Origin of the sequence: Sphingomonas sp., from assembly GCF_036269755.1 — a bacterium.
Taxonomy (GTDB): Bacteria; Pseudomonadota; Alphaproteobacteria; order Sphingomonadales; family Sphingomonadaceae; genus Sphingomonas.
In genome coordinates, this window is the sequence record NZ_DATBDV010000018.1 from 54,918 (window position 1) to 109,684 (window position 54,767).

Below are 54,767 nucleotides of genomic sequence, written 5' to 3' on the forward strand. Positions count from 1 at the left end.
CGCTGCTTGCCTTTGGTGGTGCGCATCGCTTGGGCGTGCGCGCCGGCGAGGATCGGACCGCACGCCGCGCTCTTGGCGTCACCGACGTCGACGAAAGCGAGGATGGCGGCGACCGGGCTGGCGACGATGCCGAGCCCAAGCCCCACGCCTGCACGCCCGATCAATTGCGGGCTGATCACGTCGATCCCAGGCTTGGCGAACGTGCCGTTGATCCCCACCGGCGACTGCGCCGAGAATAGCGAGAATTTCTTGCCATCGGCGCGAAACGCCATGTCGAGGCTTTCATTCTTGAAGCTGAACCCGCCGCGCCCGAGCATGACGTTCTTCTTCGTGTCGATCAGGATCGGATCGGCGGCGGCGATGCCGTCGCGCACCGTGAACGCGATCAGTCCGCAATTGATCTGCACCGGCTCCTTCAATTTATGTTCGAACATCTTCTGGACGAAGGTACCGATGTCGAGTTCACTCAGCTGGACGTTGCGCGTCCAGAAGGTGCCCGCCGGGATAATGAACGCGATCCGACCGCCGGCATTGGCGAGCGAATCGTGGATCGTATCGCCGCGACCGGCGAGCTGGATGCGTCCCTTGACCGTCCCCGTCGTACCCGATTGGTCGACACCGTAGCCCGCGAGCAAGGTCCCCATCGGCGTCGGCGACAAGCGGATGTCATAACTGTCCGCCGCCGGGCGAACGCGGGTGTTGAAGATCAGGTCGGCCGCGACGTTGCCGCGCGCCATCGCGAACATCAGTGGCGACAGCGCGAGCCGGCCGCGATCGAGCGACAGCGTCAAGTCGACGTTCGAGATCGGCACGTTGCGCGACTTGACGTCGCGGATCGTCCATTTGAGCCCCGCGTCGAAGCCTTGCATCTCGGCGACCGGCAGCGTCGCGTCGGGCAGCACGCGCTGCGGCCCCGCGCCGGTTGCGGCGGCGGCGGCAACCGCGCCGTTTGCCGCGACGATGTCGGGATTGTAGCCGATGAACGGCGCGGCATCGACGATGTCGAGGCTGCGCGTCGCCAGCACCGAATCGAGCCGCAGGCGTTCGCCATCCTTGATCGTCAGCCGCCCGGCGAGATCGCTGTCGCCGAACCGTCCCGCCAGATGCGTGAAGCGATAGTCCACGCCATCCTTCACCAATTGCGCGTGCAAGCTGTAGCCACGCGTATTGGGCAGCGCGACGTCGATGATACCGAGCAGGTCGGCGAGGTTGCGGCCCCGCGCGCGCGTTTGCAACGGGACGTTCTCGACGTCGGTCAGCGACGGCAAAGTGCCGGCGACGTCGATCACGTTGTTCGCCGCCCAGGCGCGCAAGGTCAGCTTGTTCTCGCCGTTATTGACCGTCGCGTCGGGCGACAGCAATTGCGCGACGACGCGAAACGGCGTCTCGCGGATCTGCCCGGTGCCGTGCAGGCCGACCGCCTTGCCGATCTTTTTATCGACCGCGTTGATCGTATCGATCTGCAAGTCCGCGAGCAGCCGCATCCGCGCGTCGAGATAGCGCAAGGTCGTGCCAGCCACGGTCGCGCGGTCGATCCGCGGCATCTCGAACGGCTTGCCGCCCGTATCGGCGAAGGTCCAGGTGTTGGTGGTGTGCGCGGCGTTCCATTCGAGGTCGGCGGCGCCGCCCGCCAAATCGAGCCAGTAGAATCGCCGCTTGCCGAAGATCAGGCTTAACGGCGCGATCCGCGTGTCAATCTTTTTTGCTTCGAACAGATTGGGCCGGGTCGCCCAGGCCGGATTGGCGACGGTGAGCCCCTCGGCATAGAATTTGATCTGGAATGGGTCGAAATAGAGCTGGAAGTCGCCGCGCACCGTGACCGTGCGGCCCGCCGCCTTGCCGGCGATGCTTTCGAAGGGATGCTTGAGGAATCGGCCCTTGGTGACGTAGAGCACCAGCCAAATCAGGAAGAGCGTCGCGAAGACGCCGACCACGACGTTGCGCGCGATCCGCCACGGCCGGCGCAGCGGGAAGAAGCGCTTGCCAGCTTGGTCCGATGGTTGGGCATCGCGGGTGGTCATATCCATGGCGGAATGAATCGCGCAAAGCATGCCAAAGGTTGCAATCGCGCGAGGCTGCGGCTATGCGCGCCACCTTCCGAGCGATGCGGATTTCAGACGGCCCGGCCATCAAGGGCTGCCGCGGCCGTTTGTGCATCGCCAACCGAAAGGACCAAAATGCCCAAGCTCAAGACCAAGAGCGGCGTCAAGAAACGCTTCAAGCTCACCGCCACCGGAATGCTCAAGCACGGCGTTGCCGGCAAGCGTCACCGGCTCATCAGCCACAACTCGAAGTACATCCGCCAGAACCGCGGCACCAAATTGGTGTCGAAGGCCGACACCGCGACGGTGAAGGCGTGGATGCCCTACGGGCTGAGCTGAGGAGCTAGAGAACAATGGCACGCGTCAAACGGGGTGTAACCACCCGCGCCAAGCACAAGAACATCCTCGAACAGGCCAAGGGCTACCGGGGTCGTCGCAAGAACACGATCCGTATCGCACGGCAGGCGGTCGAGAAGGCCGGGCAATACGCCTATCGCGACCGCAAGGTGAAGAAGCGGACCTTCCGGGGTCTGTGGATCCAGCGCATCAACGCCGGCGTCCGCGCCGAGGGGCTGACCTATTCGCAGTTCATGCACGGGCTCAAGCTCGCGGGCGTCGAGCTTGACCGCAAGGTTCTGGCCGACATCGCGATGCACGAAGAGGCCGCGTTTAGCGCCATCATCGCACAGGCGAAGGCGGCTCTGCCCCAGGCCGCCTGAGCGACCTGTAGCGAGCACGAGACACGGGGCGTCGGTGGCAACACCGGCGCCCTTTTCTTTTTTTCTGACGGTGGACCAATCAACCCCGCCATTGCGAGCGCAGCGAAGCAATCCAAGACCGACATGGATTGCTTCGCTACGCTCGCAAAAACGAACAGATAGAAGTCGCATTTCGAGGGAATTCTCCATGCACCTCCTCCCCATGACTGACGCGCATTTCGCCTGGCTGCTCGGCGCGCCCGCGCCCGCCGACGCACCGCGCATCGCCGAAGGCGGGCTTGCGTCGCCCGAGATCGTCGAGTTGCTGTGTGGGGTGGCGGCCGAGGTTGGCGGCGAAGCTGCGTGGATGATGGTGGTCGACGGCGAGGGGGTCGGGATGATCAGCATCAAGGAGCGTGACGCGAAAGGGCGCTGGGACATCGGTTATGGCGTCGCGCCGAGCCGCGAGGGGCGCGGCCATGCCACCGCTGCGGTCGCGGCGCTCAAGGCGATCGCGCAAGCGCAAGGCGCGAACGGCTTGACCGCCGAGACCTTGCCCGACAGTGGAGCGTCACCCCGCGTGCTCCGGCGCAACGGCTTTGCGTGCATCGGGCAGCACGATCATCCGGAGGACGGATTGGTGGACCAATGGGTGTCGGAGTGGGCGCAGTGAGCGATCTTGCAGCAATGAAGGCCGATCTGCTCGCCGCGATCGGCGGCGCCGACCTTGCGCGGCTGGAGGACATCCGCGTGTTCGCGCTCGGCAAGTCGGGGAGGGTTACTGCGCTGCTCAAGACGCTCGGCGGGATGAGCCCCGAGGAACGCCAGGCGAAGGGCCCGGTGATCCACGGACTGCGCGAAGCCGTTACCGAAGCGTTGGCCAGCCGCAAAGCGAGCCTCGAACGCGAAGCACTCGACGCGCGGCTGGCGGGCGAGACGCTCGACATGACGCTCCCTGCCGATGTGCCGGCGTCAGGCACGGTCCATCCGGTCAGCCAGGTGATGGACGAGCTCGCCGAAATTTTCGCCGATCTCGGCTTCGCGGTCGCGACCGGGCCCGAGATCGAGACCGACTGGTACAATTTCACCGCGCTCAACATCCCGGAGACGCATCCCGCGCGGGCGATGCACGACACGTTTTATGTCGATCCGACCAGCACGGAGCGAGAGATCGTTGATCAATGGGCTAAAGCTCCGCCAATGGTGCTGCGCACCCACACCAGCCCGGTTCAGATCCGCGCGATGCAGGCGGCGGGCGGCGACACGCCGATCCGGATCATCGCGCCGGGCCGCACCTATCGCTCCGACAGCGACGCGACGCACACCCCGATGTTCCACCAGGTCGAGGGTCTGGTGATCGACAAGGGCATCACGCTCGGCCACCTGAAGTGGACGCTCGAGACCTTCCTCAAGGCCTTCTTCGAACGCGACGACATCGTGTTGCGGCTGCGCCCAAGCTACTTCCCCTTCACCGAGCCGTCGGCGGAGGTCGATGTCGGCTATTCGATCGTCAACGACAAGCGCGTGATCGGCGGGTCGGGCGGCGGCAATGGCGGCGGGTGGATGGAAGTGCTCGGTAGCGGAATGGTCCACCGCAAGGTGATCGCGGCGGGCGGCTACGACCCCGACCAATGGCAGGGCTTCGCGTTCGGCTGCGGGATCGATCGGCTGGCGATGCTTAAATACGGGATGGACGATCTCCGCGCATTCTTCGACGGCGATGTGCGCTGGCTCAAGCATTACGGCTTTTCCGGCCTCGACGTTCCGACGCTGAGCGGCGGAGTGGGCGCATGACCAGCTCCGTCGCCCCGGCGCAGGCCGGGGCCGCTGCCTGGCAGCTTGCCCGCCGTCCCAACGCAAAGGTCCCGGCCTCCGCCGGGACGACGGGTATTTGATATGAAGTTCACGCTGGGCTGGCTCAAGGAGCATCTCGAGACCGAGGCCGATCTCGACACCGTGACCGAAACGCTGACGCGGATCGGGCTCGAGGTCGAAGGCGTCGACAATCCGGGCGCGAAGCTGGCCGCGTTCAAGGTCGCCAAGGTACTCACCGCCGAGCCGCACCCCAATGCCGACAAGCTGCAATTGCTCACCGTCGATGCCGGCGACGGGCCGCTGCAAGTGGTGTGCGGCGCGCCCAATGCGCGCGCGGGGCTGGTCGGGATCTTCGGCCCGCCGGGCGCCTATATTCCGGGATCTGGGTTCACGCTCGACGTGCGCGAGGTGCGCGGGGTCAAGTCGAACGGCATGATGTGCTCGACGCGCGAACTCGAACTCGGCGACGATCATGACGGGATCGTCGAACTTCCCGCCGACGCGCCGGTCGGCACGGCCTATCCCGATTACGCCGGCCTCAACGACCCGGTGATCGACGTTGCGATCACCCCCAACCGCCAGGATTGCATGGGCGTGCGCGGCATCGCGCGCGATCTCGCCGCGGCGGGAATCGGTACGCTCAAGCCGCTCCACGAAGTCTATCGCATGGCCTCGCTCGATCCGATCGCCGGCGACGGCCCCGGCCCCGACGTGCGCACCGCCGACCCCGAAGGCTGCCCCACCTTCTACGCGCAGGAAGTGCGCGGCGTGACCAACGGCAGCGCGCCCGGCTGGATGACCGCCAAGCTCAACGCCATCGGTCAGAAACCGATCTCGGTGCTGGTAGACATCACCAATTTCGTCTCGGTCGATCTCGGACGGCCGCTCCATGTCTACGACAAGGCGAAGCTTTCGGGCGGGCTCGTCGCGCGCAAGGCCAAGGACGGCGAGCAAGTGCTGGCGCTCAACGGCAAGACCTATGCGCTCGATGCCACGATGACGGTGATCGCCGACGACCGCGAAGTGCACGATATCGGCGGCATCATGGGTAGCGAGCATTCGGGCGTGTCCGACTCGACCACCGACGTGATCATCGAATGCGCCTATTTCGACCCCGATCACATCGCGCGCACCGGCCAGAAATTACAACTCACCAGCGACGCGCGCCAGCGTTTCGAGCGTGGCGTCGACCCGGCCTTCCTCGACGATGGGCTGGCGATCGCGACCTGGCTGGTGCTCGAACATTGCGGCGGCACCGCGAGTGGCGTCACGCGCGCCGGCAGCCCGCCGGTCGAGCCGCGCACGGTGCGCTATGATCCGAAGCTCGCCGAAACGCTCGGAGGACTCGCGGTCCCTAAGGACCGCCAGCGCGACATCCTCGACCGGCTCGGCTTTGCGGTCGATGGCGACTGGACCGTTACCGTCCCGACCTGGCGCCGCGATGTCGACGGCCCCGCCGATCTGGTCGAGGAAGTCATCCGGATCGAGGGGATCGACAACGTCCCGTCGGTGCCGCTGCCGCGCGTCCCCGGCGTTGCCAGGCCGACCGCGACGCCCGAACAGAAGCTCGAGCGCAAGCTTCGCCGTGCCGCCGCCGCGCATGGGCTCGACGAAGCGGTGACGTGGTCGTTCATCAGCCAAGTTGAAGCCGAGGCCTTTGGCGGCGGCGCGTGGACCCTCGCCAACCCGATCAGCGAGGACCTCAAGGTCATGCGCCCGTCATTGCTTCCCGGCCTGCTGTCGGCGGCGGTGCGCAACGCCAATCGCGGCGCGAGCGGGATCCGGCTGTTCGAGCTCGGGCGCCGGTATCTCGCCGATGGCGCCAGGTCCGACGAACGCCCTACGCTCGGCGTGGTGCTAGCGGGCGACAAGCGCGCGCGCGGCTGGCAGGCGGGCAAGGCCGCGCCGTACGACGCGTTCGACGCCAAGGCCGAGGCGCTCGCGCTACTCGCCGCCGCCGGCGCGCCGGTCGACAATTTGCAGGTGATGGGTGAGGCGGGCGACACCTGGCATCCTGGCCAGTCGGGGACGCTGCGGCTCGGGCCCAAGACCGTGCTTGCCGCGTTCGGCATGCTCCACCCGCTGACGGCGCGCGCGTTCGACCTCGACGGCCCCATCGCCGCGGTCGAGCTCTACCTCGATGCGATCCCCGGCAAACGCAGCACCGGCTTCATGCGCGCCGCCTACAGCCCGCCCGCGCTCCAGCCGGTCAAGCGCGACTTCGCCTTCACCGTCCCCGCCGGGCTGACCGCCGACGCGCTGACTCGCGCGGTGCGCGGCGCCGACAAGGCGACGATCGTCGCGGCGCGGGTGTTCGATCTGTTCGAACGCGATGGCGTGCGATCGATGGCGATCGAAGTGACGCTGCAACCCGCGGACAAGAGCTTCACCGACGCCGAGTTGAAGGCGCTGGCTGACAAGGTCGTCGTGGCGGCGGCTAAGCTTGGCGCCAGCTTGCGGGGCTGAAGCAATGATCGACCGTTTCCTCGCGGGCTTCACCGCGCTGCACGAGGACCGGAAAGACCAGGCCGATCTTGAGCTGGCTCCAATCATCCCGGAGCTGGCCGAGCGTGACTCGACGATAGGCTTCGTTGCACATCCACTCACGATAGAGCGGAGGTTCGGCAGTGACGAGAACGAACCCGAGTGACACGTCGAGTAACCGCGGCGCCTTCCATCATATCGACCTGAGCGTGAGCGACGTCGCGGCGGCCAGGTGCGTTTATGCCCCGGTTCTCGAATTCCTCGGCTATTCGCTGGTCAAGGATGAGCTCGACGGCTGCGAATGGGATATGCGCGGGCACGAGCCGTTCGGCGCTTCGCTCGGCATCCGAGCGGCCGCGAGCGGCGGCGCGCACGATCGCTACGCACCCGGCCTCCACCACCTCGCCTGGCGCGCGGCGAGCCGTGAGGAGGTCGACCGGCTGCACGACCTGCTCGTCGCCAACGACATTACCGTGCTCGACGCGCCCGCGCATTATCCGCAATATTCGGGCGACTATTACGCCGTGTTCTTCGCCGATCCCGACGGGATGAAGCTCGAGCTCGTCCACGCGCCCGGTTGGGTGCGACGGCCGGCGGGAGCATCTCGCCGGACAATGCGTTGTGCCCCGCGGCGTTGATGCGATGAACCAAACTCCGTCCGATCTCGACCGGTTCGTCGCCGCGCAGGACGGCGTGTTCGACCGCGCGCTCGCCGAGCTTTGCGCTGGCGCCAAGACCAGCCACTGGATGTGGTTCGTGTTCCCGCAGATCGCCGGGCTCGGCCACAGCGCGATGGCGCGAATGTATGCGATTCGCGACCTCGCCGAAGCGCGCGCCTATCTCGACCATCCGATGCTCGGCGCGCGGCTGGCCGCGGCGAGCGAGGCGATGCTCGGCTGGGCCGGACGGCGATCGGCCGAAGCGATCCTGGGCGGGATCGACGCGGTCAAGTTCCGCTCGAGCATGACATTGTTCGAAGCCGCGGCGGGCGCCGGCGCCGCGCCCTATGCCGCTTGCCTCGACGCGTTCCATGGCGGCCGGCGCGACCCCGCGACCATCGAGCGATTGTAACGCCGTGCCGATATCCTGCTGTATCGGTGGGATTATTGCTGGACGCAACAAAAGCGCTGCTCTAGCAAGCCAATACGGTCCGCCGTCCTGGCGGTACCGGTTCACACCAAATAATGAGTGGGGGAATGATGAAGAAATATGTTGCGCTCGCCGCACTGGCAGCGTGCGTCCCTGGCGTTGCTTACGCGCAGGACAAGACCGATTCGAAGGTTAGCGGCGTTCGCCTCGAAGCCCGTGTCGGCTACGAAACCCCGACCATCAGCGGCGGCGGCTCGATCTACAAGATCGGCAGCGCGGTGTCGTACGGCGGCGAGATCGGCTTCGACCTCCGGGCGAAGAACGTCGTCGTCGGGCCGTATGCGGTCTACGAATTCTCGAGCGTTTCGCTGTGCGATTCGGGCGGCTGCCTGAAGGAGAACGGCAATCTCGGTGCCGGTGGCCGGATCGGCTTCGTCGTCGGCGACAAGGTCGTCATCTATGCGAAGGCCGGCTATGCCCGGATCAGCTTCAATGCCAGCAGCGGCGGCGCTTCCGCCGACGACAGCAAGGACGGCGTCCAGGGCGCGCTCGGCATCGACGTCAACCTCAACCGGAACGTCTATGTGATGGTCGAGGGCAACTATGCCGATTACGGCAAGTATTACGGGGTCAACCTGCAGCGCCGTCACCTCGCTGCCGGCGTCGGCGTCCGCTTCTAGGCGCGACGCTGACCGAACGAAGGGGCGTCCGGCAGCGGGCGCCCTTTTTCGTGGGCGGGGGCCCTCTGCGCGGGCTACGTCAGACTCGCCCCATCGCGCGCGCGACCGCGAGCGTATCGATATATTGCTGGAACGCCACCGCCTTGCCGTCGCCGAGCGTCCAGACGTGCACCGCTTGCGGGTGCATCGCGCCGCCGCCTTCCTTCGACGTGCCGGCATAGCGGCCGAGCGCCACGACGCGGTCGCCGCCGTCGATCAGGTCGACCATCTCGACCGCGAACCCGTCCCATTCGCCGATGCAACGCGCGAACACGCCCTCCGCGACGGCTTGCGGCCCGACATAGGGATTGCGGTCGGCATAGGGGAAGTTCTCCGCCTCGTGCCAGACGATCCCCGGGTCCATCGCGCCCAGCACGGCGGCGACGTCGCCGCGGCCGAACGCGTCGTAGATTCCTCGAACGACGGCGACGTTTTCTGCGGACATGGCCTTCCCCTTCTCAAGCAGCAGCGAAGAACATCAAATCGATGACCGGCCGGTCCCGAAATCATCAGAAACCGGCCGGCCCGCGGTCAGGCGGTCGCGGTGCGGCGGTCGCCGCCATAGAGCAACACGCCGAGCACCAAAGCGACCAGCACCAGCGCGGGCACGTCGCCGGTCATATGCCCCATCCGCATCGGATCGCTGTACGACTGCACCGCCATGATCACGGCGTGGACGACGCTCGACCAAATCGTGAACTCGATCAGCGAGCGGTTCGCCGCCGGATCGCGCGACGCGCGGATCAGGAACAGCCCGAGCGTCGCATAAACCCCGACGATCATCATGAAATAATGCGACGAAGCCGGCGGCCCGTCGTGCCACGCCCAGCCCGACGGCCACACGATCGCGAGCGGATAGATGAGGCAAAACACCACGCCGAATATGACGAGCGCGGCCTGCAGCATTTGGTGACGAGACATTGGCAAACTCCCCCTTGATCGATTGAACGCGACCTTGTTTTCGGGTGAGGCTAATCGCCTTTGCCGCCGCGGGCAAATCGACGAAACGATGGCGAGCTCGCCCGCGACGCGCTAGGCTGGCGACGGGCCTGCCGCCCCACAAGGAGTCCGCCATGGCCAAGGGTCAGAAGAAATCGAACAAGGAAGTCCGCAAGCCCAAGGCCGACAAGGGCCCCAAGCAGAACGCGTCGAACCCGTCGACCAAGCCGGGGCCGGTGGGGATCGTCACGATCAAGGGCTGAGTCCCGCCGCCGATCGTGCGGTTTTTCCGGCGCTGCGGAAGATTACGAAGATTACACCGTCCCCGGGGTCCGCCCGCGAGCGCGCTATTCGTCACGGGGATCGCCCGACAAATATTCGGGAGCCGGTGTCGGCGCGGACTCGCCGCGCCACGCCGCGTCGAACGACCGCCACGCCGCGCGCAGCATCCGCGCGACGCGTACGGCGAATATCCCGGCCGGGCCGTCCTGGCGTTGGCGCGCGTCCAGCCGGTCGAGCCATTTGCCGTAGCGGAGGGGATCGCGATAGCGCAGCAGGAACATCGTCAGCCGCTCGTCATAATCGCGCCGCTCGCCGACTTGCTCGCCGCCGTGAAAGATCGGCACCGCGACACCGTTGATCGCGCGCGACAGAGCGGCGTCGGCCAGCCGCCCGACCGCCATGTCCGTCGCCGCGTCCCAGGCGAGGCGAAACGCCTGAGCGTCATCTCGCCGGCGCAGCGCATAGGCAGCGTTTCGGCTCATCCCGACCGCGCGCGCGGCCTCGTCCACGCAACCGCATTCGGCCAGCGCCTCGACAAACGCGAGCTGGCGGTCGGGCACCCATCCGTCATGGCGGTATCGCACCGGCACCGGGCCGAACGCGGTGAGCTCGCGGATATGCTCGTTCTGTTCGAGCGACGCGATGTCGCCCGGATCGGTGGGATCGGGATCGGCCGGCGCATCGCCCGGCGCGGTTCGGGGATCGGACGGGTTTTCCATCCGACAGCATGGAGCAGGCGAAATCCTACATTGGAAGCATGTTGGATTTTATCGGCAGCGAGTGTTGCATGCCGGCATCCATCAACCGGCGGCGGGATGGCCCGGCGCGAACTGCACCAGATCCCACAGATTGCCGTAGAGATCGGCGAACACCGCGACTTTGCCGTAGTCGTACGTCGCGGGCGGGCGGACCCATGCGACCCCGGCGGCGGTGAAGGCGGCATGGTCGCGGGCGAAATCGTCGGTGGCGAGGAACAGGAACACGCGCCCGCCGGCCTGGTCGCCGATGTAGCGCGCTTGGGTGGAGGTCGAGGCGCGGGCGAGGAGGATGGTGGTCGCGTCCGCCGCCGCGCCGGGCGGGCGGATCGTCACCCAGCGCTTGTCCTGGCTTGGCTGGTAGCTGTCCTCGACCAGGGTGAAGCCGAGCTTGCCGACGTAGAACGCCAGCGCTTCGTCATAGTCGCGGACGATCAGGGCGATGTGGGCGAGGTGGGGCATCAAGAGTCTCCGTCACGGCCAGCGTTGGGCCGCGAATGTTCCCAATGTTCGCACTGCCCATGGGTCATCCAACCGACAAGAGGGGCGAGAGCGTAAGCGTTTCGATAAAGCGGCGCTGCTTCTCCTCGGTCCAGCCATCGAGTCCGTAGCGGGCGGCGGACGGGCACCGAGCGATAGTCGGCGGGGTCGTAACCGGGCGGGGCGAGGTCGGTGTCGTCGGCGTCGGTGGCGGCCAGCGCATTGCCCGGCGCTGGCTGGCGGGGATCGGATGAGCCGGTCATCTGAGAGTGTAAGTCAGATGAAATCCTACATTGCAACACGAGGCCGGGAATAGCGAAGCTAGTCCCGAAAGCGCCGAGTGTCGGCCGGCGTCGCTAAGGCGACGACCGACGAGCTTCAGGCCATGCCGGGGGGCATGACCGACCCGAAGCTGCTTTGCCGCGGCGGGCTCACGCTGATGCCGCGGGATTGACGTTGTACAGGTTCTTGTCCATATCTATGCCATGCAAGCCGTCAGCTATTCCGAAGCGCGCGAAAACTTGAAGGCGATGATCGACAAGGTCGTCGCCGACCGCGCGCCGCTGGCGATCACGCGCCAGCGCGGCGAGGGTGCGGTGCTGATCTCCGAAAGCGAATGGGCGTCGATCGAGGAGACGCTGTACCTGCTGCGCTCGCCGAAGAACGCCGAACGGCTGCTGGAAGCGGTGCGCGGGTTCGAGGCGGGCGACGCGCCGGGCATCGACTATCCGTGAACGTGACGTTCTGGCCGACGGCGTGGGAGGATTACCGCCATTGGCAGGAGCATGACGCGAAGATCGTCGAAAAGCTCCACGCGCTGATCGAGGAATGCCGCCGTCACCCGTTCAAGGGTACAGGCAAGCCCGAGCCGCTCGGCGGGAACCTGTCAGGCTGGTGGTCGCGGCGGATCAATCAGGAGCACCGGTTGGTGTATCGCGTGACGGGCAGCGGTGATGCGCAGACCTTGCAGGTGGCGCAGTGCCGGTATCATTACTGAGGCCTAGCATGTGGCAACGCGCAATGGTTTACATCGAAGCCATGTTATCCGCCGTTTGAGAGCTTGCATAGAAGGAACTCTTCTCTCGTGCCCAAGATATCAATATTTCTAGGCCCAAGGATGCTAAATAACTAGCCCATCTCTCCGTCCCAATTCGATGCCCTCGGTGAACGAGACTATTTCTCAAAGCGTATAAGTGGCGCAAATCGAGTTCCATCCTGCGGTCAATCCAATGAGCTCCCTTCGGGCCGCCGTCATACCGAAATAAACCAGACAATAATCCCACCTCACCGAACAGCACAGGTGAAGCGGGTGGAGATTTCCAACGCTCGAAATAATCCGCCCCACCGCGAGAAAAAAGACGTTTCAGCCACTCGATGTCTGACCGCCGACTATTTGCTGCAGGCCAGTCACAAGCCAGCCCGGATCGAACTCGAGCCCAGTGGTGCTGGGCTAGACGTAACCGACACCATCTAAGTAGTTCTAGCCTGACCGCAGCGTTATAGCGGGGAATTACTGTAGGGTATACCGCGTTTGGAGTGCCGGAAAGGCACTCCAGCGCCTGCCACACGCTAGATGCCGCATGGTGGCAATTTTCGGACCAAGTGGCGATCGCGACGCTCACATGCTCCCGGGCCGCATGCCACCGTGTGCGGTCTTGGGCGTCGTCGAAGAGCTTCTGGTTGAAAAAGTTGTGCGGGAAGCGCGGTATTGGCCGAATTTGTCCTTCTCTATGACTCCAAAAAGGCTGCCTTAGCGAGAAAAGCGTCTTCTTATCACCTCCTTCGACGACAGAATTTCCAATGATGTAGGTACGGACATAGAAGTTAAGTCTCAAGTATGACAAAGATGCTTGGCAAATGGAAACTGACTTATCATGTGCGCGATTTACATCGGTCGCTTTGACTGGAATTCTAATTCCGATCAGAATCTTGCCGCCCTTGGCTCCAGCGAGATATTCATTATCTGAGTTCTTTTCAAATATCAGCTTAGCAAGCCCGTACTCAACATATAGCCTCGCCGAAGTTTCAACTCGGGCAAATTCAAACGAGACAACATAGTCTGACTTTTCTTGAGAGCTTACTTCTTCGATAAGACTATCTAAAATTTCTAGATTGCCTGACTCAAGAACGGCCTTGCGGGATTTTATATATATCCATTTAGGACTAGTATGGAGATCGCTAAGCTCACCTGCAAATCGGCGACTAAGATATGCTATTTGTGGGCGATCGTTGGCCGCCGTGGCATCGCGGATTAAGCCAGCGATCGCTTTTAGGAAATCCAGATGGGCCGCGTGCTTTTGATAAGTCATTATAAATTCAGCCCAAACCGAGCTTATCTTTAGCGTGCCGTTCAAACGGAAGGCTATCTCTTCTTGAGGTCTCACAATCTGCAGAGCGTCAAAGAGTTTGCGATACTGTTCGATTTCCTCAACGACCACTCGTACCAATGCCCGTCCGCCTTCGGCAGTGATTATGTCGGACACCATTCCTGCTAGTGTATGAAGTCCTAGAGGTCTGGCCTTGGCGAAGCCGAAGGCCTCATCACTGTGAATGAAAAGCCAGTGCTCTAGCCAGAACGCGGTCCCTGGATCCAACTCCTCGTACCGCTGCATTTCATCGAGATCGACTGGTAACCACATCCGCTCTTGAACGCGCCTTCAAAAGGAACCCTATGACGTTTAACCTACATATTACTTCGGAAACGGGGTAGATGAATCTTTCTACGTCGCGTTATGGTTCCAAGTATAGCAGATGACCTGGTGTCCGTTGGGTTCCTTGGCTCGCTTACTTTGCGGTCTGCGTGTACGCTTACAAACGGCTACAGCCTTCGGCAAACGGCGCGGTCAGGCGGACGCGAGGACACGCACTATCGGCGTCGCTCCCTGCGGAGCGGTAAATCGACACCATTTTTGGTAAGCGTGTCGCTCTTTGCTAGTCGTAGCTATATCCGTGAATGCCGCGTCAATCGTGCTCCCGCCCGCCCGCGCCCATGTACAGCTCGCGCCCACCTTCGTTGTAGAGCTTGCTCATCTCCTCCATCCCCTTGATCGCCGCCGCCTTGCTCGCGGCCGCCGTTTCCGCGCCGGTCGGACCGCTCGCGATGAAGCCTTCGACGCCCTGGTTCTGCTTGCTGGCGAAGTCGCGGACTTCCTGCGTGATCTTCATGCTGCAAAACTTAGGCCCGCACATCGAACAGAAATGCGCGGTCTTGGCGCCTTCGGCGGGGAGAGTCTGGTCGTGATAGTCCTCCGCGGTATCGGGATCGAGGCTGAGGTTGAACTGGTCGCGCCAGCGGAACTCGAACCTTGCGCGGCTTAGCGCGTCGTCGCGCATCTGGGCGGCGGGGTGGCCCTTTGCCAAATCGGCGGCGTGGGCGGCGAGCTTGTAGGTCACCACGCCGACCTTGACGTCGTCGCGGTCGGGGAGGCCGAGGTGCTCCTTTGGCGTGACGTAGCAGAGCATCGCGGTGCCGTACCAGCCGATCATCGCGGCGCCGATGCCGCTGGTGATGTGGTCGTAGCCGGGCGCGATGTCGGTGGTGAGCGGCCCGAGCGTGTAGAACGGCGCCTCGCCGCAGACCTCGAGCTGCTTGTCCATATTCTCCTTGATCTTGTGCATCGGCACGTGGCCGGGGCCTTCGATCATGACCTGGACGTCCTGCGCCCAGGCGCGGTGGGTGAGCTCGCCCAGCGTGTAGAGCTCGGCGAACTGCGCTTCGTCGTTGGCGTCGGCGATGCTGCCGGGGCGGAGACCATCGCCGAGCGAATAGGCGATGTCGTACGCCTTCATGATCTCTGTGATTTCGTCGAAGCGCTCGTACAGGAAGCTCTCCTTGTGGTGGCTCAGGCACCATTTCGCCATGATGGAGCCGCCGCGGCTGACGATGCCGGTGACGCGCTTGGCGGTGAGCGGCACATACGGAAGCCGGACGCCGGCGTGGATCGTGAAGTAATCGACGCCTTGCTCTGCCTGTTCGATCAGCGTGTCGCGGAAGATTTCCCAGGTCAAATCCTCGGCGACGCCGCCCACCTTCTCCAGCGCCTGATAGATCGGGACGGTGCCGATCGGCACGGGCGAGTTGCGGATGATCCATTCGCGCGTGTCGTGGATGTTGCGCCCGGTCGACAGGTCCATGACGGTGTCGGCGCCCCAGCGGATCGACCAGACCATCTTGTCGACTTCGGCGGCGACGTCGCTGGCGACTGCGGAGTTGCCGATATTGGCGTTGATCTTGACCAGGAAGTTGCGGCCGATCGCCATCGGTTCGGATTCGGGGTGGTTGATGTTGGAGGGGATGATCGCGCGGCCGCGCGCGACCTCGTCGCGGACGAATTCGGGGGTGACGTAATCGGGGATCGCGGCGCCGAAGCTTTCGCCGTCGCGGGTGTATTCGCGCAACATCTCGCGGCCGAGATTCTCGCGCGTGGCGACGTATTCCATCTCGGGGGTGATGATGCCGCGGCGGGCATAGTGCATCTGGCTGACGTTCATCCCGGGCTTGGCACGCAGCGGGCGCTTGACGACGTTGGGGAAGCGCGGGACGCCGCCCGAACGGTCGGGGCCGAGCTGGCCGTTATCCTCGGGGCGGAGTTCTCGCGCGTCGTAGGACTCGACGTCGCCGCGCGCCTCTATCCACTGGCGGCGGACGTTCGGAAGGCCGGCCTGGATGTCGATCTTCGCGGCGGGGTCGGTGTAGGGGCCGGAGGTGTCGTAGACGTTGAGCGGCGGCTCGCCCGACGACGGCTCGAGATCGATCGCGCGCATCTTCACGCCCAATCGCCCGACGCTGATCTTGCGGCTGCCGCGGATCGGCCCGGTGGTGACGCCGATTTCGGTGCGGGCGGGCCGCTGGCTGCCATCGGCAGACAGTTCAATCCTTGAATCAACGTCGGCCATGTCTACTCACTCCATCGTATCGAAGCGAGGTCACGGATTTCGGGAAGAAAACCGCCCACTCCCTCCGCCCGTATTACCGGGATCAGGTTCGACGGGTCGCGGGATATTCCGCTCTCAACCGGCGATTGCGCGCACGGCTCCCCGGGGATGGCTTGGTGTAGGCCGGATAGCACCGGCGTCCAAGTCAAACTTGTGGGATACCGAACAGTCTATCGACCAAGGCGATCGTGTCTTGCACGGGAAGGAAGCTGCTTATCGGTATTGATCGGAGCGCGGGGCGCTCGGCTTTTACGCCTAGCGCATTGCCCTTGGTATGCCAAACGGCCTTGTCGCCAAGCGACGGCAGCGGATTGCCCGCCGTGCCAGCGAAAAGTCGATATTCAGCGATCGACAGCGTCGTCGGATCGTGCAGCATCAAAACCGCGCAGCCGGACGGCTTGTCCGCCAAGCGAAGTTGCAATCCAAAGTCGCGGCGCGCGCCAGACACTTGCATCGCCTTGAGCTGAATATGGCGCACCGTGCTGCCAGCTTCGATGATGAGGTCATATCCGCTATTGTCGACTTCGCTGTGAGATACGGCAAAATCGAAAATGCCGCGTCGCCACAATTCGCTCGTCACATCGCTGACGAAGCGATGCTCCAATATCTTTTCGCGCGTCGACGAAAAGGTGGAGAGGGCGGTAATCCAGATCGATCGTTCGGCGGGCATCGCGCCTTGTCGGTGAACGGTGGCGGAATGCAAGAGCGCCGCTAGAGCTACCTTAGCGCCACGTCGTCAGACGGAGCGGGCCTTGCCCGCCCCGCTGCCCGACGTGGCGTCTCCTGGATTGCTGGCGCAATCCAGGTGCGCCCGCTTATGGTTCGGCGGTGCTCGTCTTGATGTTGCCGTTAACCCCGGTCGGGAAGAAGCCGCCCGCCGCGACCGCCGACTTCGACAGATAGGCGATGTTGAGCACTTGGCCGGTCGTGCGGCTGTAGGCGAGGCCGTTGCCGTCGGCGGGCACGATGTTCGAGGTGACGCCGCTATCGGGGCTGGCGATGCCCTTGTCGTCGTCGCTCGGGCCGTCGAGGCTGTCGCGCGCGTCGCTGATCTTGCCGGCATTCTCGATCAGCTGGAGCGCGGGCGTGGCCAGCCCCTTGCGGTAGAGCACGGTGCGGATCAGCCCGGCATGATAGGCCTCGGCGGCGAGAATCCCGGCCGCGGCCTCGACATAGACCTGGCTGAGCAATGGCGCCGCGCCCTTGTACGCGGTGACGCCGACATCCTCGAAGACGAACGCGCCGAGCAGGAAGTTTTCATCCGAGGCGTAAGGGTCGAACGTGCCGCCTGCGCCGACCACGCCAGCCGCGCGCGCCGCCGCGGTGAACGCGCCGCTCGCGCCGCCGTCGATGTTGATGTTGGGCATCGCCACCGCCGCCGCGCCCAGCGTGGTGCGCAGGAACGCGACATGCTCGGCTTCGTCGGCCGCGATCTCGCGCGCATATTGCGCGACCAGCGGGTCGCTGAACGCGACTTGGGCGCCGCCGGTCACCGTGCCCATCGTACCCGTGCCGCCGGTCTGCGCCGCCGGCAGCCCGGTGCCGTAGACCGCATACGAATAGAATTGCGCCTCGAGATATTCGAGGTTGAGCGCGAAGTTGAGGATGTCGAGGTCGGCCGCGGTCGACGTCGGGGTCGGCGTCGGCGACACGCTCGACGAAGGCGTCGGGGTCGGGGTGGGCGTGCTCTTGCTTTTGCACGCGCTCAGCAGCGCGAGCCCGCCGAGCGTCGCGACGCCGCTCGATGCGAGTGTCAGGAAGCGCCGGCGTTCGGCGCGGCGGCGGTCGCAAGCGTCGAGGACGGCAAGCGCGGTATCGTTGTCGATCATGACTGTTTCCCTATTCGCTTGGCGTCAGTTGGCGGCCGAGGTCGTGACGGTGCCGTTGACCCCGGCGGGGAAGAACCCGCCCGACGTCACCGCGGCGTGGTTGAGGTAGACGATGTTGAGCACCTGGCCGGGCGACCGGCTGAAGGCGAGGCCGTTGGCATCGAGCGGCGCGATGTTCGACGCGGTGCCGCCGTTGATGGTCACCGGGGAGATGCCCTGATCGTCGTCGCTCGCGCCGTCGAGGCTGTCGCGCGCGTCGGATATGGCATCGGCGCTGGTGCGCAGGCTCGGCGTCGCGAGGCCCTTGGCGTAGAGCGTCGTGCGGATCATCGCGGCGTGATACGCCTCGACCGCGAGGATGCCCGCCGCCGCTTCGACATAGGTCTTGCTGACGAGCAACGGCGCTGCGCCCTTGTACGCGGTCACCCCGACATCTTCGAAGATGAACGCGCCGAGCAGGAAGTTCTCGTCCGAGGCATAGGGGTTGAACGCGGTGCCGACGGGGACGAGGCCCGCCGCCTGCGCCGCCTTGCTGAACGCGCCGTTGGGGTCGGTGCCATCGATGTTGATCGCCGGCTGCGCGACCGCGACGGTGCCGAGTGCCGCGCGCAGGAAGGTGACGTGCTCGACTTCGTCCTTGGCGATTTCCTTGGCGAAGGCGGAAACGATGGGATCGGTGAAGTTGACCTTCTGCCCGCCGGTCACCGCGCCTTGCGTGCCGGTGCCAGTCAACAGCGTCGAGGCGAGCCCGGCGCCGGTCGCCGCGAACGAATAGAATTGCGCTTCGAGATATTCGAGGTTGAGCGCGAAGTTGAGGACGTCGGCGTCGGTGACGGGAACGCTCTGTGCATGGGCTTCGCGCGACAGGGCGAGAGCGCCCGCGCCGATCGCGGCGGCGCCGAGCGCCGTGCGGAAGAATTCGCGCCGTTCGTTACGCCGCTTTACGCGCGAATCGAACGCCTCGATCAACTGGGCGTCATCGGCCATCGTGTCAGTTCCTCTTCTTCCACACGGGGTTCCCCCCGCCCCCGTTAGCGGGGCTTGCGGGCGAACGGTAGAGGATAGACGCGCGAATTCGGCAGCCCGATGCGGATTTTGCGGCCGATGCGGACGATCAGAAGGTGTAGGCGAGCCCGACTACGCCTTGCCACTGGCTGCGGTTGCCGGCGATGCTGACGATCGGCGATCGGCCGAAATCGTTGAGCAACCGCGTATAGGTGCCGCCCGCGACGAGCTTGAAGCCGTGGAGCAGATCGCCGGTCAGCGACACGGTGCCGATCGCGCCGGCGGTCCAGTCCTTCCACCCGCCGCGCGTGTAATAGACCGGCAGACCGCTCGCGAGGCTGCCTGCGGGATCGACGTCGAAATAGGCGCGGCCGTAACCGCGCTCGGCACGCTCGGCGGAGACGTACAAGCCGACCGCGGCCTTGTGGCTGAGCGGGGTGAAATAGTTGACCGTCGGCGAGAAGATCCCGGAGCGCATTGCGCCGGTCACGCCCTTCACGTAGCTAACCGAGAACGACAGACGGTCATACTCGCTGGTGATCACCCCGGTCTTGCCGATCCCGACGAACCCACCGACCTCGATCGAGGTCGAGCGCTTGCCGAGCGCGCGGACTCGCGGGTCGTCGATGCTCTTGAGGCTCGATCGGTTGAAATTGACCACGCCGATCGGCCCCGCCTGAAAGTCCCAGGTCGGGCCGGGTTTGTTGGGGATGAGGTCGATCGAGGCGCGGTTGCCCGCCAGCGTGAAGTTGAACCCGGACACCGACCCGATCGCGCCGGGTACGGGGCGCAACACATAATGGTCCGATCCCTCGTAATCCGGGATGTACGCGCCGCCCGCGCCGATCGTGATCGAATCGCCACCGGTATCGACCGGCGCGGCGGCGGGCGGCGTGGCGGGGGCGTCCTGCGCGAAAGCGGGCGCAGCGGCGAGCGCGGCGGCGAGGGCAGTCAGGCTGAAGACGAGGCGCACGGGCGGTCCCTTTTCGTAATGTTACGCGCTCGCAACGCCCGCCTTGGCGTTTTGCTCCTTCGCGTCGCGGCGGTAACCGATCAGCTGTTGCGCTTGGGCAACGTCGGGTCGAAGCTGCCGATCCCGCGATCGGTGCCGCACAGGCGATCCCAGACGCGGAAATAGAGTCCGTAATTGCACCGATAGTCGGCGTGATGGCGCTGATGATGGCTCGCGGTGATCAGCCAATTCCCCAGCCTTCCGCCCCATATGAAGCGCGGGAAGATTTCCCACCCCATGTGATTGGTGACGCCCATGACGGTCATGATCGCGAGCACGACGCCGAGCGCACCGATGTGGATCGGAACGACGAACACCAAAGCAGGGATCACCACCGCGCCGGTCAGCGCCTCGACCGGATGAAACGCCATCGCCGCCCAGGCGGTGGGCGGCCGGCTGGCATGGTGGACCGCGTGCGCGAGGCGGAACGGCCGCGGCCGGTGCATCCAGCGATGTGTCCAGTAGAACCAGGCGTCGTGCGCGAAGAGATAGAGCAGCACCGACAGCGGCAGGTACCAGAGCGGGAAAGCGTGGAGATCGGTGTAGATCAACGTCCAGCCGCGATTCTGCCAGCCCCAGGCGACGATGCCTGCGGGGATGCCATAGATCGCGGCAGAGGCGAGGCTCCACATGATCTCGCGCCGGATTTGCCTGTCGAGGCCGGTGTAGAGGCCGGGGCGGACGGCGCGGGTGGCTAAGGCGAACGCGCCGCTGCTGGCGACGTAGCGCAGGCCCACGATCAGCGTCATCGCGAGCGCAGAAAGTAGGATGGCGAGGATTGGGGTCACGGCGTCAGTTTACGCGCGGCGCTGATCATTTTGTTACCGTTGGCAACCGGTCGCTTTGAACAGTCCTAGCGGCATGACTTCGCGCGGGGCGCGAGGGTCACCGTAAGCGAGATAGGTCTGGTCGTACCACAAAGCGGGAATGAGCTCGGGCGCGAACAGATAGGCGGGCGCCGGATCGCGCGAACTCGGCACGAAGTTGAGCGAACTCAAATTGCCCTTGAACATGTAAAGCCCGATGATTTCCCTGTCGGACCCACCGATGTCGGCTGCCCTGGCACGATCAGCCGCGCGTTCCGCCGCTTTTTCGGAAAGACGAGGATCGACATCCGGCTGCAGGTAGATGTTACCGGCGCCATTGGGAACGGCTGGAGAGAACCAATATGTGTGCCTCGGGGTACGCAAGAAAAGCACCAGATCGGAAAAAGAGCTTGGCTCCCGCGTTTTAACAAATCCCATCGTGAATTGCGTCGCTCCTTCGAGATGATAGATGACGCGATCAACCGGGCACGGCGTGTTCGTCGGCTTGGCCGTCCCGAGGTTGGGCCATAAAAACAGGATGGTCGCGATCATCAACGCGTGCCGCACTGGCGTTCCCTTCGAACCGCACTTTAGCGATCATCCCCCCGCTTGCCATACCCGGATCGCGTCGATCGGGTGGACCAGCATCAGCACGTTGAGCGTGAGGTTGTCGCGGATCACGGCGAGTGCGAGGAGTTCGAAGAACAGCGCGAGGGCGACGGTCGCCCACCATGGCAAGCGCCGTGCGGCGGCGAAACCGAGCATCATGAAGACAATGTCGCTCATTGAATTGAGGATGCTGTCCCCCGAATAGCCGGCGGCGGCAGTGGCGGCGCGGTAGCGGTCGATGATGATCGGCGAATTTTCGAGCAGTTCCCAGCTGCCCTCGACCAGCACCGCGAGCGGCAGCGCCCAGTTGCGAGCCTTGCCCGGCAGCACCAGCCACGCCGCGCCGTAGAACAGGAAGCCGTGGATGATGTGGCTGAGCGAATACCAGTCGCTGACTTGCTGGCTGTTCTCGGCCGACCATACGGCGCCGGTCCACAATTTGATCGTCCCGCACAGGCAGATCGGCGGGCGATGCCAGGCGAATTCGACCGCTGCGTAGGCGACGATGATAAAGACCGCGAGGCCGAGCGCGCGGGCGTGGACGGTGAGCGGTGGGCGAGTCACGCGATCAGGTCTACGCACGCCTGTGCGATCGCGTCCAGTTCCTCGCGCGGCGCACCGGCGCGGGCGCGGACGCTGAGGCTGTGGATCACCGCGGTGACCAGCCGCGAATGCGCCGCCGCCTGGGCGTCCCCGCGCGTTTCGAGCAGCGTCTCCACGCGCTGATCCTCGATCGCGAGGAACGCCGCCAACCGCTCGCGAACGTCGGCGTCGTCGACCGCGCTCGCCGCCGAGATCGAGATCATGATGCACCCCGACGGCCCGGCCTCGCCGGTCAGATAGCCGTCGACGACGAAGCGGAACATCGCGGTCAGGCTTTCGCGGAGCGGGAGGTCGCTCGCGATCAGCGTGTCGAAACTGGCGCCGACTCGAGCGATCGTGCGGTCGAGCGCGGCGAGGTACAACGCCCGCTTGTCGCCGAACGCGGCATAGAGGCTCGGGCGCGCGAGCCCGGTCGCCTCGACCAGATCGTCGAGCGAGGTCCCGGCATAGCCGCGCGTGCGAAACCGCTCCGACGCGGCCTTGAGCGCATCGGCGGGATCGAACCCGCGCGGTCGGCCGCGCGGCTTGGCTGGTTTCTGTACCAATTCGCAAACAATCCTTGACTCGAAACCAATTTATGCGGAACGGTACAAAAATCAACCGGCTTAAGGAGACGTGACCATGAAGCTCTATTTCATCCCCTTCGCGTGCAGCCTGGCGACTCGAATCGCGATCAACGAAGCCGAGCTCGACGCCGAGTTCGTCCAGGTCACGCCCGGCCAGCCGCTCCCCGACGGGCGCGACTTCGCGAGCGTCAGCCCGATGGGGTACGTCCCGGCGATGGAAGCGGGCGCGGTGACGCTGAGCGAGGGGCCGGCGGTGCTGACCTATATCGCGGACCTCGCCGCCGAGGGGGTGCTGGCGCCGGCACCGTACACCGCCGAGCGTTACGAGCTGACCAAATGGCTCAACTTCATCTCGACCGAAATCCACAAGGCGGTGTTCGCGCCGCTAATGACCGGACGGTCGAACGAGGGCGCACGCGAATGGGCGAAGGGGCAGGCGGACAAGCGCTTCGGGCTGTTGTCGGCGCACCTCGACGGGCGGCAATTCCTGCTCGATCAGTTCTCGGTGGCCGATGCGTATCTACTCGCGGTGCTCAATTGGTGCGAGTTCGCCGGGATCGATATCGCGCAATGGCCGGTGCTCAAGGATTGGCGCGCCGCGATGCGTCAGCGTCCGTCGGTCGCGGCGGCGATGGCGACCGAGATGCCCTTGCGCGAGGCGGCGTGACTTCTTCCGCCCCTCCCCTTCAGGGGAGGGGTAAGGGGTGGGGGATGCCTCGCAGAGCGGACCGCCTGTGACTGCCCCACCCCAACCCCTCCCCTGAAGGGGAGGGGCTAAGTGAAGGGGTTACACCCGCGCGCTCAATGCCGTAGCGCTGCCCGATGCCCGCGATCATCCAGTGCGACGTGGCGATCGTCGGGGGCGGGCTCGCCGGCGGGCTGATCGCGCTCGCGCTGCGGCAGAAGCGGCCCGATATCGACCTGCGGCTGATCGAGCCGGGCGCGATCGGCGGCAACCATGTCTGGTCGTTCTTCGCGAGCGACATCGCCAACGCCGACCGCTGGCTGGCGGCGCCGCTCGTCAGCCATGGCTGGGCGGATTACGAGGTGCGCTTCCCCGCGCATCGCCGCGTGCTCGGCACCGGCTATTATTCGATCGAGTCCGAACGCTTCGCGCGTCTCGTCGCCAAGCACCTCGCGCCCGGGCAGCTGATCGCCGAGCGCGCGATCGCGGTCGGCGCGGGGGCGGTGGTGCTGGCGAGCGGCGACCGGGTCGAGGCGGGCGGCGTGATCGACGCGCGCGGCGCGGGCGACCTGTCGGCGCTCGACCTTGGCTGGCAGAAATTCGTGGGGCGCGAACTCCTGCTGGACCGGCCGCACGGCCTCGACCGCCCGATCGTGATGGACGCGACGGTCGAGCAATCCGACGGCTATCGCTTCGTCTATACCCTGCCGTTCGCGGACGACCGATTGTTCGTCGAGGACACCTATTACAGCGATACGCCCGACATCGACCGCGCGGTGCTGGCCGAGCGGATCGACGCGTACGCCGCCGCGCAGGCGTGGTCGGTCACGAGCGTCGTCCGCGAGGAAGCCGGCGCATTGCCGGTCGCGATCGGTGGCGATTTCGAGGCGCTGTGGCGCAGCGGCGGCGGCGACAAGGTCGCCAAGGCTGGGCTTCGCGCCGGGCTGTTCCACCCGACCACCGGCTATTCGCTGCCCGACGCGATCCGGCTCGCGGTCGCGATCGCCAAGGCGAGCGACCTGTCCTCGCCCGCGCTCCACGATCTCACCTATGGTATGGCCAGGCGCGCTTGGGATTCGCGGGGGTTCTACCGCATGCTCGACGCGATGTTGTTCCGCGCCGCCGAGCCCGATCAGCGCTATCGAATCCTCGAACGCTTTTATCGGCTCCACCCCCGGCTTATAGGCCGCTTCTATGCGGCACGATCGAGCATGATGGACAAGGCGCGGATCCTGATGGGCAAGCCCCCCGTGCCGGTCGGCCGCGCGCTCGCCGCGATCCGGGGTACGCGATGAACAAGGCGATCATCGTCGGCGCCGGGTTCGGTGGACTCGCGCTCGGCATCCGGCTGCAATCGGCCGGGGTCGCGACCACCATCGTCGAGGCGCGCGACAAGCCGGGCGGACGCGCTTATTTCTGGGAGCGCGACGGATTCACCTTCGACGCCGGGCCGACGGTGATCACCGACCCCGCTTCGCTCAACGAATTGTGGAAGCTGACCGGGCGCGACATTTCGGAAGACGTCGAGCTGATGCCGGTAATGCCGTTCTACCGGCTCAACTGGCGCGACGGGACCAGCTTCGATTATTCGAACGACGACGCGCAGCTTCGCGCGGAGATCGCGCGGCTCGATACCGACGACGTCGCGGGCTACCAGCGGTTCCTCGAATATTCGGCGGGCGTGTATCACGAGGGGTATGAGAAGCTCGGCACCACCGCGTTCCTCGATTTCGGGCAAATGCTCAAGGCCGCGCCCGCGCTGATGAAGTATCAGGCGTGGCGGTCGGTCTATTCGATCGTCTCGCGTTACGTGAAGAACGAGAAGCTGCGCCAGGCGCTGAGCTTCCACACGTTGCTGGTCGGCGGCAACCCGTTCACCACCAGCGCGATCTACGCGCTGATCCACAAGCTCGAAAAGGATGGCGGGGTGTGGTTCGCCAGGGGCGGGACCAACCGGCTGGTCGCGGGGATGGTTGCGTTGTTCGAGCGGCTCGGCGGCAAGATGCGGCTTGGCGACCCGGTGGCGAAGATCGAGACGCTCGGCGACCGCGCGACCGGCGTCGTCACTCGAAGCGGCTGGCAGGATGAGGCGGAAGCGGTCGCGACCAACGCCGACGTGATGCATTCGTATCGCGACTTGCTGAGCGGCTCGCGCAGCGCGCAACGCACAAAGCGCAGCCTCGAAAAGAAGAGCTGGTCGCCGTCTTTGTTCGTCGTCCATTTCGGGATCAAGGGGACGTGGCCGGGCATCCCACACCACATGATCCTGTTCGGCCCGCGCTATAAGGAATTGCTCGAGGACATTTACGACCACGGCGTGCTCGCGGAGGATTTCTCGCTCTATCTCCACCACCCGACGGTGACCGACCCGAGCCTCGCGCCCGAAGGCCATTCGACTTTCTACGCGCTCGCCCCGGTGCCGCACATGGGCAAGTTCCCGGTCGATTGGGACGAAGTCGGGCCGATCCTCGAACAACGCATCCTCGACGAGATCGGGCGGCGGCTGATCCCCGACATCCACGATCGCATCGTCACCAAGTTCAGCTACGCGCCGAGCGATTTCGCGGGTGACCTCCACGCGCATCTCGGCAGCGCGTTCAGCCTCGAGCCGACGCTGCTGCAAAGCGCCTATTTCCGAGTCCATAATTGCGACCCGCACATCAAGAACCTGTTCTTCGTCGGCGCGGGCACGCATCCCGGCGCGGGGATTCCGGGCGTGGTGGGGAGCGCCAAGGCGACGGCGCGGCTGATGTTATCGTCGGCTGAATAGGAGGTATCCGATGAGAAACTTGAAAATCCTGCTTTTGCCTTGCGCAGTGATTATGTTGGTCGGAAACAATTCGACTGCGGTCGGAAGCGACCGTGCTAAGTGGTGCCCGTCAAAGATAGGCCCGGACGGTAAAAGATTGGCATTAGCCGATTATTTCGTGGCGGTCCCTAACAATACTTCGCTCGAAACGCTTCATCGCGTGGACGAGTGCGAACGTATCGTTAGCTCAGAAATTGCTGCCTCGAATCTCAAGAGCAAGCGAGAATACAACCTAGTGGGTATGCGCGTGTGCATTCGAGCAAGAAATTTACCGGTCGAGATACGAGATACGAAGAACTGTTAGGCGTTGTAGGCAAATGAACCGTATCGCCGTCTACTGCGGGTCTGCCTCCCCGAGCGACCCCCGGTATATCGACAACGCCCGCCATGTCGGCCGCACGCTCGCGGAGCGCGGGATCGGCGTCGTCTATGGCGGCGGCCGGCTCGGGCTGATGGGCGCGATCGCCGATTCCGCGCTCGAAGCGGGCGGCGAAGTGATCGGGATTATCCCCGACGCGCTGGTCGCTGCCGAAGTCGCGCATAAGGGGCTGACCGAGCTCCACGTCGTCGGCACGATGCACCAGCGCAAGCAGGCGTTCACCGATCTGTCCGACGGGTTCGTCACCTTGCCCGGCGGCACCGGCACGATGGACGAATTGTGGGAGGCGCTGAGCTGGGCGCAGATCGGCTATCACGCCAAGCCGGTCGGGCTGCTCAACCTCGATGGCTATTATGACGGGCTGGTCGAATTCTGGGGCAAGATGGCCGAGGTCGGCTTCGTGCGGCCGCAGCATGTCGGTCTGCTGATCGTCGCGGCGACCCTTGAGGAATTGCTCGACAAGATGGCGGCGTTCGAGCCCGCGACGACGATCGGCCAGATCGGCGCGAAGGATCTGTGAGGGGTAGCGAATACGCCGTGCTCCGGAGTGAGGCCGACCTCCCCTCGCGCGCCGCGATCGTCGCCACCGCACGGGAATCGATCGCGCGTGGATCGAAAAGCTTCGCCGCCGCCTCGCGGTTGTTCGGGCGCCGGGAGCGCGAGCAAGCGTGGTTGCTCTACGCCTGGTGCCGCGCTTGCGACGACATCGCCGACGGGCAGGATCACGGCCACGACCTTTCCGCCGTGCCCGATCCCGAGGCGCGGCTTGCGCGTATCCGCCTGCTGACCGAAGCGGCGCTGGCGGGCGAAGTGGTCGGCGATCCGGCGTTCGACGCATTGCGCATCGTCGCTTCGGAAACCGCGATGCCGCACGCGCTCGTCTACGATCTGATCGAGGGATTCCGGCTCGACCTAGACGATTGGCGGCCGCGGTCGGAGGACGATCTGTACCGTTACTGCTACCATGTCGCGGGCGCGGTCGGGTGCATGATGGCGGTCGCGATGGGCGTATCGCCGGACGACGACGCGACGCTCGACCGCGCGTGCGACCTCGGCATGGCGTTCCAGCTCGCCAATATCGCGCGCGACATCGAGGAGGACGACCGCGGCGGGCGTTGTTATCTGCCGATGGATTGGCTGGTCGAGATGGACATGCCGCCGGGCCAGCACATGAAGCCGCCGTTCCGGCAGCGGCTCGCGGTGCTGGCGAAGCGGCTCGCGGACCGCGCTGCCGAATTCGAGGCGAGTGCGCGGGTGGGAACCCACAAGCTGAGCTTCCGCGCCGCCTGGGCGGTGCTCGCGGCCGCGGGCATCTATGGCGAGATCGGACGCCAGGTGGCGGCGCGCGGGGAACATGCCTGGGACCATCGAGTCACCATTTCGACGCTCGCCAAGCTCGGCTGGATCGCCCGCGCTTTTGGCCAGGCGATCGCGCGGCAACGGCTTTATCCGCCGCACCCGCGCGACCCCGATTTGTGGACGCGCAGACGGGGTTAACGCGGCCTAAGCCATCTTCTTGCAGGAACCCGCAACATCGCGAGCGCATTGAAGGCACATGACATTGTTATCGCTTAAATTGTCCCGCGCCGTGACCGCTGGCCGCCGCGATCCGGCGCCGCCCGCCGACCGCGCATCGTTGCTGGTAACCTTGCTCAGGAAGCGCGCCGCCGCGCACAATGTCGGTGCGGAGGATCTGGAGGCGATGCTGCGCGATCAAATCCGCTGGGCGCTGCCGATGGCGGAACCGGACGAGACCCACGCAGAATAGTTGCCGTCATCCCAGCGAAGGCTGGGATCGCAAGCCGTATCGCGCCATCGCCTGAGACCCCAGCCTTCGCTGGGGTGACGAACTATTTTCTATTCGAGATTTCAGCCGCGCTTGGTCGCGACCGCGCGCTGCGCCATCGACTCGCCGATCTGGCGGCAAGCGGCGGTGATCGTCGGGTAATCGAGATCGGTGTTGCGCATCAAAGCGGCGGGCATCGCCGCCTGGCATTGCGCCGCGCTCTGGTACCGGACCGTCTCGATCCGCTGCTGCGCGCATTGCGTCTGGCCGTCGCCGCAGCCCATGATCGCGATCACATAGAATACCGAGCCCATGACGCGTCTCCCGTACTGGTGCTGAAACTAACAAGGGTTAGGTGCGGTTCCGCCGCTTCCTTCGCGGACGTGCGCATCCTACATGGATGAGCGATGCCCCCCGTCGTGCTTCCCCCGACCAAGGACCGCCCGCTGCTGCCGACGCTGCGGCGGTTCCTGCCCTATCTGTGGCCCGCCGACGCGCCCGGCCTGAAGCTGCGGATCGTGATCGCGATGACGTTCGTCGTCGCGTCGAAGGTGGTGCAGGTCTATGGCGCCGCCTACGCGCTCAAATATGCGGTCGATGCGATGGCGGGGCGGCACGCCGGCGTCCCCGACGTGCCGACCTTCGTCGTGCTGATGGTGATCGGCTATGCCGCCGCGCGATTGTCGACCACGGCGTTTGACAATGTCAGGAACGTCGTGTTCGAGCGCGTCGGGCAGGAGGCGACCCGGCGGCTCGCGGCGAGCGTGTTCCGTCACCTTCACCGGCTGAGCCTGCGCTTCCACCTCGAACGCCGCACCGGTGCCGTCACCAAGGTGGTCGAGCGCGGCACCAAGAGCATCGATACGATGCTCTATTTCATGCTGTTCAATATCGCGCCGACGGTACTCGAGCTCGGCCTGGTGATGCAGATCTTCTGGTCGAGTTTCGGCTTTGACCTGGTCGCCGCGACGCTCGGGATGATCGTCGTCTATATCGCGTTCACGCGCTGGGTGACCGACTGGCGCAACGCGCTCAGGAACCGGATGAACGACCTCGATACCGGCGCGGTGGCACACGCAGTCGATTCGCTGCTCAATTTCGAGACGGTGAAGTATTTCGGCGCGGAAGAGCGCGAGGCGCGGCGCTACGACGCTGCGATCCAGGCTTATGCCAGCGCCGCGGTAAAGAGCGAGAACAGCCTGGCATGGCTCAATATCGGGCAGGCCGCGGTCACCAACGCGATGCTCGGCGGCGGGATGGCGCTCGTGGCGTGGCTTTGGAGTCAGGGCCGCTCCACGCCGGGCGACGTGGTGTTCGTCTCGACCTTGCTCAGCCAGCTGTTCCGTCCGCTCGATCTGCTCGGGATGGTCTATCGCACGATCCGCCAGGGCGTGGTCGACATGGGCGCGATGTTCGACCTGCTCGACACGCCGGGAGAGATCGTCGATGCGCCGGGCGCCAAGCCGCTCAACGTGATCGACGGCCATATCCGCTTCGAGGATGTGCGGTTCGGGTACGATCCCGGCATGCCGATCCTCAAGGGCATCGACCTCGACATTCGGCCGGGGCAGACGCTCGCCGTCGTAGGCCCGTCGGGCGCGGGCAAGTCGACGCTCGCGCGGCTGATGTATCGTTTCTACGACCTGACCGGCGGGCGGATCACGATCGACGGCCAGGATATCGCGACGGTGACGCAGGCCAGCTTGCGCGCCGCGATCGGCATCGTCCCGCAGGACACCGTGCTGTTCAACGACACGATCGGGTACAATATTGCGTATGGCCGCGAAGGCGCCGACGAGGCGGATATCGTGCGGGCGGCACAGGGCGCGGCGATCGCCGGGTTCATCGAGCGCCAGCCGGACCAGTACGATACGCGAGTCGGCGAGCGCGGGCTGAAGCTGTCGGGCGGCGAGAAGCAGCGCGTGGCGATTGCGCGGACGCTCCTGAAAGACCCGCCGATCCTGATTCTCGATGAAGCGACCTCGGCGCTCGACAGCCGCACCGAGAGTGAGATCATGGAAACGTTGGAAGCGATCGAGCGCGGCCGCACCACCATCGTCATCGCGCACCGCCTGTCGACCGTGGTCCATGCCGACCAGATCGTCGTGCTCGAGGCCGGCCAGGTTGTCGAGCGCGGCAGCCACGCCGAACTGTTGCGCAAGCGCGGGCTCTACGCCGATATGTGGGCGCGCCAGGCGCAGGAACGCGAGGAAGCGCTGGCGGCGGAGTGACCTAAGCCAATAAATTGCGATATTCGGCGTGCCGCTGGATATACGCTTTCACGAACGGGCATTGCGGGATCACCTTAAACCCCCGGTCGCGCGCCGAATCGAGCGCGGCGCGGATCAGGCGCGACCCGATTCCGCGGCCTTCGAGCTTCTTGGGCACCAAAGTGTGCGTGAAGACGATCGTGTCGCCTTCCAACTGATACGCGGCGATCGCGCGGTGACCGTCGATGTCGAGTTCGAATTCGTGTTCGGCGCGGTTGTCGGTGACGGTTTCGGGCATGCTTGGTCTTTCGCTGGTCGTAGGCGCCAATCGAGGATAGCGTGGCGCCGCGCAAGGTTGGCAAAATGGGGGACGCTCGGATGCTGAAATGGTTGCTGGGCGCGGTGATCGCCGCAATACCGATCGCGGCGCAGGCGCAGAGCGTCACGATCGCACGTGGCGAAGCGGTGACGCTGGCGCTCGACGAAGCCGATGGCAAGACGACGCCGCACGAAATCGATCGCAAGCCGGCACCCGACGCGAGCGTGTTCGAGACCGCGGCCGCGGCCAAGTTCGCGAGCGGCGCATTCGATAAGGCGGTCGGCGCGAATGGGCAGCCGATGAGTGACGCTGAAATTGGCGCGGCTTCGCCCAAGGCGGCTCCCAATACGCTCCAGCTGCATTTCTTCCGGACGCCGCTTAAGGACCAGTCGTTGCTCATCATCGTGAACGGCTTTGATCGCGGCATGGTCTATCGTGCGACGATGCGCGTCAAAGGGCAGTCGCAAGCGACCGACGTCTGCCTCGTCATGCCCGGCAAGGTCGGGATGGAGGATTGGCCGTTCGCGATCGATTCGCTCGATGTGTCCGACTTCAAGCTGGTGCCGTGGAAGCCAGAGGACGGGATCGTCTGCGCCTGACGATCTCGACTTGTCCCGCCCGCCGGCGCTAGGGGCGGGCGCGTGACCGACCCGCTAGACATCCTCCATTCGACCTTTGGCTTCCCGGCGTTTCGCGGGGTGCAGGAGTCGGTCGTGTCGCGCGTGCTGGCGGGCGAGCGGACGCTCGCAGTGATGCCGACCGGGGCGGGCAAGTCGCTGTGCTATCAATTGCCGGCGGTGATGCTGGAGGGGACGTGCGTCGTCGTCTCGCCGCTGATCGCGCTGATGCACGACCAGCTGCGCGCGGCCGAGGCGGTGGGGATCCGCGCCGCCACGCTGACGAGTGTCGACGAGAATCGCGCGGAATCTCGGGGGCGGTTCCTCGATGGCGAACTCGACCTGCTCTACGTCGCGCCCGAGCGCGCCTCGCAATCCGATTTCCGCGAGTTGCTGGAGCGCGGGCGGCTCAGCCTGTTCGCGATCGACGAAGCGCATTGCGTCAGCGAATGGGGGCACGATTTCCGCCCCGATTACCGCCTGCTGCGGCCGCTGCTCGATCGCTTCGCGGACGTCCCGCGCCTCGCACTGACCGCGACCGCCGACGCGCATACCCGTGCCGATATCCTGGAGCAGCTCGGCATTCCGAAGGACGGCCTGATCGTCGCCGGGTTCGACCGTCCCAACATCCGCTACGCGATGACGCCGAAGGACAACACGACCCGCCAGATCGCCGACCTGATCGCCGAGCAGCCGGGGCCGGGGATTGTCTATGCGCAGACTCGCGCGGCGACCGAGAAACTGGCCGAGGCGCTCGGCAAGACCGGTCGGCCGACGCGCGCCTATCATGCCGGGCTCGAGCCGCACATTCGCGCGAGGAACCAGGCCGATTTCGTCGCGAGCGAGGAGATGGTGATCGTCGCGACGGTCGCGTTCGGGATGGGGATCGACAAGCCCGACGTGCGCTTCGTGGCGCATGCCGGGCTGCCCAAGTCGATCGAGGCCTATTATCAGGAAACCGGCCGCGCCGGGCGCGACGGCGATCCGGCGGTGGCGCATCTGTTCTGGGGCGCGGAGGATTTCGCCAAGGCGCGGCAGCGGATCGGCGAGGTCGAGCCGGCGCGTCAGGCCGGCGAGCGCACGCGGCTCAATGCGCTTGGCGCCCTGGTCGAGACCGCCGGGTGCCGCCGAAAGCTGCTGCTCGCGCATTTCGGCGACGATGCGCCTGACAATTGCGGCAATTGCGACAATTGCCTCAACCCGCCCGCCGCAGTCGACGTCACCGAAGTGGCGCGCAAGTTCCTGTCGGCGGTGTTCCGCACCGGGCAAAGCTTCGGGGCCGGCTATATCGAGAGCATCCTGACCGGCCAGTCGAGCGAGCGCAGCCTGATGAACGGGCACGAGGCGTTGACGGTGTTCGGCGTCGTCGACGGCGCCGAGGAAGCCGCGCTGATCAAGCCGGTGGCGCGCGCGCTGTTGCTCAAGGACGCGTTGCGCGCCAACGATTTCGGCGGGCTTGAATTCGGGCCGGCGGCGAGGGCATTGCTCAAGGGCGAGGCGGGGCTGTCGCTGATCGTCCCGCCAAGACGCGAGCGGCGGCGGCGCGGGACCGGTGGCGCGAATCCGGCGGGCGATCCGCTGTTCGAGGCACTGCGCGACAAGCGCCGCGAACTGGCGCAGGAAGGAAAGGTGCCGCCCTATGTCATCTTCCACGATTCGGTGTTGCGCGAGATGGCGGCGATGAAGCCCGCGAGCCTTGCCCAGCTCGGCACCATTTCGGGTGTGGGCGAGCGCAAGCTGGAGGCTTATGGTGATGCGTTTCTGCAAGTCATCCGGGAGCGGACATGAATTGCTTGACGCCTCCCCGGCGAAGGCGGGGGCCCAGTTGCAAGCGGCCCGATACTGGACCCCGGCCTTCGCCGGGGAAGCGTGAGGACTTGGCGTGACTCAGTTTCGCAAGGTCGACGACAGCATCTCGGTCGCGCCGCAGATCGCGCCGGAAGACGTCGCGGCGATCAAGGCGGCGGGGTTCGTCGCGATCGTCAACAATCGTCCCGACGACGAGCAAGCGGGTCAGCCGGCAGGCGACTCGATCCGCGCCGCGGCGCTCGCGGTGGGGCTGACCTATGCCGCGATTCCGGTCGGCGGCGCCGGGGTCAGCCATCATCAAGTCCAGGCGATGGTCGACGTGCTCGAAGGCGCGGACGGGCCGGTGCTGGCGTTCTGCCGATCGGGCACGCGGTCGTGCAATCTGTGGGCGCTGGCGCGCGCGCGGATGGGGGATTCGCCCGACGATCTGATCGCCTTGGGCGCGGGTGCTGGATACGATCTCGACGGGTTGCGCCCGGTGCTCGATCAATTGGCGGCGCAGGCGTGACGCGGCCATGACTCACGACCAGATCGTCCAGCTCGTCGGCTCGATCCTCGCCATTCTCGCGCTCGCCGGCGTCGCACGGATGCTCAAGCTGGGCGAGAGCCGGATCGCTGACGCCGACACCGCACGGCGCATGGCGGAGGAAGCGCTCGCCGGGTTCGTCGGCGGGCGGGCACTGGTGTCGGGCGACGGCGGCGCGGCGTTGGTCGAGGGCCAAGGGACGATCGCGGTGCTCAAGCGCCATGGCGCAAAGGTCGCGGTGCGGCGGCTGGTTCCGCCGCTCAGGATCTACGAAGCGGTCGAGGGCGCGACCGTCCAGACCGGCGAGCGACTGTTCGGGCCGATCACCTTGTTCGGCATCACCGCCGACGAAGTGCGCGGGCTGGAAGCGTCACTGACACTGGTGTAAGCAGGGGGTTGATGGCCGCCCCCTTCCACCTTCCCGATGTCGTCACCTATGCCGTGCCCGGCTTCGTGCTGCTGGTGCTCGCCGAGATGATCGTCGCCTGGGCGCGCGACAAGACTCGCTACGAACCCAAGGACACGCTGACCAGCCTCGCGCTCGGGACCGGCAGCACCGTCGCGGGCGTGCTCACCGTCGGCGCGGTCTATGCGCTGGCGACGTGGCTGTACCAGTTCCGGCTCTTCACGATCGGCTGGCAATGGTATTGGTTCGTGATCTGCTTCGTGATCGACGACTTCGCCTACTACCTGTTCCACCGATCGGCGCATCGCGTGCGGTGGTTCTGGGCGAGCCATGTCATCCACCACAGCTCGCAGCATTATAATTTGTCGACCGCGCTTCGGCAGACCTGGACCGGGTTCGTCTCGATCGCGTTCATTTTCCGCCTGCCTTTGTTCCTGATCGGCTTTCCCCCCGCGATGGTGATCTTCGTCGGCGGGGTGAATCTGATCTATCAATTCTGGATCCATACCGAAGTGATCGGGCGGATGCCGCGCTGGTTCGAGGCGGTGATGAACACGCCGAGCCACCACCGAGTCCACCACGCGACCAACCCGCGCTACCTCGACCGCAATTACGCCGGGGTGTTCATCGTCTGGGACAAGTGGCTCGGGACGTTCGAGCCCGAGCGCGACGACGAGGCGCCGCGCTATGGCATCGTCAAGAATCTGGGCAGCTTCAACGTGCTGTGGGCAGCATTTCACGAATGGGCGGGGATCGCGAAGGACGTGTGGCGGGCGCCGGGGCTCAAGGCGAAATGGGGCTATGTCGCCAAGCCGCCGGGCTGGAGCCACGACGGCAGCCGCGAGACATCGGAAAGCATCAAGACGCTGTGGGAGCAGCGCGAGCGGGAGAAGAGTGAGTGGAGCAAGCGGACATCGTCGTCATCGGCGGGGGATCGGGCGGCGCCGCCGCGGCCGGCAGGCTCAGCGAGGACGGCCGCTACTCGGTAGCCTTGCTCGAGGCGGGCGGGCGCAACACGGGCTTACGCACGCGCATCCCCGGATTCATGGGCAAGCAGACGCCCAAGACCAATTGGGCGTACGAAACGGTGCCGCAAAAAGGGCTGAACGGCCGCCGCGGGTATCAGCCGCGCGGGCGCGGTCTCGGCGGATCGAGCGCGATCAACGCGATGCTCTACATCCGCGGGGCGGCCTGGGATTACGACAATTGGGCGGCTCTGGGCTGCGACGGCTGGTCGTATGCCGACGTGCTCCCGGTGTTCAAGCGCTGCGAGGCGAACGAGCGCGGCGCCGACGATTATCATGGCGGCGACGGGCCGCTGATCGTCAGCGACCAGCATTGGGCGCACGCCGGCAGCGTCGAGTTCGTCGAGGCGGGCGCGTCGCTGCAACTGCCGCGAAACGCGGACTTCAACGGCCCGCGCCAGGAAGGCCTCGGGCTCTATCAGGTGACGCAGAAGAACGGCGAGCGTTGGACCGCGGGCCGCGCCTATATCGAACCGGCGCTCTCGCGCTCCAATTTCCGCATCGTCACCGACGCGGTGGTCGAGCGCGTGCTGTTCGAAGATGGCAAGGTGTGGGGCGTCGCGTATAATCGCGGCGGCCAGAGCCAGGTGATCCGCGCCACCAAGGTGGTGCTGGCGGGCGGGGTGTTCGGCACCGCGCAATTGCTGATGCTGTCGGGGGTCGGCCCCGCCGCGCACTTGGCCGAGCATGGCGTCAAGCCGCTGGTCGATCGCGCGGCGGTCGGCGCCAATTTGCAGGATCACGTCGATTACGTCGCGGCATTCGAGGTGCCCGGACGCTATTTCCTCGGCCAGTCGTTCGTCGGCAACATGACGATGCTCAAGGAGCTGGTGCGCTGGCTGCGCAAGCGCGAGGGCGTGATGACGTCGCCGTTCGCCGAAGCCGGCGGGTTCCTGACGTTGCTGCCCGGCAGCCCGGCGCCCGACGTCCAGTTCCACTTCGTGCCCGTGGTGCTCGAGGACCACGGCCGCACCGCGGTCAAGGCCCACGGCTTTTCGTGTCACGTCTGCGTTCTCCGCCCCGAAAGCCACGGCACCGTCCGGCTCGCCTCCGCCGATGTCCGCACCGCGCCGCTGATCGACCCGGCGTTCCTGACCGACGACCGCGACATGGCGGTGATGAAGGCCGGGGTGCGTGCGATGTACCGGATCCTGCAGAGCCCGCCGCTCAACCGGCACGGCGCGAAGGACCGCTATCCGATCGACCTCCAGGACGACGAAGCGCTCGACCGCCTGATCCGCGCACGCGCCGACACCGTCTATCATCCGGTCGGTACCGCGCGGATGGGGAGCGATGCAGCCGCGGTGTGCGACCCCAAGCTGCGCGTGCGCGGGGTCGAGGGTCTGTACGTCGCCGATGCTTCGGTGATGCCCAAGCTGGTGTCGGGCAACACCAACGCGCCGTCGATCATGATCGGCGAACGCTGCGCCGATTTCGTGCGGGCGGATCTACACTAAGGCTTAATGCTCGCCGCGCGATGTTCGGGATCACGGACGGAGAACGCGTATGGGTGTGCGATTGAATGGCGCCCTGCTCGCGCCGCTGATGGTTGCGGCCTGCTCGTCTGCGCCCGCAAAGCCACCGGCGCACGACGATTGGTATGGGTACAAATTGGGCGCCGCCGCGCCTGCCGATGCCGAAACCGGGAAAGCGCTACGATCGGTGCAATCCGTTTTGGTGCCGGCGTCGCAGCCATGGGATATTGTTGCGGTAACGACCGACGAGGCGACGAATATCGACCAGATGCAGTTCGTGGACTATGGCATCGAAACCTGGTCCGACGTGCCGCCCGGGTACGTTCGCAAACGCCTCAAATCGAAGGAGCGGATGCGAAGCGACGCGCGGGCGATAGTGACATATGCCCGCGCGCGCCTTGGCTTGCCTGGTCGTGACGAGCAGACCGGCTGCCCGCGGCGTTGCGAGCGAAAGCTGACGTGGGAAACCCGCAAAGATGGAGTTGCACGAATGACGACGCTCTATCTCTCCGACGAGTTAGTAACGCTGTTGCTCAATGAACCCGACGTGCGCGATACGATGAGCTTGGTGAACGCATCATAGGTGCTCGACAGAATCTTCGATCGGTTAAGAAAAGGCCCAGTGCGTTTCCGCACCGGGCCAAGGGTGTCCGCAGGAGGAACGTCGTGGGGGCCGGCGCTCGCCGGCCCCGATGTCGTCAATGATCGTAGGCGCGCTCGCCATGTTCGCCGAGGTCGAGGCCCTCGCGTTCGACATCGGCCGATACGCGCAGGCCGGTGACCAGCTTGGCGGCGTAGATCGCGATCGCGGTGCCCACGGCCGCCCAGACGATCGTCGTTCCGACCGTCTCGAGCTGAACCACCAGCTGATGGCCCATATCGAAATCCGGCTTGCCCGGCCCGCCGAGCGACATTGCGTAGACGATCCCGGTGCCGATCGCCCCGATCATCCCGCCGATGCCGTGAACGCCGAACGCGTCGAGCGCGTCGTCGTAACCGAGCCGCGGCTTGAGGAAGGAAACGGCGTAGAAGCACACGATCGAGGCAATCGCGCCGAGTACGATCGCGCCGAACGGCCCCGAATTGCCCGCCGCCGGGGTGACCGCGACGAGCCCCGCGACGATCCCCGAGCAGAAGCCCAAAGCCGACCCCTTGTGGCCGTTCAATCGCTCGGCGAGCATCCAGAATAGCCCGGCCGAGGCGGTCGCGACGAAGGTGTTGATCATCGCCAGGCCCGCCGAGCCGTTGGCCTCGAGCGCGGACCCGGCGTTGAACCCGAACCATCCGACCCACAGCAAGCCCGTGCCGATCCCGGTCATGGTCAGCGAGTGCGGCACGATCCGCTCGGTCGGGTAACCGATCCGCTTGCCGAGGATCAGCGCGGCGACCAGCGCCGACACGCCGGCGTTGATGTGCACCACGGTGCCGCCCGCGAAATCGAGCGCACCCATCTTGAAGAACACGCCGCCCGACGCCCACACCATGTGCGCGATCGGGAAATAGACGATCGTCAGCCAGACGCTTCCGAACACCATCACCGCGGAGAATTTTATCCGCTCGACCACCGATCCGAGCACGAGCGCGACGGTGATCGCGGCGAAGGTCATCTGAAAGCAGACGAAGACATATTCGGGGATCGCGACGCCCGCCGTGAAAGTCGCCGCGGTCGAATCGGGTGTGATACCCCTGAGGAACGCCTTGCCGAATCCGGAAATGATCGCGCCCCCGCCGTCGCCGAACGCTTCGCTATAGCCCCACATCACCCAGATCAGCATGGCGAGACACGCGACGGCGCCGATCTGAGTCATTGTCGACAGCATGTTCTTCGACCGCGTGAGCCCGCCGTAGAACAGCGCCAACCCCGGCACGATCATCATCAGCACGAGCAATGTGGAGGTCATCATCCACGCCGTGTCGCCCTTGTTCACCGTTGGCGCGGCGGCGGCACCCTGCGCCCAGGCCGGCAGCGCCACGAATAGCATGGCGGCTGCCAGCCCCAGCGATACCGCTTTCAACTGCCTCATCGTCACCCCCTTGTTCAAAGCGCGCTGTCGTTGGTTTCTCCGGTGCGGATCCGCACCGCCTGCCCGACATCGAGCACGAAGATCTTGCCGTCGCCGATCGACCCGGTGTTCGCCGATGCCTGGATCGCCTCGACTACGTAGTCGGCAAGCTCGCTGCCGCACACGACCTCGATCTTGATCTTGGGCACCATGTTGGTGCTGTATTCGGCACCGCGATAGATTTCGGTTTGGCCTTTTTGCCGGCCGAATCCCTTGACCTCGGTCACCGTCATCCCGGCGACGCCGATGCTGGACAGCGCCTCGCGCACGTCCTCGAGCTTGAACGGCTTGATGATTGCGACGACCAGCTTCATTCGCACCTCCCACGTTAGGAAATGTCTTCGCAAGGGTCGTGCCAGACCTAAACGGCCACGATTCGCGCGCGACGGCGCAATAAAAGGGCGTGCGGCGCAGCGTTTTTTGTGCAGCTGCGAACAAATGCCCGATTTATGGGCAGCTAGGAAAGCTCGGCGAGAACCGACTTTGCCCGTGCGAGGTCGTCGTCGTCGACCATCACGCGCACCGGGATCAGGAAATAGCTGCCGTCGGCGATCGAGGCGTTGCCGTCGAACGTCACCGCGTCGATCCCTTCGCTATCGAGCCGCCCGACGATGATCATCGCCTCGTTGCGGTTGTAGCGGCCGAGTTCCACCAAGCTCACGCGACGCGCCTCATTGTTGTTGCTGTTGTTGTTGCTCGACGACGCGTGGGACGCGCGGGCGGCCGAGCGGGCATTCGAGGCTCGCGCGGTCCCAATCGGCGAGATCGGCGGCGGCGTCATAGGTCGATTGGCAGAAGGCGAGCAAAGCCGCTTCGGGATCGGTGGCGGTGCGGACCGCTTCATAGGGCAGCAGGAACTCGCCCATCTCCGCGTTCCACGCCGCCTCCGCCGGTTCGGCCTTCGCCGCGGCGTAGCCCTTGGGCGACGGATAGGCGTAGGCATAGAAAGCGGCGTGCGGGTACGTGTCGCTGCCCGGCCAGAAGCCGATACTGGCTTCCTCGTGGCTGTACGCCTCGCATGTCACCGCGTCGGGCAAGCCCGGCATGCCGCCGGGCTGCTTCGGTGCGACTCGGCCCGAAAAGCGAGTCGCCGTCAGGTCCATGCTGCCCCAGAAGAAATGCACCGGGCTCGCCTTGCCGAGGAAGCCGGTGCGGAATTGCTTGAACACGCCGTCGACCGTGACCAGCGCGCGGTGGAATCGGCGCACCGCTTCCGCATCCCATGGGCGCTTCCTGGTGTCGTCGCTAAACGGGAGCGCATCGGGGATTTCGCTGGGCGTTCCGCTGACGGTCGCGGCGATGCCGAGTTCGTCGAGCATCGCGGTCACCGCGGCGTAGAGGTCGGCAATGCTGCGCGCACCGACCGGGATCATGCGATGCTCGCCGTCGCTGGTCGCGACGATCAGCCGAGACGTCGACAGGTTGAGGTCGATCTGCAGCGTCCGCCCCGGTCCCGCCGGCATCGGCGACGTGGTGAGACCATTGGGCGTGACGTAGAGGGCGACGTGCCAGCTATGGTTGAGCCACGGCGTAAGCGCGAGCCGCACCTTGCCGACGATCTGGGTGATCAGGTGGAGGTGGTTTGCGGTGTCGTGCCATGCGGCCCAGTCGAGTTCGGGCCATTCCGGTCCACTCATGCCACGGCCCCGCCGGGATATGCCATTGACATATCCCACGAGTGCGCTATCGTGTTCACCATGACCGCGCACTCCTCATTATTCAAATCGAACCGATCCCAGGCGGTCCGGCTGCCCAAGGATATCGCGTTCCCGGACGATGTTAAACGGGTCGTCATCTGGCGGCATGGCCAGCAGCGGATTATCGTGCCGGCTGACGCGGCGTGGGACGATTTCTTCGCCGCGCCGGGTGTCGACCTGGGCGAGCGTGCGCAGCCGCCGGTGCAGGAGCGCGCGCCGCTTTGACGCTGCGCTACATGCTCGACACCAACGTCTGCATCCGCGTGCTGCGCGATCGCCCGGCCTTCGTGCGGCCGCGATTCAATGCCGAGGCGGCCGCGCTGTCACTCTCGACGGTTGTTCTTACGGAATTGCTCCACGGCGCCGCCAAATCCGCGCGCCCGGCGGAAAACCGGCAGGAGGTCGAGCGGTTTGCGGCCAGAGTCGAAGTGCTGCCGTTCGACGAAGCCGCCGCCGATCATGCCGCCGATATCCGCGCGACGCTGGAGCGCGAAGGACGACCGATCGCTAGCTACGACGTGCTGATCGCCGGCCACGCGCGCAGCCGGGGGCTGATCGTCGTGACGGGTAACCTCGGCGAGTTCACCCGCGTCGCCGGTCTCAGATGCGAAGACTGGCTGGACGAAAGCGCCTAGACCGCCGTCCCGCCGACGGTAAGTCCCTCCAACAACAAGGTCGGTTGCCCGACCCCAGCCGGCACCGACTGCCCGCCTTTGCCGCACATGCCGACGCCTTCGTCGAGCGCGAAGTCGTTGCCGATGCCGGTGACCTTGGTCAGGCTGGTGGGCCCGTCGCCGATCAGCGTCGCGCCCTTGATCGGCGCGGCGAGCTTGCCGTTCTCGATCAGATACGCCTCGGTGCACGAGAACACGAACTTGCCGCTGACGATATCGACTTGCCCGCCGCCGAACGACTTGGCGAAGATGCCGCGCTTGACACGGGCCAGCAGTTCGGCGGGATCGTCGTTACCCCCGCGCATGAAGGTGTTGGTCATGCGCGGCATCGGCGCGTGCGCGAAGCTTTCGCGCCTGCCGTTGCCGGTCGGCGCGACGCCCATCAGCCGGGCGTTGAGGCGGTCCTGCATATAGCCCTTGAGGATGCCGTCCTCGATCAGGATCGTCTCGGCGGTGGGCGTGCCCTCGTCGTCGATCGAGAGCGACCCGCGGCGATCGGCGATCGCGCCGTCGTCGACCACGGTGACGCCGGGGGCTGCGACTCGCTCGCCGATCCTGCCCGAAAACGCGCTGGTGCCCTTGCGGTTGAAATCGCCCTCAAGCCCATGCCCGATCGCTTCATGAAGCAGGATGCCCGGCCAGCCCGGCCCGAGCAACACGGTCATCTCGCCCGCGGGCGCCGCGACCGAGTCGAGATTGACCAAGGCCTGCGCCAGCGCCGCGTCGATCGCGCGGTTCCACGTCGCTTCCTCGAACAGCGAGCCGTAGAGATAGCGCCCACCGAGCCCGAAATTGCCGGTCTCGCGACGGCCGTTCTGCTCGACCACGATCGACACGTTCAATCGCACGAGCGGCCGCACGTCGGTCGCGACGAAGCCGTCGGCGCGGACGATCTCGACCACGTTCCAACTGCCCGAGAGACTCACCGAGACTTGCGCGACTCGCGGGTCGCGCGCGCGGGCGGCGGCGTCGATCGTCTGGCACAGGTTTACCTTGTCGGCGAACGGCACGAGGTCGAGCGGGTCGGCGTCGGTGTAGAGGTGGCGGTTGGTCGCGCGCGGCGGCGCTGCCTTGGGACCGGTCGCGGGATCGATCAGCGCCATCGTCTCGGCGGCGCGGCGGATCGCCGGGGCGCTGATCTCATTGGCGTGCGCGAACGCGGTCGTCTCGCCCGATACCGCGCGCAATCCGAACCCCGAATGCGTGTCGTAGCTCGCGGTCTTCAGCCGCCCGTCGTCGAACCCGAACGCTTCGGAGCGCGCATATTGCAGATAGAGCTCGCCATCGTCAGCCTTGCCGAGCGCGGCGGCGGTCAGCGCTTGCGCTTCGTCGGGCGAAAGCTGGTCGCGGTACAGGAACTGGCGAGGATCGGTCGGGCTGGTCATGCCCGACGATATAGGTCCGATCGCGACGATGTCACGCCGCGGCAAAGCCGCATCGTCGGATGCTCGGGCGAGGACGAGCTCGCCCGGCACCGGCCGGTCTGGCGCTGGTCGCGGTCGAGCTGTCGCTCGACCTTGGCGCTCAGACGGACGCGCCAGCCGGATGGTCGGGCAATTGCGACTGGTCGGCGCCATCGGCCGGGCCGCCGATCAGCACGAAGCGCCGGTCGCAATAGCCGCAATCGACATAGCCCTCCTCGTCGATCTGCAGGAACACGCGCGGATGGCCGAGCGCGGCGCCGCCTGGGATGTCGGTCGCGCCGTCGCAAGCGACTCGGGGGTGGGAGACTCGGACGGTTTCGGGCGGCGGCAGCATGGCCGCGCGATAGCAAGGCCGCGCAGGCGCATCAATCTCCCACCGGCTTGCCAAGCGCCGAGCGAGGCCGCACCATGAAGAGATGACCGCCTTGTTCCGCTTCGTCCCGCTCGCGCTGTTCGCGGCATTTCCCGTTTTCACCCCGACAGCGGGCAAGCCCGCGGCCAAGAAACCGTCGGCCGCCAAGCCGGCGCCGGCCAAGGCCAAGCCCGTCGCCAAACCAGCCGCCAAGCCCAAGCCCAAGACGCCGCTGATGGCGATCTCGCCGCTCAGCCACGATGAGAAAGACGGGTTCGGCGTGCTCCAGGTCGCGGTGCCCGATGCTGCCAAGTTCATCGCCGCATGGAAACTGGGCGCGGGCGGCAACACCGCGACGACGCGCACCGTCGCCAACCAGCCGCTCTTCACCTTGCTGATCATTCGCGGGTGCAAACCCAACCCCGATGGCAAGTGCGACGTCGTCGCCGATTTCGTCATCCACCGGCCCGACGGCACGATCAACGAGGACAACAAGCAGGTCGAGGTGTGGAACAAGGCCGCGCCCGCCGACCCCAAGAAGCCGTATCTCGGCGACGGCGCGCTCGGCTACGGCGTCGACGACGACGGGCCGTTCGGCGATTATCGCGTGGTTGCGACCGTGACCGACCGAGTGGCCGGCGTATCGGTCACGACCGAGGAGACGCTGACGATCGCGCCCGCGCCCGGCGCGAAACCTCCCGCACCCGCCGATCCCGCCGCGCCCGCCGGGCCGGCCGAGCCGCCCGCAAAGTAACTTGCGTCCGCCGCTTGCAAGCCTAAGTCCGCGGGCATGACCGACGCCGCCCCAGAAGCCGCCATCGTGATCGACCAGCTGTGCAAGACCTATCAGGGGGGCAAGCAGGCGCTCGACGGCGTGAGCTTCGCCGTGCCGCGCGGCAGCATCTTCGGGCTGCTCGGCCCCAACGGCGCGGGCAAGTCGACGCTGATCAACATCCTGGCGGGGCTCGTCAACAAGACCAGCGGGCACGCCTCGATCTGGGGGTTCGACGTCGACGATCATCCGCGCAACGCCAAGGCGTCGATCGGCATCGTCAACCAGGAAATCACCTTCGATCCGTTCTTCACCCCATTTGAGACGCTCGAGATCCAGGCCGGGCTGTACGGCGTTCCGAAAGCCAAGCGCATCTCGATGGAATTGCTCCGCGCGGTGCATCTCGAGGACAAGGCCAGGGCCTATTCGCGGACATTGTCGGGCGGGATGAAGCGGCGGCTGATGGTCGCCAAGGCGATGGTCCATTCGCCGCCGGTGCTGGTGCTCGACGAGCCGACCGCGGGCGTCGATGTCGAGCTTCGCCAGCAATTGTGGACCTATGTCCGCGCACTCAACGATCGCGGCGTGACGATCGTTCTGACCACGCACTATCTCGAGGAAGCCGAGCAATTGTGCGACCGCATCGCGATCATCAACCATGGCCGCGTCATCGCCAACGAACCGACCCGCGACCTGGTCGGGATGGCGCAGGAAAAGGTCGTCGCGCTGACCGTCGATCGCGACGTCGCGACGCCGCCGAGCGCGACCTGCTTCCAAAAGGTCGAGCTGAAAGGCGAGCGCGTGCTCGAAATCACCTATCGCAAGGACCAGGCGAATGCCGGCCAAGTGCTCGCGGCGGTGCAGGGCGATGGCTACGGGATCGTCGACGTCTCGACCAAGGAGCCCGATCTGGAGGATGTGTTCCTCAATCTGACTCGCTCGTCTCCCCTCCCGCTTGCGGGAGGGGTCGGGGGTGGGCCTGTCTAAGAAGCCCGAATGGCGCAATCGCGACACCGGCCGCGCGCGCAAATTGCGCGAGGAAGCGACCGCGCACGAGCGCACCTTGTGGCGCTATCTGAGCAACAGCCAACTCGGGCACAAATTCAGCCGGCAGATTCAGATTGGCTCATTCTTCGACGACTTCGTGTGCCGGCGTGCCAAGTTGATCGTGGAGTTGGATGGGCATTCGCACGATTTGTCGATCGAGGCGGACGGGCGGCGCGATCGGTTTCTCCGTAGCGAGGGCTTTGAAGTTCTGCGGTTCAGCAATGAGGATGTGGTTGGGAACGTCGAAGGCGTGGTGAGCGCAATCACCGCGGCGCTGGCGGACAGGCCCACCCCCAGCCCCTCCCGCAAGCGGGAGGGGAGAGGATGAATTCCGACGTCCTGATCATCGGCTCGGGCGCGGCCGGACTCACCGCGGCGCTCAACCTGGCCGAGCGATTTCGCGTCACGGTGCTTGCCAAAAGCGGGCTCGCCGAAGGATCGACCGCGTGGGCTCAAGGGGGGATCGCGGCGGTGCTCGAGCCGGGGGATACGTTCGAGAGCCATATCGAGGACACGATGATCGCCGGCGCGGGGCTCAACGATCGCCGCACGGTCGAGTTCGTGGTGGAAGGCGCACCGCGCGCGATCGAGCGGCTGATCGAGCTCGGGGTGCCGTTCAACAAGCAAGGCGCCGACCTTCACCTGACGCGCGAAGGTGGCCACAGCCATCGCCGAATCGTCCACGTCAATGACGCGACCGGCTGGGCGGTGCAGGAGGCGCTGCTCGAGGCGGCGGCCAGGCATCCCAACATCACGCTCGTCCCCGACAAGGTCGTGATCGACCTCGCCACGTCGCGCCACGAGGAGCGCTATTCGGGCGCGGGCAATGTGTGGGGCGTCTATGCGGTCGACCGCGCGAGCGGGCGAGTCGAGCTGTTCACCGCCAACGCGACGATCCTCGCGACGGGTGGTGCCGGGCGCACCTATCTGTTCTCGACCGCGCCGCGCGGCGCGACGGGCGACGGCATCGCGATGGCGTGGCGCGCGGGGTGCCGCATCTCGAACATGGAGATGATGCAGTTCCACCCGACCTGCCTCTACAACCTGACGGTCAAGAACTTCCTGATCACGGAAGCCGTGCGCGGCGAGGGCGGGCAGCTCAAGAACCCGAAGACCGGCCACCGCTTCATGCCCGATGTCGATCCGCGCGCCGAGCTCGCGCCGCGCGACGTGGTGGCGCGGGCGATCGACGCCGAGATCAAGCGCGACGGGCTCGATTACGTCCATCTCGACATCAGCCACATGGGCGCCGAGTTCGTGACTCACCATTTCCCGACGATCTACGAGAAGCTGCTCGGGCTCGGCATCGACATGACCAGGGAATCGATCCCGGTGGTGCCGGCGCAGCATTATACGTGCGGCGGGATCATGATCGACCTCGACGGGCGCACCGACTTGCCGCACCTCTATGCCGCGGGCGAATGCACGCAGTCTGGGCTGCACGGCGCCAATCGCCTCGCGTCGAACTCGCTGCTCGAATGCTTCGTGTTCGGCGAGGCATGCGCGAAGCATATCAACGCGAACTGGGACGACCTCCCGCCGCCGCCCGCGATCCGGCCGTGGGACGAAAGCCGCGTGACCGATTCGGATGAGGAAGTGGTGATCCAGCAGAACTGGACCGAGATCCGCCGCTTCATGTGGAATTATGTCGGGATCGTGCGCACCACCAAGCGGCTCGAGCGCGCCGCGCACCGCATCCGCACGCTGCGCGGCGAGGTCGCCGATTATTACGGGCATTTCCGCGTGACGCCCGATCTGATCGAGCTGCGCAACCTGCTCGAATGTGCCGACCTCATCGTGCGATCGGCGCTTCATCGCCACGAATCGCGCGGGCTGCATTTCACGCTCGATTACCCGCACAAGCTGGCGGTCGCGGCCGATACCGTGCTGACGCCCTAGGCCCGCGGTTCTGTCTCCGGCCCAGGCTCCGGCTTGTTCAGCCCGAGCTTTCCGATCAGCCACGGCATCGTCAGCCCCTGCACGAAGATCGAGACCGCAACGACGGCGAAAGCGACGACGACGATCTCGTCGCGCTCGCGGATCGTCCCCGGCAAAGCGAGCGCCAGCCCGAGCGCCAGCGCACCGCGCAGCCCGCCCCAGAACAGCACATGCTTGTACGCCCACGGGATCCGCAGCGAACTGCGCGCGAACGCCAGCGTCACCGGATAGACCGCGACCGCACGCCCGAGCAGCGACAGCGCCACCGCGAGCACCGCCGATTCGATCACGATCAGGATCGGCATCGTCGCCTCGCGCCCGCCGATCAGCATGAAGATCAGCGAGTTGATCAGGAACGCGACATATTCCCAATGCCGCAACACCGAAGCGCGGCCCTGAGTCGTGAACGCGCCGAGCAAGCCCCAATTGCCGACGATCATCCCGGCGGTCAGCGTCGCCAGCACCCCCGATGCGTGGAAATGCTCGGCGACCAGGAACGAGCCATAGGCGATCAGCATCGTCAGCGTGATCTCGACCAGGAAGTCGTCGCTGCGCCCCGCGAGCAGGATCAGCGGCACCGCCACCGTCGCGCCGGCGACTACGCCGCCGGCGACCGTGGTGAACAATTGCAGCCCGATCGCGCCGGGGCCGGCCGCGCCGCCGCCGGCGACTCCGACCAGAATCGCGAAGCCGACCGCGGCGACGCCGTCGTTGAGCAAGCTTTCGGCCTCGACCAGCAAGTGGAGCCGGTCGGGCACCTTGACCTGCCGGAACGTCGCGATCACCGCGACCGGATCGGTGGCGGCGATGAGCACCCCGAACAGCCCCGCGCCGATCCAGCTCCAGCCGCTCAGATAATGCATTCCGACGGCGACGGTCCCGGCGGCGAGGATCACGCCGAGCGTCACCAGGGCCAGCAGCAACGGCATGTCGCGGCGGAACGGCCGCCACGGAATCTGGATCGCGGCTTCGAACACGAGCGGCGGCAGGAACACGAAATAGATCAGGTTGGGCGTGAGTGGCGGTGAACTGCCCGGCGCGAGCAAGGCCAGCGCGATCCCGGCCGCGACCAGCCCGACGCTGTACTGCAGGCGCAGCCGCCGAGTGACGATAGCGACGATCGTCGCGACGAACAGCAACAGCCCCAGGTTCTGGAAATCGAATCCCTGCATCGCCCAATCCTAGCGATCGTCGAGCGCCGCCGACACCCGTTGGCGGCGTTTTCCGGGAATGTCGTTTCGCCTCATCGCGTTAGCGTTGCTCAATCCGCCGCTTTTCAGGCGCGGTTCATCGCTCAACGCGCAAATTGGGGATTCCTCAACCAAGTCGGCCGATACAGTATCTCCCGGCAATGTAAGCAGGCGGGGCGCATGAGTTATTCGGTGAAGCGTATCCAGATCGTTCTAGGCGCGGTGGCGGGGCTCGCCATCGCCGGCTGCGCGTCGGACAGCATGTCGTCGCGAGTCGCGCGCGCCGCCCCACCGCCGCCGGTGGTGTTTGCCGCGCCGGCGCCCGTCGTGCGGCCGCTCCCGCCCAGGCGAGTCGCCCCGCCCGAGGCGCTGGTCGCCCTGGTCCAGACGCTGACTCGCGATTTCGGCGGCAAGGTCGGCGTCGCGGTGCGCAGCATCGACGACGACTGGACGGTAACCTCGAACGGCGACCTCAAGCTCCCGCAACAGAGCGTGTCGAAGCTGTGGGTGGCGATGACCGTGCTCGATGCACGCGACCAGGGCAAATTGACGCTCGACGACCCGATCACGGTCCGCAAGGAAGATTTGACCTTGTTCCACCAGCCGATCGCGGCGCTGGTCAAGGACGAGGGGTATCAGACGACGATCGGCGGTCTGCTCCAGCGCGCGCTGACGCAAAGCGACAACACCGCCAACGACCGGCTGCTGCAATATGTCGGCGGCCCCAATGCGGTGCGCGCGTTCCTGGCGAAGAAGGCGATCGCCGACATCCGTTTCGGCCCCGGCGAGCGCGCGCTGCAGAGCCTGACCGCGGGGCTCCAGTGGAAGCCCGAATATTCGCGCGGCAACGCATTCGAACAGGCGCGCGCGCGAATTCCCGCCTCGACCCGGATGGACGCGTTCGAATCCTATATCGCCAATCCGCCCGACGGCGCCGCGCCCCGCGCGATCGCGACGGCGCTCGCTCGATTGAAGCGCGGCGAGTTGCTGTCGCCCGATTCGACGCAATATCTGATCGGCACGATGGAATCGTCGCGCACCGGCCGCCAGCGGATGCGCGGCGCGGTGCCGCCGGGCTGGACGTTCGGGCACAAGACCGGGACCGGGCAGAATTTCGGCAGCCGCACGGCGGGGTATAACGATGTCGGCTTCCTGGTCGCGCCCGACGGCAAGGCCTATGCGATCGCGGTGATGATCGGCGACACCGACAAGACGATCCCCCAGCGTCAGGAACTGATGCAGGCAGTCGTGCTGGGGGTGGTGACCAACTATCGCGGGTAGCTTTGGCGCCACAGTCGTGCGCTGATCGCCGCCCGGTTCGTCCAAAGGCTTTGTCCCACGCGCCGGCTAGGCTATCGCACTCCCACGATGCCTCACCTCTATCTCGTCGACGGCTCCGGCTACATCTTTCGCGCCTATCACCGCCTGCCGCCGCTCACCAACAAGCATGGCGAGCCGGTCGGCGCGGTGTACGGCTATACGACGATGCTGTGGAAGCTCGCCGACGAGCTGCACAAGGCTGACGGGCCGACGCACATGGCGGTGATCCTCGACAAGTCGAGCCACACCTTCCGCAACGAATTGTACGACCAGTACAAGGCGCACCGCCCGCCGCCGCCCGAGGACCTCGTCCCGCAATTCCCGATGATCCGCGACGCGACTCGCGCCTTCTCGCTGCCGTGCATCGAGGAAGAGGGGCTCGAGGCCGACGACATCATCGCCTGCTACACGCAGGCCGCGCTGGCGCAGGGCTGGTCGGTGACGATCGTCAGCTCCGACAAGGATCTGATGCAACTGATGACCGATCCGTCGGTCGACATGTACGACACGATGAACAACCGGCGGCTCGGGCCGGACCATGTGATGGAGAAGTTCGGGGTAGGGCCCGAGCGATTGGGCGACGTGCTCGCGCTGATGGGCGACAGCGTCGACAACGTGCCGGGGGTGACGGGGGTCGGTCCCAAGACCGCGTCGAAGCTGATCCTCGAACATGGCGATCTCGAGGCGGTGCTCGCCGCCGCGCCCGACATGAAGCCGGGCAAGCTGCGCGACAATCTGATCGAGCAGGCCGACAATGCCCGGCTGTCGAAGGTATTGGTCACACTCAAGTGCGATTCACCGCTGCCGCATCCGCTCGACGAGCTCGAACTGCAGGGGCTGCCCGAGCCGCCCTTGCGCGCGTTCCTCGAGCATCACGGCTTCAAGTCGCTGGTCGCTCGGCTCAGCCAGGTCGCCGACGCGCCGGGCGAAGAGCCGGCGCCCGGGCTCCCCGGCGTTCCCGAGGAGGAGGACCCGCCGTGCGACCATGACGGGTACGAGACAGTGGTCGATGTCGAGGCGCTCGAGCGCTGGATCGAAGCGGCGCGCTACCAGGGCTTCGTCGCGATCGATACCGAGACGACGGGGGTCGATGCCACTCGCGCCGAATTGGTCGGGGTGTCGATGGCGCTCGAGCCCAACCGCGCCTGCTACATCCCGCTCGGGCATGGCGGCACCGACATGTTCGCGGAAAAACCGGTCCAGCTCGACCGGGACGTGGCGCTGGCGCGGCTCAAGCCGCTGTTCGAAGACCCAGGCGTGCTCAAAATTGGCCACAACCTCAAATACGATCTGATCGTGCTCGGGCGCTGTTGTCCGGAATTGGGCGGGCTCGATGTCGCGCCGTACGACGACACCATCGTGATGAGCTTCGACCTCGACGCGGGGCTGCACGGCCACGGCATGGACGAGCTCGCCGCGACACATCTGTCGCACAGCTGCATCGCGTACAAGGATGTGGTCGGGACGGGGAAGAAGCAGCTCGGATTCCACGAAGTCGATCTCAAGGCCGCGACTCGCTACGCCGCGGAGGATGCCGACGTGACGCTGCGGCTGTGGCGGCGGTTCAAGCCGCGACTGCCCGCCGAACAGGCGACGCGCGTGTACGAGATGGTCGACCGCGCGCTCCCCGCGGTGATCGGCCGGATGGAGCGCCACGGGATCAAGGTCGACCAAGCCAAGCTCCACCAATTGTCGACCGATTTCGCGCATCAGATCGCTGCGCTGGAGGAGGAGATCCACGGCCTCGCCGGGTTCAAGTTCACCATCGGTAGCCCCAAGCAGCTCGGCGACGTGCTGTTCGACAAGATGGGCATCAAAGGGGGCCGCAAGGGCAAATCCGGCGTCTATTCGACCGACGCCAACGAGCTCGAACGGATCGCCGCCGACAAGGATTCGCCCGGCCGCGAGATGGTGGTCAAGGTCCTCGACTGGCGCCAGCTGACCAAGCTCAAGAACACCTATACCGACGCGCTGCAGGATCAGATCAACCCGGCGACGGGCCGGGTGCATACCAGCTACAGCCTGACCGGCGCGCAGACCGGGCGGCTGTCGTCGACCGACCCGAACTTGCAGAACATCCCGATCCGCACCGAGACCGGGCGCCAGATCCGCGATGCGTTCGTGGCCGAGCCGGGCAACGTCATCCTCGCCGCCGATTACTCGCAGATCGAGCTTCGGCTGGCGGCGCACATCGCCGACGTGCCGCAATTGAAGGATGCGTTCGCGAGGGCGGACGACATCCACGCGCTGACCGCGCAAGAGTTGTTCGGCGAGGTCAATCGCGACACGCGCGGGCGCGCCAAGACGATCAACTTCGCGATTCTCTACGGCATTTCGCGCTGGGGCTTGGCGGGGCGGCTCGACGTGACGGCGGACGAAGCGCAGTCGATGATCGACCGCTATTTCGAGCGCTTCCCCGGCATCCGCAATTACATCGCGAACACGATCAGCCAGGTGCGCGAGCGCGGCTATACCGAGACGTTGTTCGGGCGAAAGACGCACTTCCCGCGGATCAAGTCGAGCGTCCAGCACGAGCGCCAGGGCGCCGAGCGCGCCGCGATCAACGCGCCGATCCAGGGCACATCCGCCGACATCATCAAGCGCGCGATGGCGCGGATGGAACCGGCGCTGGCGGCGGCGGGGCTGACCGGCACGCGGATGCTGCTCCAGGTCCATGACGAACTGGTGTTCGAGGTGCCCGAAAGCGAGGTCGAGGCCGCCAAGCCGGTGATCGAACGAGTCATGGCCACTGCCGCCGAGCCCGCCATGCCGCTCAGCGTCCCGCTCGCGATCGATATCGGCACCGGCCCGAGCTGGGGCGCGGCGCATTGATCATCCTTTTCTTCGCGTCGGTAATCCTATCTGCCAGGCCGATCGACCATAAACCGATAGATATGGTGGCTGCGGAGACCGCGTTGGGCGCGGTGACGGATGCGGTCGCGTCGGGCAAAGTGATACCCTTGTACCTCCCGAATTCGCTGTATCGGGAGGGAGAAGATTCCGACGTTTCCGAGGCGAGAATCCGCAGATTCGATCTGGGTAAGCTCGTCTATTTCCGTGTTTCACGTTGCGCCGAGAGATGGCGGCGCAACAAATGTGCGGAGTTCCTGTTCGACCATGGGCGCGGTGACCGGGGCGTCGAAAACATCGAGGTAGAGATTGGCGGAAGCGCCCTTCGAACTGCGGCCGACGTCAAGGCTATCCGAATTTCGCAATTTGTCTTGCCTCAATGACTGACGCAGCGCCCCCCGACGAAATCAGCGCGCTCGCCAAGGGCGGGCGGACCAATATCGGCGGGTTCGCGATCCGGCTGATCGCGCGGATGCCGTTCCTGTTCATTGCCGGGCGGCTATACGGGCCGGACGCGGTCGGGCGCTACGCACTCGCGGTGGTGGTGATCGAACTCGGCGCGCTGGTCGCGACGCTGGGGCTCAAGCGCGGCCTCGCGCTGGCGCTGGCGGAGAGCAAGGAAGAGGCTTGCACCGTGTGGGACGCGCTGTTGCTCGCGGCGGTCGTGGGTCTGGTGGTCGGCGGCGTGCTGTTCGCGTTCCCGCAGCTAATGTTCCCGGATGGCGACATTACGGGGTTCGACCGCTGGTTTGCCTGGACGATCGTCGCGATCGCGTTGTCAGACGTCGCGCTCGCCGCGCTCGCCTATCGCCTCAACGTCAAGGCGTCGGTGACCGCGCGCGCGATCATCGAGCCGTGGACGATTTCGATCGCGGTTCTGGTCTATTATTATGTCGCGCGCGAGAATGGGCTGACGCTCGCTTACATGACTGCGCTCGGCGCGGCGATGGTCGCGTCGCTGGTGCCGATGGTGCGCAGCTATGGCTGGCCGCGAGGCTGGCGGCCCAACCCCGGGCGGGTCGCGGCGATCGCCCGGCGCAACGCGCCGCTCGCCGGCGCCGAGACGATCGAATGGGGCACGCGCAACGTCGACCGCTTCATCATGGGGATGATGTTCGAGCCGCGTTACGTCGGCATCTATTACATGGCGCAGCAGATCAGCTCGATCCCCCAGAAGCTGAAAACCAGCTTCGACCCGATCCTGGGGCCGGTGATCACGCATAGCCTAGCGCGCGACGACCACGCCGCGATCGCGCAGCAAGTCCGCCAGGTCGGGTTCTGGATCATGTCGGCGCAAGCGATCGTGGCGCTGATGGGATCCATACCGGGCGAGGCGGTGATGGGGCTGATCGGCCCGCAATTCGTCGCCGGCACCGCGGCGCTCGGATTCCTGTTATGGGGCGAGGTGCTGGCGACGCAGGGCGCGGTCAGCGAGGCGGCGCTGGTCTATATCGCGCGGCACCGCAACCTGATGATCTCCGCGGCGATGCTGGCGTTCCAGATCGCATTGAGCTTCGCGCTCATTCTCGCGATGCGCCGGCTCGGCTGGCCGCGCAATTACCAGGCGGCGGGGCCGGCGGTGGCGCTCGCTTTCTCGTTGACGATGACGTCGCTGATCAAGGCCGGCGTGCTGCGTCGCTTGCTGGGCGCGCGCGTGCTCGCGTGGCGCTGGTCGTTCGTCGGCGCGATCGCCGTCGCGGTGCTGGTGGGGACCGCGTTCACGTGGCTGCCCAAGCGTTACGAATGGGTCGAGCTGGTGGTCGGCGAGCCCGCTCTGGTCGCGGCGTTCGTGTTCGTGCTGTGGCGCTGGGCGTTCAAGCCCGAGGATCGCACGCTGTTCCAGAAGCTGCCGCGCGGTACGCCGGAGCCGATCGCGGCCTAGTCCGGTTCGGCGCCCGCTGAACGAGCGGTGCCGGCCCGCGCGCCCCACCCGACCGCCCATGGAATATCCTGATTGGGCGGCCGGGTGGGGGCGCGGGCTGGTACCGCGAAAAAACCTAAAGCGTCGGCCCCGAAACCGCGCGGCGCGCCTTCTTCGGGACGCCCTCGAACATCTTCGCGATCGCCGGGCTGCGCGTGTCCTCCATCGCGTAATCGCGCGCCGACTTCCCCGCGCGGATATCGGACTGGTCGGGGTTGGCGCCCGAATCGAGCAGCACGCGGACCAGCCCCTGATTGCGTCGCTGCACCGCGAGGATCAACGGCGTGTCGCCGCCCGAATTGCCGATATTGGGGTTGGCCTTGCCCGCGATCAGGATCGGGACGAGGTCTTCATACCCGTACTGCACCGCGAGCAACATCGGCGTGTTGCCGTCCTTGTCGCGGATGTTGGGATCGACCCCGTCCTGCGCCAGGAAATAGCGGACGTATTTGGCGTCGCCGCGCTTGACGACGATCGCGAGCGCGCCTTCGCCGGTCGACGGGTCTTGCGTGTTGATGATGCGGTTGCCCGGCTTGGACAGGATATCGATCACCTCCTGCCCCTTGTCGTTGCGCACCGCCTGCAGGAATGTGTAGCCCGGCGAGCCGGCAAGCTGGGCGAAAGCGGGAAGCGGCGCGGCGAACAGAATGCCGGCGAGGGCTAGGCGAAGGAAAATGGTCATGGCTGGTACCTGGCAATGCGGTGCGACGAACTTGCGTCGCGCGCCTTAAACGATCAAGGCTGGCGCTGCGATGAATTTCCGCAATTCTTTGATCGTCCTGGCGCTCGCGCTCGCCGCTTGCTC

62 protein-coding genes and 1 riboswitch (2 of these 63 cut by a window edge) are annotated in these 54,767 nt (G+C 65.7%); of the genes, 37 read left to right on the forward strand and 25 right to left on the reverse strand.

The genetic code is table 11. From position 1 onward, the window contains the following. Positions 1–2,021: the 5' portion of an AsmA family protein gene (locus tag VH326_RS11135; RefSeq protein ID WP_329632082.1), read on the reverse strand. 100 nt of this gene lie to the left of the window's left edge; 2,021 of the gene's 2,121 nt are visible here — the first part of the coding sequence; it begins with the start codon at positions 2,019–2,021; its stop codon lies off the left edge, out of view. A gap of 156 nt (positions 2,022–2,177) precedes the next feature. Between VH326_RS11135 and rpmI the strand changes: the two genes are divergently transcribed. From rpmI to VH326_RS11180, 9 genes are all read left to right on the forward strand, one after another. After that, positions 2,178–2,381: a 50S ribosomal protein L35 gene (gene rpmI, locus VH326_RS11140; protein ID WP_329631891.1), complete on the forward strand. Its 204-nt coding sequence runs from the start codon at positions 2,178–2,180 to the stop codon at positions 2,379–2,381. Positions 2,382–2,395: 14 nt separating this feature from the next. Next, positions 2,396–2,761 (forward strand): 50S ribosomal protein L20, encoded by a 366-nt coding sequence (gene rplT, locus VH326_RS11145; RefSeq protein WP_329631892.1) that lies wholly within the window; start codon positions 2,396–2,398, stop codon positions 2,759–2,761. A gap of 187 nt (positions 2,762–2,948) precedes the next feature. Continuing rightward, positions 2,949–3,413 (forward strand): GNAT family N-acetyltransferase, encoded by a 465-nt coding sequence (locus VH326_RS11150; protein ID WP_329631893.1) that lies wholly within the window; start codon positions 2,949–2,951, stop codon positions 3,411–3,413. Positions 3,414–3,427: 14 nt separating this feature from the next. Continuing rightward, positions 3,428–4,534, forward strand: coding sequence for a phenylalanine--tRNA ligase subunit alpha (pheS, locus tag VH326_RS11155; RefSeq protein WP_414714278.1), 1,107 nt, complete (start codon positions 3,428–3,430; stop codon positions 4,532–4,534). Positions 4,535–4,636: 102 nt separating this feature from the next. Then, a complete protein-coding gene (gene pheT / locus VH326_RS11160) occupies positions 4,637–7,021 on the forward strand; it encodes a phenylalanine--tRNA ligase subunit beta (protein ID WP_329631895.1) in 2,385 nt (794 codons plus the stop codon). Positions 7,022–7,025: 4 nt separating this feature from the next. After that, positions 7,026–7,205 (forward strand): hypothetical protein, encoded by a 180-nt coding sequence (locus VH326_RS11165; protein WP_329631896.1) that lies wholly within the window; start codon positions 7,026–7,028, stop codon positions 7,203–7,205. Further along, positions 7,183–7,677, forward strand: coding sequence for a VOC family protein (locus VH326_RS11170; RefSeq protein WP_329631897.1), 495 nt, complete (start codon positions 7,183–7,185; stop codon positions 7,675–7,677). Before VH326_RS11165 ends, VH326_RS11170 begins: the two co-directional genes overlap by 23 nt. Before the next feature lie 4 nt (positions 7,678–7,681). Continuing rightward, positions 7,682–8,110: a DUF1810 domain-containing protein gene (locus tag VH326_RS11175; RefSeq protein ID WP_329631898.1), complete on the forward strand. Its 429-nt coding sequence runs from the start codon at positions 7,682–7,684 to the stop codon at positions 8,108–8,110. Positions 8,111–8,238: 128 nt separating this feature from the next. After that, the gene (locus VH326_RS11180) at positions 8,239–8,808 is read left to right on the forward strand and encodes an outer membrane protein (RefSeq protein ID WP_329631899.1); all 570 of its coding nucleotides are present in this window, start codon (positions 8,239–8,241) and stop codon (positions 8,806–8,808) included. Positions 8,809–8,887: 79 nt separating this feature from the next. Here VH326_RS11180 and VH326_RS11185 read toward each other — a convergent pair whose 3' ends face one another. Next, positions 8,888–9,292, reverse strand: a complete 405-nt coding sequence (locus VH326_RS11185) for a nuclear transport factor 2 family protein (protein ID WP_329631900.1) — start codon at positions 9,290–9,292, stop codon at positions 8,888–8,890. Between the two features lie 86 nt (positions 9,293–9,378). Then, entirely contained in the window at positions 9,379–9,768 is a 390-nt protein-coding gene (locus tag VH326_RS11190; RefSeq protein ID WP_329631901.1) for a DUF6632 domain-containing protein, read from the reverse strand. 152 nt (positions 9,769–9,920) lie between these two features. Here VH326_RS11190 and VH326_RS11195 point away from each other — a divergent pair, with 152 nt between their 5' ends. Next, positions 9,921–10,049: a hypothetical protein gene (locus tag VH326_RS11195; RefSeq protein ID WP_329631902.1), complete on the forward strand. Its 129-nt coding sequence runs from the start codon at positions 9,921–9,923 to the stop codon at positions 10,047–10,049. An 84-nt stretch (positions 10,050–10,133) separates the two neighbouring features. On the opposite strand, the gene VH326_RS11200 is transcribed toward VH326_RS11195, so the two are convergent. Next, positions 10,134–10,787: a hypothetical protein gene (locus VH326_RS11200; protein ID WP_329631903.1), complete on the reverse strand. Its 654-nt coding sequence runs from the start codon at positions 10,785–10,787 to the stop codon at positions 10,134–10,136. Between the two features lie 81 nt (positions 10,788–10,868). Next, positions 10,869–11,285, reverse strand: coding sequence for a VOC family protein (locus VH326_RS11205; protein WP_329631904.1), 417 nt, complete (start codon positions 11,283–11,285; stop codon positions 10,869–10,871). A gap of 503 nt (positions 11,286–11,788) precedes the next feature. On the opposite strand from VH326_RS11205, the gene VH326_RS11210 reads away from it, so the two are divergent. Next, entirely contained in the window at positions 11,789–12,037 is a 249-nt protein-coding gene (locus tag VH326_RS11210) for a type II toxin-antitoxin system prevent-host-death family antitoxin (protein ID WP_329631905.1), read from the forward strand. Then, positions 12,034–12,300 carry a Txe/YoeB family addiction module toxin gene (locus VH326_RS11215; RefSeq protein WP_329631906.1) on the forward strand — a complete coding sequence of 89 codons (267 nt, stop codon included), beginning with the start codon at positions 12,034–12,036 and terminating at the stop codon, positions 12,298–12,300. The genes VH326_RS11210 and VH326_RS11215 overlap by 4 nt, the downstream gene beginning before the upstream one ends. A gap of 28 nt (positions 12,301–12,328) precedes the next feature. Here VH326_RS11215 and VH326_RS11220 read toward each other — a convergent pair whose 3' ends face one another. The 10 genes from VH326_RS11220 to VH326_RS11265 all read right to left on the reverse strand — a co-directional run bounded on the left by VH326_RS11220 (position 12,329) and on the right by VH326_RS11265 (position 22,647). Next, positions 12,329–13,942, reverse strand: a complete 1,614-nt coding sequence (locus tag VH326_RS11220) for a hypothetical protein (RefSeq protein ID WP_329631907.1) — start codon at positions 13,940–13,942, stop codon at positions 12,329–12,331. Positions 13,943–14,264: 322 nt separating this feature from the next. Continuing rightward, positions 14,265–16,199 carry a phosphomethylpyrimidine synthase ThiC gene (gene thiC / locus VH326_RS11225; protein WP_329631908.1) on the reverse strand — a complete coding sequence of 645 codons (1,935 nt, stop codon included), beginning with the start codon at positions 16,197–16,199 and terminating at the stop codon, positions 14,265–14,267. A 42-nt stretch (positions 16,200–16,241) separates the two neighbouring features. Beyond that, positions 16,242–16,353: riboswitch (TPP riboswitch) on the reverse strand. Between the two features lie 30 nt (positions 16,354–16,383). Beyond that, positions 16,384–16,908: a hypothetical protein gene (locus VH326_RS11230; protein WP_329631909.1), complete on the reverse strand. Its 525-nt coding sequence runs from the start codon at positions 16,906–16,908 to the stop codon at positions 16,384–16,386. 145 nt (positions 16,909–17,053) lie between these two features. Continuing rightward, positions 17,054–18,067: a ferritin-like domain-containing protein gene (locus tag VH326_RS11235; RefSeq protein WP_329631910.1), complete on the reverse strand. Its 1,014-nt coding sequence runs from the start codon at positions 18,065–18,067 to the stop codon at positions 17,054–17,056. Positions 18,068–18,091: 24 nt separating this feature from the next. Then, on the reverse strand, positions 18,092–19,054 hold the full coding sequence (locus tag VH326_RS11240; protein ID WP_329631911.1) for a ferritin-like domain-containing protein: 963 nt from the start codon (positions 19,052–19,054) through the stop codon (positions 18,092–18,094). A 127-nt stretch (positions 19,055–19,181) separates the two neighbouring features. Further along, the gene (locus VH326_RS11245) at positions 19,182–20,045 is read right to left on the reverse strand and encodes a MipA/OmpV family protein (protein ID WP_329631912.1); all 864 of its coding nucleotides are present in this window, start codon (positions 20,043–20,045) and stop codon (positions 19,182–19,184) included. 80 nt (positions 20,046–20,125) lie between these two features. Beyond that, positions 20,126–20,833: a sterol desaturase family protein gene (locus tag VH326_RS11250; protein WP_329631913.1), complete on the reverse strand. Its 708-nt coding sequence runs from the start codon at positions 20,831–20,833 to the stop codon at positions 20,126–20,128. A gap of 72 nt (positions 20,834–20,905) precedes the next feature. Further along, positions 20,906–21,442 carry a hypothetical protein gene (locus VH326_RS11255; RefSeq protein WP_329631914.1) on the reverse strand — a complete coding sequence of 179 codons (537 nt, stop codon included), beginning with the start codon at positions 21,440–21,442 and terminating at the stop codon, positions 20,906–20,908. A 45-nt stretch (positions 21,443–21,487) separates the two neighbouring features. After that, entirely contained in the window at positions 21,488–22,063 is a 576-nt protein-coding gene (locus tag VH326_RS11260) for a DUF2585 domain-containing protein (RefSeq protein ID WP_329631915.1), read from the reverse strand. Then, the gene (locus VH326_RS11265; RefSeq protein ID WP_329631916.1) at positions 22,060–22,647 is read right to left on the reverse strand and encodes a TetR/AcrR family transcriptional regulator; all 588 of its coding nucleotides are present in this window, start codon (positions 22,645–22,647) and stop codon (positions 22,060–22,062) included. The genes VH326_RS11260 and VH326_RS11265 overlap by 4 nt, the downstream gene beginning before the upstream one ends. Positions 22,648–22,723: 76 nt before the next feature. Here VH326_RS11265 and VH326_RS11270 point away from each other — a divergent pair, with 76 nt between their 5' ends. The 6 genes from VH326_RS11270 to VH326_RS11295 all read left to right on the forward strand — a co-directional run bounded on the left by VH326_RS11270 (position 22,724) and on the right by VH326_RS11295 (position 28,309). Further along, the gene (locus tag VH326_RS11270) at positions 22,724–23,335 is read left to right on the forward strand and encodes a glutathione binding-like protein (RefSeq protein WP_329631917.1); all 612 of its coding nucleotides are present in this window, start codon (positions 22,724–22,726) and stop codon (positions 23,333–23,335) included. 155 nt (positions 23,336–23,490) lie between these two features. Then, entirely contained in the window at positions 23,491–24,648 is a 1,158-nt protein-coding gene (gene crtY / locus VH326_RS11275) for a lycopene beta-cyclase CrtY (RefSeq protein ID WP_329631918.1), read from the forward strand. Further along, entirely contained in the window at positions 24,645–26,123 is a 1,479-nt protein-coding gene (locus VH326_RS11280) for a phytoene desaturase (protein WP_329631919.1), read from the forward strand. The genes crtY and VH326_RS11280 overlap by 4 nt, the downstream gene beginning before the upstream one ends. Positions 26,124–26,479: 356 nt before the next feature. After that, the gene (locus VH326_RS11285) at positions 26,480–27,061 is read left to right on the forward strand and encodes a TIGR00730 family Rossman fold protein (protein WP_329631920.1); all 582 of its coding nucleotides are present in this window, start codon (positions 26,480–26,482) and stop codon (positions 27,059–27,061) included. Continuing rightward, positions 27,058–28,038: a phytoene/squalene synthase family protein gene (locus VH326_RS11290; RefSeq protein ID WP_329631921.1), complete on the forward strand. Its 981-nt coding sequence runs from the start codon at positions 27,058–27,060 to the stop codon at positions 28,036–28,038. Before VH326_RS11285 ends, VH326_RS11290 begins: the two co-directional genes overlap by 4 nt. A gap of 91 nt (positions 28,039–28,129) precedes the next feature. Next, complete coding sequence (locus VH326_RS11295) at positions 28,130–28,309, forward strand: hypothetical protein (RefSeq protein WP_329631922.1); 180 nt, start codon at positions 28,130–28,132, stop codon at positions 28,307–28,309. Between the two features lie 101 nt (positions 28,310–28,410). On the opposite strand, the gene VH326_RS11300 is transcribed toward VH326_RS11295, so the two are convergent. Next, the gene (locus VH326_RS11300; RefSeq protein WP_329631923.1) at positions 28,411–28,641 is read right to left on the reverse strand and encodes a hypothetical protein; all 231 of its coding nucleotides are present in this window, start codon (positions 28,639–28,641) and stop codon (positions 28,411–28,413) included. A gap of 93 nt (positions 28,642–28,734) precedes the next feature. Between VH326_RS11300 and VH326_RS11305 the strand changes: the two genes are divergently transcribed. Then, a complete protein-coding gene (locus VH326_RS11305; protein ID WP_329631924.1) occupies positions 28,735–30,558 on the forward strand; it encodes an ABC transporter ATP-binding protein/permease in 1,824 nt (607 codons plus the stop codon). Position 30,559: 1 nt separating this feature from the next. On the opposite strand, the gene VH326_RS11310 is transcribed toward VH326_RS11305, so the two are convergent. Further along, positions 30,560–30,835: a GNAT family N-acetyltransferase gene (locus tag VH326_RS11310; RefSeq protein ID WP_329631925.1), complete on the reverse strand. Its 276-nt coding sequence runs from the start codon at positions 30,833–30,835 to the stop codon at positions 30,560–30,562. Between the two features lie 80 nt (positions 30,836–30,915). On the opposite strand from VH326_RS11310, the gene VH326_RS11315 reads away from it, so the two are divergent. The 7 genes from VH326_RS11315 to VH326_RS11345 all read left to right on the forward strand — a co-directional run bounded on the left by VH326_RS11315 (position 30,916) and on the right by VH326_RS11345 (position 37,297). Then, positions 30,916–31,455, forward strand: coding sequence for a hypothetical protein (locus tag VH326_RS11315; protein WP_329631926.1), 540 nt, complete (start codon positions 30,916–30,918; stop codon positions 31,453–31,455). 42 nt (positions 31,456–31,497) lie between these two features. After that, positions 31,498–33,261, forward strand: a complete 1,764-nt coding sequence (gene recQ, locus VH326_RS11320; protein ID WP_329631927.1) for a DNA helicase RecQ — start codon at positions 31,498–31,500, stop codon at positions 33,259–33,261. Between the two features lie 94 nt (positions 33,262–33,355). Further along, on the forward strand, positions 33,356–33,790 hold the full coding sequence (locus tag VH326_RS11325) for a TIGR01244 family sulfur transferase (protein WP_329631928.1): 435 nt from the start codon (positions 33,356–33,358) through the stop codon (positions 33,788–33,790). Between the two features lie 7 nt (positions 33,791–33,797). Continuing rightward, complete coding sequence (locus VH326_RS11330; protein WP_329631929.1) at positions 33,798–34,196, forward strand: hypothetical protein; 399 nt, start codon at positions 33,798–33,800, stop codon at positions 34,194–34,196. A gap of 11 nt (positions 34,197–34,207) precedes the next feature. After that, positions 34,208–35,203: a sterol desaturase family protein gene (locus tag VH326_RS11335; RefSeq protein WP_329631930.1), complete on the forward strand. Its 996-nt coding sequence runs from the start codon at positions 34,208–34,210 to the stop codon at positions 35,201–35,203. Continuing rightward, positions 35,113–36,696: a GMC family oxidoreductase gene (locus VH326_RS11340; protein ID WP_329631931.1), complete on the forward strand. Its 1,584-nt coding sequence runs from the start codon at positions 35,113–35,115 to the stop codon at positions 36,694–36,696. Before VH326_RS11335 ends, VH326_RS11340 begins: the two co-directional genes overlap by 91 nt. A gap of 49 nt (positions 36,697–36,745) precedes the next feature. Next, entirely contained in the window at positions 36,746–37,297 is a 552-nt protein-coding gene (locus VH326_RS11345; protein WP_329631932.1) for a hypothetical protein, read from the forward strand. Between the two features lie 115 nt (positions 37,298–37,412). Here VH326_RS11345 and VH326_RS11350 read toward each other — a convergent pair whose 3' ends face one another. The 4 genes from VH326_RS11350 to VH326_RS11365 form a co-directional block, all read right to left on the reverse strand. Next, the gene (locus VH326_RS11350; protein WP_329631933.1) at positions 37,413–38,738 is read right to left on the reverse strand and encodes an ammonium transporter; all 1,326 of its coding nucleotides are present in this window, start codon (positions 38,736–38,738) and stop codon (positions 37,413–37,415) included. A 14-nt stretch (positions 38,739–38,752) separates the two neighbouring features. Beyond that, entirely contained in the window at positions 38,753–39,091 is a 339-nt protein-coding gene (locus VH326_RS11355; RefSeq protein WP_329631934.1) for a P-II family nitrogen regulator, read from the reverse strand. 143 nt (positions 39,092–39,234) lie between these two features. Beyond that, positions 39,235–39,438 carry a DUF2007 domain-containing protein gene (locus VH326_RS11360; RefSeq protein WP_329631935.1) on the reverse strand — a complete coding sequence of 68 codons (204 nt, stop codon included), beginning with the start codon at positions 39,436–39,438 and terminating at the stop codon, positions 39,235–39,237. Between the two features lie 10 nt (positions 39,439–39,448). Continuing rightward, on the reverse strand, positions 39,449–40,414 hold the full coding sequence (locus tag VH326_RS11365; protein WP_329631936.1) for a DUF5996 family protein: 966 nt from the start codon (positions 40,412–40,414) through the stop codon (positions 39,449–39,451). 60 nt (positions 40,415–40,474) lie between these two features. Here VH326_RS11365 and vapB point away from each other — a divergent pair, with 60 nt between their 5' ends. Then, positions 40,475–40,699, forward strand: coding sequence for a type II toxin-antitoxin system VapB family antitoxin (gene vapB, locus VH326_RS11370; protein ID WP_329632083.1), 225 nt, complete (start codon positions 40,475–40,477; stop codon positions 40,697–40,699). Continuing rightward, a complete protein-coding gene (vapC, locus tag VH326_RS11375; protein ID WP_329631937.1) occupies positions 40,696–41,109 on the forward strand; it encodes a type II toxin-antitoxin system tRNA(fMet)-specific endonuclease VapC in 414 nt (137 codons plus the stop codon). Before vapB ends, vapC begins: the two co-directional genes overlap by 4 nt. Here the strand turns inward: vapC and tldD are convergent. Together tldD and VH326_RS11385 are read right to left on the reverse strand one after the other, a co-directional pair. After that, positions 41,106–42,533: a metalloprotease TldD gene (gene tldD / locus VH326_RS11380; protein WP_329631938.1), complete on the reverse strand. Its 1,428-nt coding sequence runs from the start codon at positions 42,531–42,533 to the stop codon at positions 41,106–41,108. The genes vapC and tldD overlap by 4 nt on opposite strands. A 139-nt stretch (positions 42,534–42,672) precedes the next feature. Then, a complete protein-coding gene (locus tag VH326_RS11385) occupies positions 42,673–42,906 on the reverse strand; it encodes a zinc-finger domain-containing protein (protein ID WP_329631939.1) in 234 nt (77 codons plus the stop codon). Positions 42,907–42,988: 82 nt separating this feature from the next. Here VH326_RS11385 and VH326_RS11390 point away from each other — a divergent pair, with 82 nt between their 5' ends. Genes VH326_RS11390 through nadB form a run of 4 tightly spaced genes read left to right on the forward strand, consistent with a single transcriptional unit; the run spans position 42,989 to position 46,642 of the window. Next, complete coding sequence (locus tag VH326_RS11390; protein ID WP_329631940.1) at positions 42,989–43,678, forward strand: hypothetical protein; 690 nt, start codon at positions 42,989–42,991, stop codon at positions 43,676–43,678. A 36-nt stretch (positions 43,679–43,714) separates the two neighbouring features. After that, entirely contained in the window at positions 43,715–44,683 is a 969-nt protein-coding gene (locus VH326_RS11395; RefSeq protein ID WP_329631941.1) for an ABC transporter ATP-binding protein, read from the forward strand. Beyond that, positions 44,670–45,071, forward strand: a complete 402-nt coding sequence (locus VH326_RS11400; protein WP_329631942.1) for an endonuclease domain-containing protein — start codon at positions 44,670–44,672, stop codon at positions 45,069–45,071. The genes VH326_RS11395 and VH326_RS11400 overlap by 14 nt, the downstream gene beginning before the upstream one ends. Next, on the forward strand, positions 45,068–46,642 hold the full coding sequence (gene nadB / locus VH326_RS11405; protein WP_329631943.1) for an L-aspartate oxidase: 1,575 nt from the start codon (positions 45,068–45,070) through the stop codon (positions 46,640–46,642). Before VH326_RS11400 ends, nadB begins: the two co-directional genes overlap by 4 nt. On the opposite strand, the gene VH326_RS11410 is transcribed toward nadB, so the two are convergent. Further along, positions 46,639–47,853 (reverse strand): sodium:proton antiporter, encoded by a 1,215-nt coding sequence (locus VH326_RS11410; protein ID WP_329631944.1) that lies wholly within the window; start codon positions 47,851–47,853, stop codon positions 46,639–46,641. The genes nadB and VH326_RS11410 overlap by 4 nt on opposite strands. A 198-nt stretch (positions 47,854–48,051) precedes the next feature. Between VH326_RS11410 and VH326_RS11415 the strand changes: the two genes are divergently transcribed. The 4 genes from VH326_RS11415 to VH326_RS11430 all read left to right on the forward strand — a co-directional run bounded on the left by VH326_RS11415 (position 48,052) and on the right by VH326_RS11430 (position 53,923). Continuing rightward, positions 48,052–49,152 (forward strand): serine hydrolase, encoded by a 1,101-nt coding sequence (locus VH326_RS11415; RefSeq protein ID WP_329631945.1) that lies wholly within the window; start codon positions 48,052–48,054, stop codon positions 49,150–49,152. An 87-nt stretch (positions 49,153–49,239) separates the two neighbouring features. Beyond that, positions 49,240–52,023, forward strand: coding sequence for a DNA polymerase I (gene polA, locus VH326_RS11420; RefSeq protein WP_329631946.1), 2,784 nt, complete (start codon positions 49,240–49,242; stop codon positions 52,021–52,023). Next, a complete protein-coding gene (locus VH326_RS11425) occupies positions 52,020–52,424 on the forward strand; it encodes a hypothetical protein (protein ID WP_329631947.1) in 405 nt (134 codons plus the stop codon). Before polA ends, VH326_RS11425 begins: the two co-directional genes overlap by 4 nt. Continuing rightward, on the forward strand, positions 52,421–53,923 hold the full coding sequence (locus tag VH326_RS11430) for a lipopolysaccharide biosynthesis protein (protein WP_329631948.1): 1,503 nt from the start codon (positions 52,421–52,423) through the stop codon (positions 53,921–53,923). Before VH326_RS11425 ends, VH326_RS11430 begins: the two co-directional genes overlap by 4 nt. A 115-nt stretch (positions 53,924–54,038) precedes the next feature. Here VH326_RS11430 and VH326_RS11435 read toward each other — a convergent pair whose 3' ends face one another. Then, positions 54,039–54,644 carry an ankyrin repeat domain-containing protein gene (locus VH326_RS11435; RefSeq protein WP_329631949.1) on the reverse strand — a complete coding sequence of 202 codons (606 nt, stop codon included), beginning with the start codon at positions 54,642–54,644 and terminating at the stop codon, positions 54,039–54,041. Between the two features lie 70 nt (positions 54,645–54,714). Here VH326_RS11435 and VH326_RS11440 point away from each other — a divergent pair, with 70 nt between their 5' ends. Beyond that, positions 54,715–54,767 carry the beginning of an SCO family protein gene (locus VH326_RS11440; RefSeq protein ID WP_329631950.1) on the forward strand. Its footprint extends 526 nt past the window's final position, so only the first 53 of its 579 coding nucleotides appear in the window; its start codon is at positions 54,715–54,717; the stop codon falls past the right edge of the window.

What these genes read in the sequence shown, in the direction of transcription:
- pheT (WP_329631895.1), top strand. Translation starts at nt 4,637, where the DNA reads ATGAAGTTCACGCTGGGCTGGCTCAAGGAGCATCTCGAGACCGAGGCC.
- VH326_RS11330 (WP_329631929.1), top strand. Translation starts at nt 33,798, where the DNA reads ATGACTCACGACCAGATCGTCCAGCTCGTCGGCTCGATCCTCGCCATT.
- VH326_RS11210 (WP_329631905.1), top strand. Translation starts at nt 11,789, where the DNA reads ATGCAAGCCGTCAGCTATTCCGAAGCGCGCGAAAACTTGAAGGCGATG.
- VH326_RS11300 (WP_329631923.1), bottom strand. Translation starts at nt 28,641, where the DNA reads ATGGGCTCGGTATTCTATGTGATCGCGATCATGGGCTGCGGCGACGGC.
- VH326_RS11200 (WP_329631903.1), bottom strand. Translation starts at nt 10,787, where the DNA reads ATGGAAAACCCGTCCGATCCCCGAACCGCGCCGGGCGATGCGCCGGCC.
- VH326_RS11310 (WP_329631925.1), bottom strand. Translation starts at nt 30,835, where the DNA reads ATGCCCGAAACCGTCACCGACAACCGCGCCGAACACGAATTCGAACTC.
- VH326_RS11180 (WP_329631899.1), top strand. Translation starts at nt 8,239, where the DNA reads ATGAAGAAATATGTTGCGCTCGCCGCACTGGCAGCGTGCGTCCCTGGC.
- VH326_RS11305 (WP_329631924.1), top strand. Translation starts at nt 28,735, where the DNA reads ATGCCCCCCGTCGTGCTTCCCCCGACCAAGGACCGCCCGCTGCTGCCG.
- vapB (WP_329632083.1), top strand. Translation starts at nt 40,475, where the DNA reads ATGACCGCGCACTCCTCATTATTCAAATCGAACCGATCCCAGGCGGTC.
- VH326_RS11250 (WP_329631913.1), bottom strand. Translation starts at nt 20,833, where the DNA reads ATGACGCTGATCGTGGGCCTGCGCTACGTCGCCAGCAGCGGCGCGTTC.
- VH326_RS11385 (WP_329631939.1), bottom strand. Translation starts at nt 42,906, where the DNA reads ATGCTGCCGCCGCCCGAAACCGTCCGAGTCTCCCACCCCCGAGTCGCT.
- VH326_RS11355 (WP_329631934.1), bottom strand. Translation starts at nt 39,091, where the DNA reads ATGAAGCTGGTCGTCGCAATCATCAAGCCGTTCAAGCTCGAGGACGTG.
- VH326_RS11185 (WP_329631900.1), bottom strand. Translation starts at nt 9,292, where the DNA reads ATGTCCGCAGAAAACGTCGCCGTCGTTCGAGGAATCTACGACGCGTTC.
- crtY (WP_329631918.1), top strand. Translation starts at nt 23,491, where the DNA reads ATGCCCGCGATCATCCAGTGCGACGTGGCGATCGTCGGGGGCGGGCTC.
- VH326_RS11165 (WP_329631896.1), top strand. Translation starts at nt 7,026, where the DNA reads ATGATCGACCGTTTCCTCGCGGGCTTCACCGCGCTGCACGAGGACCGG.
- VH326_RS11315 (WP_329631926.1), top strand. Translation starts at nt 30,916, where the DNA reads ATGCTGAAATGGTTGCTGGGCGCGGTGATCGCCGCAATACCGATCGCG.
- rplT (WP_329631892.1), top strand. Translation starts at nt 2,396, where the DNA reads ATGGCACGCGTCAAACGGGGTGTAACCACCCGCGCCAAGCACAAGAAC.
- VH326_RS11435 (WP_329631949.1), bottom strand. Translation starts at nt 54,644, where the DNA reads ATGACCATTTTCCTTCGCCTAGCCCTCGCCGGCATTCTGTTCGCCGCG.
- VH326_RS11335 (WP_329631930.1), top strand. Translation starts at nt 34,208, where the DNA reads ATGGCCGCCCCCTTCCACCTTCCCGATGTCGTCACCTATGCCGTGCCC.
- VH326_RS11415 (WP_329631945.1), top strand. Translation starts at nt 48,052, where the DNA reads ATGAGTTATTCGGTGAAGCGTATCCAGATCGTTCTAGGCGCGGTGGCG.
- VH326_RS11345 (WP_329631932.1), top strand. Translation starts at nt 36,746, where the DNA reads ATGGGTGTGCGATTGAATGGCGCCCTGCTCGCGCCGCTGATGGTTGCG.
- VH326_RS11350 (WP_329631933.1), bottom strand. Translation starts at nt 38,738, where the DNA reads ATGAGGCAGTTGAAAGCGGTATCGCTGGGGCTGGCAGCCGCCATGCTA.
- VH326_RS11280 (WP_329631919.1), top strand. Translation starts at nt 24,645, where the DNA reads ATGAACAAGGCGATCATCGTCGGCGCCGGGTTCGGTGGACTCGCGCTC.
- rpmI (WP_329631891.1), top strand. Translation starts at nt 2,178, where the DNA reads ATGCCCAAGCTCAAGACCAAGAGCGGCGTCAAGAAACGCTTCAAGCTC.
- tldD (WP_329631938.1), bottom strand. Translation starts at nt 42,533, where the DNA reads ATGACCAGCCCGACCGATCCTCGCCAGTTCCTGTACCGCGACCAGCTT.
- VH326_RS11195 (WP_329631902.1), top strand. Translation starts at nt 9,921, where the DNA reads ATGGCCAAGGGTCAGAAGAAATCGAACAAGGAAGTCCGCAAGCCCAAG.
- VH326_RS11230 (WP_329631909.1), bottom strand. Translation starts at nt 16,908, where the DNA reads ATGCCCGCCGAACGATCGATCTGGATTACCGCCCTCTCCACCTTTTCG.
- VH326_RS11240 (WP_329631911.1), bottom strand. Translation starts at nt 19,054, where the DNA reads ATGGCCGATGACGCCCAGTTGATCGAGGCGTTCGATTCGCGCGTAAAG.
- VH326_RS11410 (WP_329631944.1), bottom strand. Translation starts at nt 47,853, where the DNA reads ATGCAGGGATTCGATTTCCAGAACCTGGGGCTGTTGCTGTTCGTCGCG.
- polA (WP_329631946.1), top strand. Translation starts at nt 49,240, where the DNA reads ATGCCTCACCTCTATCTCGTCGACGGCTCCGGCTACATCTTTCGCGCC.
- VH326_RS11205 (WP_329631904.1), bottom strand. Translation starts at nt 11,285, where the DNA reads ATGCCCCACCTCGCCCACATCGCCCTGATCGTCCGCGACTATGACGAA.
- nadB (WP_329631943.1), top strand. Translation starts at nt 45,068, where the DNA reads ATGAATTCCGACGTCCTGATCATCGGCTCGGGCGCGGCCGGACTCACC.
- VH326_RS11220 (WP_329631907.1), bottom strand. Translation starts at nt 13,942, where the DNA reads ATGTGGTTACCAGTCGATCTCGATGAAATGCAGCGGTACGAGGAGTTG.
- VH326_RS11395 (WP_329631941.1), top strand. Translation starts at nt 43,715, where the DNA reads ATGACCGACGCCGCCCCAGAAGCCGCCATCGTGATCGACCAGCTGTGC.
- VH326_RS11285 (WP_329631920.1), top strand. Translation starts at nt 26,480, where the DNA reads ATGAACCGTATCGCCGTCTACTGCGGGTCTGCCTCCCCGAGCGACCCC.
- VH326_RS11430 (WP_329631948.1), top strand. Translation starts at nt 52,421, where the DNA reads ATGACTGACGCAGCGCCCCCCGACGAAATCAGCGCGCTCGCCAAGGGC.
- VH326_RS11190 (WP_329631901.1), bottom strand. Translation starts at nt 9,768, where the DNA reads ATGTCTCGTCACCAAATGCTGCAGGCCGCGCTCGTCATATTCGGCGTG.
- pheS (WP_414714278.1), top strand. Translation starts at nt 3,428, where the DNA reads ATGAAGGCCGATCTGCTCGCCGCGATCGGCGGCGCCGACCTTGCGCGG.
- VH326_RS11150 (WP_329631893.1), top strand. Translation starts at nt 2,949, where the DNA reads ATGCACCTCCTCCCCATGACTGACGCGCATTTCGCCTGGCTGCTCGGC.
- VH326_RS11270 (WP_329631917.1), top strand. Translation starts at nt 22,724, where the DNA reads ATGAAGCTCTATTTCATCCCCTTCGCGTGCAGCCTGGCGACTCGAATC.
- thiC (WP_329631908.1), bottom strand. Translation starts at nt 16,199, where the DNA reads ATGGCCGACGTTGATTCAAGGATTGAACTGTCTGCCGATGGCAGCCAG.
- VH326_RS11390 (WP_329631940.1), top strand. Translation starts at nt 42,989, where the DNA reads ATGACCGCCTTGTTCCGCTTCGTCCCGCTCGCGCTGTTCGCGGCATTT.
- VH326_RS11365 (WP_329631936.1), bottom strand. Translation starts at nt 40,414, where the DNA reads ATGAGTGGACCGGAATGGCCCGAACTCGACTGGGCCGCATGGCACGAC.
- VH326_RS11235 (WP_329631910.1), bottom strand. Translation starts at nt 18,067, where the DNA reads ATGATCGACAACGATACCGCGCTTGCCGTCCTCGACGCTTGCGACCGC.
- VH326_RS11175 (WP_329631898.1), top strand. Translation starts at nt 7,682, where the DNA reads ATGAACCAAACTCCGTCCGATCTCGACCGGTTCGTCGCCGCGCAGGAC.
- VH326_RS11255 (WP_329631914.1), bottom strand. Translation starts at nt 21,442, where the DNA reads ATGATCGCGACCATCCTGTTTTTATGGCCCAACCTCGGGACGGCCAAG.